The following is a 57,025-nucleotide window of genomic DNA, read 5'->3' as shown; positions in this document are numbered from 1 at the left end:
GAGTTCGTCGCGCAACGCGGTGATGCGTTCTTCGACCGAGGTCAGTTCGCCGGCCGCGTCCGCGAGGGCGGAGCGAGCCGATTGCTCCGTGGCGCGGGCGGTTTCGAGCGCGTCCTGGGCGTCCGCCAGCTCACGGCGCGCGCTGTCGTCCTGCTTCTGGCGCGCTGCCGCTCGCCCGGGCCGGGCGGCCGGTTCGGGGACCGGGGCCAGATCGGGTCCGCTCGGCCCGAAGCCTTCGTAGCTCGCGGCCGCGGCGAGCGTTCCCTCGCGCAGCCGCTCGGCCACCTCCGGGTCGGCGAGGGCCGCGGTCAACGTCTGGCCGACCTCCCGGACGACACTCTCGCCGACCGGATGCCCTTGTCCGGCGGCGAGCGCACCCGCCTTCTCGGCGAGCGCGTTGACCAGTTGCTGCCGCTGCGCGGTCAGGTCACGCAACTCGTCGGCCGAGAGGTTGCGCTGAGCGGCGGCCAGGGCGGCGCCGAGGCGCAGCAAGGCGGCCACGTCGTCCGGCGCCGCCCGGGACAGCAGGTTCGCCGTCCACGCGGTCAGGGTGGGTTTGCGCAGCTTGCCGATGGCGGCCGCGAGCGGCTTGTCACCCGCCTGCTTCGCCGCGGCCGCCCGATCGGTGCGCGCGGCGACGAACTGCGCGGGCGGCAGCCCGTACAGGTCGCGCGCGACGTCCTCGAGCGTCATACTGCCCAAGCGTAACGACCCGGTCTCGGGCGACGACACACTCCGCATACCGGACAAGGGTCCAGTTGCATCGAATACGCGAAAGGCGTTGCTAGTGAATTACTCTGCGTTCCTGCTGCTCGGCCGTCTGCTTCCCAGCATCCTCGGATATGCGCTCATGGGGCTCTACGGCACGCACAGCATCTAGCGCGTTGCTCGAGGTCCCCCGGTGAGCTGATGCGGCCGCCCTGGTCGTGCGGGTATTCTCACCGCGTTCACGAGCCCGTGAACGTGTTCGGTGAGAGAGGTTTTCAGGTGAAGTTTCCAGGAGCGAGGCTGCTGGCACGGGTCGTGCTCGCCCTCGTCGCGGTGGCCGCCGTGGTGGTCACGGTGACCGGCTGTTCGTTGATCGGTGACGCGAGCAAGTCGGACACCGCCAAGGCCGAGGTCGGTGACTGCATCAACGTCATCGAGGGCTCTGCGGTCGATTCCAAGACCGAGCCGGTCGACTGCTCGTCGGACAAGGCCGTCTACAAGGTGGCGCAGTCCTACGACAAGAAGACCGACTGCGCCGCCGACTACACCTCCTACGAGGAGACCCTGGGCGGCGGCACCACCGCGTTCCTGTGCCTGGCGCCGAACTTCAAGGAAGGCAGCTGCTACAACGAGAGCAGCACGACCGGCTACAAGCACGTCGACTGCGCGTCTTCGGACGCCACGTTCAAGGTGCTGAAGCGGATCGACGGCAAGGCCGACGAACTGCTCTGCGGCGAGGACGCCGACAGCTTCCGGCTCATCGAAACGGACCCCAAGGTCACCTTCTGCACGGGCAAGCCCCAGCACTGATCATTCGAGCAGGGCGACCGACGCGATCCGGTGCAGTGTGAAGTGCCGGACCGCGCCGGTGACCGGGTCCAGCGCGTCCAGCTGCCCGTTGCCCACTTTCAACGGTTCCACCACCCGCTGCGTGGCGACCCCCTGGGCGTCGACGTAGCCGATGTTCACCGACCGCCGCACCCGCGCCGCGAGCTGGAGCAGGGCGAGGGTGGCGGCGGTGTTGGTCCGCGTGCCGTCCGGGCGCACCGCGTGACTCGAGCGGGCGCTGGCGGCGCGTTCGCCCGCGCGCAGTTCGGTAACGAGCGATTCGAGCTGCTCGGTGCTGGGCGGTGTCGGCCGATACGGCTGCCGCGCGGCGGGCCGCACCGAGATCCGGGCGCCCCGCGGGCGCAGATCCACGATCGCACCCGCCGAGTCCTCACCCGCGGGCGCGAAACCGGCCGCGCGTAGCTGCTCGAGCAGTTCGCCCAGCGGCGCCTGGGCGATGGCGACGGTCGGCGCGATGGATCGCAGTGCCAGCATGCGCGCCACCGGCGCGGACAGCACCTGGGCCAGCAGCGCCGGGTCGTCGCTGCGGATGAACGACTGCGCCATGCCCGCGCGCAACTGACCGTGCCGCCGGGCCACGTCATCGATCAGATAGGTCAGTGCCTGCGGGATGGGTGTGCGGGAATGCTTGGCGAACAAGGCGTGCAGTTCGGCCGCCGTCAACCCGGCGTCCAGGGCGCGCCGCACCGAGGACTCGCCGATCCGGTACACCGTCGCCGCGCCCGCGGATTCGACATCGGCGACCAGGGCGACGCGGTGGTGCAAATCGGCGGCCAGCGGCCCGGGCGCGATCACCGTCAGATCCGCCTGCACCAGCACGTGATCCACCGGCTCCGGCAGCGCCGCCTCCATCTCCGCCTCGGCGTCGGCCACGCTGGTCGGCGCCGCGTGCAGCAGCGCCCGCGCCGCCGAGCCGAGCGCGCCGCGACCGACGAAGCCCAGCGCCGCCGCCTCGGCCATGGTCTGCTCGACCACCTCCGGCCGGAAGTTCCTGCGCCTGCGCGGCTGCTGCCAGGCCAGCACCCTGCCGATGTCCGCGGGGGTCAGTGCGGTGCCGGACGGGTAGTCCACGAGCAGCCCGAGGATCGCGCGCCGATCGCGCGGCGCGTTCGGGGTGCGCAGCTCCAGCGACAGCGCCGCCAGCGGCTTGTCGTTGGCATCGCGCATGCCGATCATCCACGGCATCCGATCCAGATCGAGCCAGGTCAGTCCGAGCGCGGCCCAGCGCCGCGCGGGCGGCGATTCCAGCCAGGCGTCCACCAGCGGCGTCGGCGCCCAGAAGTCGTCGGTCGTATCGAAGTCGGGTGGCGGGTCCGGCAAACCCTTCTCGATCAGTTTCGCGGCCGCCAGCAGTTCGACCAGCAAACCCGCTCTCGGCTCGTCGACACCGGCCTGCTTGGCGATGCGCCGCAGCTCCCGCACGCCCAGGCCGCCCGCGCGCAAGGCGGGAGCGGGAGCTTGGCCGAGTACCTCGAGCACGGCGGCGCAGTGCCGGAGCAACTCGCCGACCTCGCCCGCCGCGACCGCGTTCACGTCGGCGGGCGTGTGTTTGGCCGTCTGCGGGTGCGGCGGTGTCAGCGCGTGCGGGTGGGTGACCGGTTCCCGGCGCAGCACTTGGCCGACGGTGACCGGAAGCTCGACGGTCTCGTCATCGATCCAGTGCAGCAACCTGCGCGCCAGCAGCCGCTGGATCGGCCGGTCGGCCGGAGTGCCCGGCGCGGCGTCCCTGGTGCGGCCGCGCGGTCCCGTCGCGGCCAGTTTGTCCAGCAACGTCCGCTCGGCGGGGGCGAGTTCGGGCAGCGCAGCGACCACCTCGGGTTCGGTCAGGGCGTCGGGGATCTCGGTCGCGGTGCCGATCGGCCACGGCAACGCCTCGGCGGCCGCCGGGATCAGATGAAGCCCCTGCTCGGCGTCGAGCCAGACAAGCGCGCGAGCGGTCAGCCGCTCCAGCGCTTCGTCGATCGCGGCGGCCGATACCCGTTCGCTCAGTTGCACATGCAGTTCGGCGCGCTGGAGCGGACCGCTGTCGGGATGCGTGGTGCCGTGTACGGCAAGGGTTTCCACGAGGGCGAATTCGAGGGTGTTCAACTCCTCGGTGGCGCGCAGCACCGACGCGCGCTGTTCGGTGCGGGCGGCGAGCACGGCCATGGAGGAAGGCAGCGGCACGGCCAGGTCGGGCCGAAGCTGCAGCAGCGTCACGAGCTGGGCATCACTGCGGGCACCGAGCCATCCGGCAAGGGAGTCGGTCGCGGTCATCCGATCCAGCCTACGATGCTGGGCGATCGCCCGCCGGGGTCAGGCGGTACGGGCCGCGGCGCATCCGCGCGGAGGGGTCGTGCCAAAATGGGTCCGTGGTGAACAAATCGAAGAAATCCTATGTCGACAACGGCTGGCCGAAGGTCGCCGACGGTGACCACGCGGTGACCGAACTCTCTTCGGCCCGCTCCGGTGGCCTCTCGCCCTACGGCGAGGACACCGAGTTCCCGGTCCCCGCTGAGCAGTTGCCCTACATGCACCCGAACACGGTGATCAACCGCTGAGCGCGCGACCGGAACGTTCTCGGCTACGAAGAAGGGCCCCGCATCCTTGGTGATGCGGGGCCCTTCTTGACGATGTGTGGCGATCAGGAGGGCAGCAGGCCCTTGTTCGCCTCGTAGAAGTTCACGATCGCGGGGTCGAGGGTGGCTCCGCTGGACTTTGCGGCGTTGAAGAAGTCGAGAGCTTCCTTGGGCACCTGGACGCCCTGGCTCTGCACCACCTCGAGGGCCCGGTCGACGGCCGAGAAGATCTGCTGCGAGCTGTCCGCCGGCGCGGCCTGTGCGGCCTGCGGCGCGGGGTTCCAGCGCGGGGTTTCGGCGGGGGCCGGCGCGGTGCGCTGGGAGGGCGCGCTGCTCAGGCCCAGCTTGGACGAGCAGGAGGGCCAAGCGCCCCAGCCCTGCGAGGCGAGCACCTTCTCGGCGACCGCGATCTGCTGTTCGCGGCTGGCCTGGTTGGCCGAGGCGGCGTACTCCTGACCGCCGTGGGCGCGCCAGGTGCCGGGCGAGAACTGCAGCCCGCCCTGGAAACCGTTGCCGGTGTTGATGCCCCAGTTGCCGCCGGCCTCGCACTGAGCGAGTCGATCCCAGTCGGAGTCGGGTGCCGCGCTGGCGTTGCCTGCGAGAGCCACACCGGCGGTGCCGATGATGGCGCCGGTGACGGCAACCTTGGCTACCGTGCGGCCGGTCGAGCTTGGCTTGCGATGGCGTCCACTCATATCGGGTTCGTCTTCCTCTCGACGCACCTGCGACGTCTTCGGTTCTGGTTCGGACTGAGAGGTCGTCCGTTCCGCCCTCGCCCCTACGTTTCCGTCGGGGGTTCCGGTACCCGCGGGGCGAGGCTCGGTGCGGCGGGCCGGTGGTCGCCGGGGTGTCCCGGCTGGGTAAGACCGTACGACGAACCGCGGGAAAAATCACTATTTGGTAACCGGCGTGTACCAACGGGTCTCGGCGCGGTATCGAATGGGTGAGGCGCCTTCGCGCAGCTAGGGCGGCTGCGGGCGCATGCGGCGCGCGTCGCCACCGGCCCGTGACCTACTCGTAATGTGACGAGGATCACACGTCTGAATGGGTAACGATCGCATCGGGTAACCGGTTTACGCCGGATCGGAGGCATGTTCTCCGGTTCTACCGGGACCTGCGACCCGAGCGCAGCGCGAACGCGACCGCGAGTACGAACCCCAGCGGCGCGAGCATCGCCCCGAAGTAGAGCCACAGCCCGGGCTCGCCGTCGGTCAGCAACGGGATCGCGAAGATGACGATGATCGCCAGCAATCCCAGCGCGAACAGGGCGAGCGCGAGTTGCAGCAACCAGTCGCCGCGCCGTCGAGGGGCGCCGCCGGGTGGGGTCGGAGCGGATGGGTTCGTCACGGTTCGACGGTAAAACTGATGTGCTTGCGTTATTCGCACCGGGGTAGACTCGATGGCAATCGCGTCCTGCAATCGTGCTGGGCGCGTTCTTTTCGCACAGGAGGGCCGGTCGCGGGATCGGCTCGGTAGACAAATGTGCTCGGGCCGTAGGGGTCCGAGTTTCGATGACGAACGGGTGAGCGCAGTGCCGACCGGCAGGGTGAAGTGGTACGACGTCGAAAAGGGCTTCGGCTTCCTTTCCCAGGACGAGGGTGAGGACGTCTACGTCCGCTCGTCCGCGCTGCCGCAGGGTGTCGAGGGGCTCAAGCCCGGCCAGCGCGTCGAGTTCGGCATGGCCGCGGGCCGTCGCGGCCCCCAGGCGCTGAGCCTCAAGCTGCTCGAGGCGCCGCCGTCGGTCCGGCAGGGCCAGGAACGCAACGCGCGCAAGGAGCCTGCCGCGCGCAATCACACGCCGGACGAGCTGCACGGCATGGTCGAGGACATGATCACCTTGCTCGAGGCGAAGGTGCAGCCGGACCTGCGCAAGGGCAAGTACCCGGATCGCAAGACGGCGCAACGCATCTCGGAGGTCGTCCGCGCGGTGGCGCGCGAACTGGACCGGTAGTTCGCGCCGCTGTGGCCGGTGTCCGGCTCGACGCGATCCGACCGGACGCGGACGCGCAGCGGCAAAATCACCTACCGCGCAGTTCGCGGGTGACGAGGGCGTCGACGAGATCGCTCATCTGCTCGACCAATTGGGCCGTGCCGCCGTTGTGGGCGAGGTTGTGCAATTCGAGCGGGTCTTCCCGGCGGTCGTAGAGTTCGGCGGCAGATCGTCAGCCGGTTCGTGACGAGGCTCGACTCCTGCCCGCTGGTGTATCGAGTCCTCGCGGGACACGAACCCGGGTTGATTGTCCGGCTGGTCGACGGCGTTGTGCCGCATCGCATCCGGCAAGTACTGGAGGCCATCGCTGCGCGCCGGTCAGCAGTCCGGGCACATCGCCGGGGATCTCGACCCGCGCGACACCGCGATCGCGCTGGGAGGCCGTCTTCACCGCGGTCATCATCACCGTGGTGCAAGTCGGCGGCAGCGGATCCTCCGAGCGCATCGATGCCGTCGCGCGCTCGGTGCCCGCCGCGCTCACGGGGAAGCGTCCGACGTGATCGTTCCGCGGCCGTCCACTCGAACGCGGCAAGCGCCGGTGACCCCGCTACGCCACGGGCCGAACCCGGCCATCGGTGTCGAGCAATGGCGGTGGCAGATCGTCGACACGGGCGCCTGCATCGCCGCTACACCGTGCTGATCGACCAGGTGGCGTGCGGCACGTAGAACTCCCGGCCGGTTTCGTCGCGGGCGAGGATCGGCAACTGGAACTCGACGCCGATGAGGCGAAGGTCGGGCTCCGGCTTGGAATCGATGGTCAGGGCCAGGGCGCGATCGGGGTAATCGTTGCGGCTGATCACCTGGTCGACCTTCTCGCCGTTGGGCAGGAGATAGACCAGCTGCGCGAGCCAGGGCGCGTCGGCGACCTTCTTCGGGAGCGACAGCTGCAACGGGTAACCGGCGGGCACTTCCAGCTCGGCGGTGCGGCCGCGGTGGCAGTCCGGCGTATCGGGGGCGCAGTTCAGCGCCGTGAACACCGTGCCGGGCACGTTGTCCTCGGGCAGGATGCGGCAGTCCCGCATGGTCACCGCGCAGTAGCTGAACGGCCGCACGGTGACCGTCTTGCCGTGCGCGTAGGCGGTGAGGGTGACATCGGGTTCGTCGGCGTTGCGGACCAGCACCGCCAGAACGCCCGCGAAGGCGACGGTGAGCACGAGCAGGGCGGCCGCGACCAGCGCGGCGATCGTGCGTGCGTTGAGCTTGCTCACCAGATCGGGTCTCCTTGCCCTCGTTGAAAGCGTGTCGTGTCACCGCCGCGCGGAGCGGGACCCTGCGCGCGAGGTGCGCTCGCCGGGAATCCGTGCGGCCGGGACGGCACCTCTTGCTCCGCGTGCTGGGGACGGTTGCCGCCGAGGCCGGGCAGCAGCGAGTGGCCACGGAAGCTGAGGAAAGTCTGCACCAAGCCCAGCACGAGTATCGCGGTGACCACCGCGAAGCCCTTCCAGTAATCCGTGGGCAGCAGGACCCCGGCCGCACCGCCGATGACCCAGCTCAGCTGTAGCACGGTCTCCGACCGCCCGAAACCCGAGGCGATCGACTCCGGCGGCAGATCGTCCTGGATGGAGGCGTCAAGCGACACCTTGGCCAGCGCGCTCGTCGCGGACGCCACCAAGGCGGCGGCCGTCGCGCCGAGCAGATTGTTCGTGAACGTCGCGAACAGCGCTACCAGCGCGCACGCCGCCGTGCAGCCGAGCACGATCAGCGCGGGTCTGCCGAGTTTGAGCCGGGCGCCCGTGGCATTGCCCCCGAAATTGCCGATGGCCGCGGCCGCGCCGACCGTGCCGAGCATGAGGGCCTGGTGCACCGGCCGGTGTTCGGTCGCCTTGGCGACGAACGCGACGTAGAAGGTGAGGAACCCGGTCAGCACGCGGATGGCGCCGTTGCCCCATAGCCCGGTCACCACGGAGCGGCCGAGCGGCTGCCTGCGTTTGCGTGGCGGCACCGGCGACTCTTTGCCGGAGGAGAGCACCTCGGTGTGCGCGTCGGCGCCGTGGTAACTCAACGTCGCGGGCACCTCGCCCTCGGTGACTTCGACCCAGGACGGGATGCGCAGGCTCAGATACGTTCCCGCGCAGGCGATCAGCGCGGCGAAGACCAGAGCGCCGTTCGAGCCCGCGATCGCCGCGGTCAGCCCGGCCAGCGCTCCGGCGCCCAAGGTGCCGCCGACCAGCCCGAAGACCGTGAGACGAGAGTTGGTGCGGACCAGATCGATGTCCGGCGGCAGGACTCGGGGCGTCACCGCGCTCTTGAGCACGGAGAACGATTTGCTGCCGATCATCATGCACAGCGCGAGCGGATACAGCGCCCAGTTGTCGAACTGGAAGATCAGCACCATCGCGACCACCGTGCGCACCGCGAACGAGGTTGCCAGCGCCAGGCGGCGACCGCGCTGCAGCCGATCGAGCATCGGGCCGATCAGCGGGGCGATCACCGCGAACGGCGCGATCGTGATCAGCAGGTACAGCGCGACCTTCGTCTTGCTCTCCGCGGTGGCGCTGGCGAAGAACAAGGTGTTGGCCAGCGCCACGGCGATGGCGGCGTCCAGGGCGAAGTTCGCCATGGTCGCGTAGGTGAGCGCCGTCAGGCCCGACTTGTCCGCGCCGTCGGCCTTGGCCGCGCGCTGGAAGGTCGCGATGCCCTTCTCGGTGAGTTCCCTGCCGCGCATTGCGGCCACCCGCGTGACCGTGAGTTTGCGCGGCATTCGTCGCGTCCCGGAGGGAGCCGGGCTTTCGGGTGGCTCGACCGGATCCTGGCCTGCGGTCGCGGGGTAGCCGGGTTCGGCCCCGCCGGGTGGTTCGGTATGGCGATGCGGCTCGGGCCGGTGCGGGAAGACGCGGCGGGGCGCGCGCTCGGAGGCCGTCGGTTGTTCGGGGTCACTCCCGAGCGGGAGGGGTTTGGTGCGCGGCGGTTGCGGGGCGCGGGGCGCCTCACGGCGCGGACTCGGCGGAGGCCCCGGCTGGTCGTGCCGCGTGGCGGCCCGTCCGGGTCGCAGCGGCGGCAGCGGCCCGCGCCGTCGTGGCTGGTCGGGGGGCGGGTACCGGTCGAAACCGGGATGCCGATCGAACGGCGGGGACTCCTCGCCTTCCCACCGATCACGGTCGGGACCGGAAGGTTCGCGGGGAGTAGTCACGACTCCAATTCTGGCGCACTTCCGTGCTGGGCGTTCACGCGCGCTCCGAGGCGGCGGCGGAAAGTGACCATCGTCGCGGACGCGTGAACGCGCTCAGGCGGGTGCGAAGCGGACCTCGAACATGGTCGGCCAGTTCTTGCCCGTGATCAGGAACCGGTCGGTGCCGGGCAATTGGGCGATGCCGTTGAGGGCGTCGGCTCGGGCCCGATCGGCCGCCGGAAGGAGACCGGCCGCGTCGGCGGTCCCGAGCACCGCTCCGGAATCGGGGTCGATGCGCACAATCGTGTCGGTGGGCCAGTCGTTGGCGTAGACCGACCCGTCCGCCGCGCACTCGAGTTCGTTGAGGCGCGCGCCGTTGTGGCTGGTCAGTTCGATCGAGCCGGTCGGGGCGAAGGTGACCGGATCACGGAAGGTGAGCCGGTCGGTGCCGTCGCTCATGACCAGCCGTCCGGCCCTGGCGCACAGACCCCAGCCCTCGCCGTCGTAGCTCACCCGGCCGCGTTCGGCGAGCGTGGCGGGGTCACGGGCGATGGCCACGCCGTCATGCCAGGTGAGTTGCCAGAGTGTGGCGCCGGCGAGGGTGATGCCCTCGCCGAAGTACGGGGCGGCCAACTCGGTCCTGGCAAGTTCCGCGCCGGTGGTCAACCGGGACGCGCGCACGCTCGACGCGCCCGCCAGGCCGGTGCCCTCGTAGAGGACGTCGCCGTCGATCTCCAGGCCTTGGGTGAACGCCTTCGGATCGTGCGGCCGGGTGCCGAGCACCTCGATGTTCATCGTGGGTGTCGTCTCGTCGGCGGGGCCGCATCCAGCCGCGACCAGCAGACCGACCAGCACACCGATGGCCAACGCACGCCGATTGCGCTTCATACGGCAAAATGTAGGCCGTGAGCGCAGTTTCTGTTTCGGAGTCCGGCGTGCGGCCGATTCTTGCCGATGCCGTCGACTTGGCCCGCCGTGCGCTCCTGGAGTTGGAGCCCTCGGGTGTGGGCGCGCACCTCGGCGTGATCGCCGAGGACGAGAGCGCGGCGACCCACCGTTTCGCGGCGACGCTGCCCGGCTATCGCGGGTGGCAGTGGGCGGTAGTGGTGGCCGCTCCGCCCGGCGCGGGCTACGCGACGGTCAGCGAGTCGGCGCTGCTCCCCGGGCCCGAAGCCTTGGTCGCGCCCGAGTTCGTGCCCTGGGAGCAGCGAGTCCGCCCCGGAGACCTCGCGCCGGGCGACCTGCTCGCCCCGCCCGCCGACGACCCGCGCCTGGTGCCGGGTTATGTCGCGACCGGCGATCCGGTGGTCGACGAAGTGGCCTACGAAATCGGTCTCGGCCGCACCAAGGTGCTGAGCAGGCAAGGACGCGAAGAGGCCGCCGAGCGCTGGTACGCCGAGCACGGTCCCGACTCGGAGATGGCCAAGGCCGCGCCCGCCACCTGCGGGAGCTGCGGGTTCTATCTGCCACTGGCCGGGGCGCTGCGCGCCGCGTTCGGTGTCTGCGGCAACGTCATGGGCGCGGACGGACAGGTCGTCCATGTGGCCTACGGCTGCGGCGCGCACTCGGATACCGAGATCCCCACCGGCGGCGGGTCCCCGCTCTACGAGGCGTATGACGACGCGGCCATCGAGTTGATCTCGCTCGGGACGGAACGATCTCGCGCCGCCTCGCGGGATTCGGCCCAGGCATCCACGGGCGGCGATCGGCACGGTGCGGCCGCCGAGCAAGCGGACAACGTGACAGAGATCACCGAGGCCGGTGTGGACTCGGCGACAGCCGAGGACGCCGCACCCGCCCGGGATACTGCGGTTGCCGGGGAGGCGGAAGTCGCCGAGGGCGGCGCGGTGGCCGAGAGCACTGCGGACATCGAGACCGCTCCTGTTGCCGGGGATTCCGCGGTAATCGAGGTCGCGGAGGGCGCTGCGGTCAGCGAGTCGCCTGGGGTTGCCGAGAATGCCGTCGTCGCCCAGGACGCTGCCCTCGCGCAGGGCGCCACCGAGGACCCCGCCGTCGCCGAGCCCGGAGTCGCGGAAGGGCCTGCGGTCGTCGAGAGTGACAAGAACACCGCTGTAGCGGAGGGAAGCGCAAACGTCGAGGCCCCGAGCGCGCCCCGCACCCAGCCCGCCGACACGACAGCGACCACAGGCCCCGATGCGACCGGGGCCGAAGTCGGCGCCACCGCGGTCAGCGACGCAGATCCCACCGATTCGAGCGTTCGGTCCGCGGTGCGCGCGACGCCCGGCGCGGACGATATCGCCGAGCCGCCGACCGCGCACGGCACCACGTCGGCCGCTGACGCCGGTCCGGTGGGCGCCGCTGAGAACGAGCCGAACGCGGCCAGGGGCGACATCGCGACCAGCCCGACTCTCGGCACCGGTGATGCGGCGAACAGTCCCGCCGCTGCTGGTGAGGGTGGTTCGGACATCGTCTCCGCCGACGCGCCCAGCGGCCCGGAGCCCAGCGCTGCGGACGCGCCGGAGGCCGAGGCACGGCCGGAGATCCAGTCATCGCCGCGCAACTGAGCGAAGCCGCCGATCCGTTCGGCACTTCGGCGCTGCGAGCGGCCGTGCTCGCCGCATGGCGTAATTCGCCGACGCGATTGCGGGAGGACGCCGCCACCGAGAGCGACTTGGTGCGCGCGGGCTACCGGGATCGGTTGCTGACCGAGTTGGCGCAGAACGCTGCCGACGCCGCGCGCAAGGCGGGCGTGGTCGGCGCCGTCGTCGTCCGGCTCGACGGTCATGACCTCCACATCGGCAATACCGGTGCGCCGCTGGACGTCTCCGGTGTGCACGCGCTCACCGCTCTGCGCGCGTCGGGGAAATCCGGCGACGGTTCGGTCGGCCGGTTCGGTGTCGGCTTCACCGCGGTGCTCGCGGTCAGCGACGACATCGAGCTCCGGTCGGCCTCCGGATCGCTGCGGTTCTCCCGCGCCGAGACCCGGGAAGCTCTGAAAGACAACGAGATCCGCACACCCGCCGTCGACGCGGGCGAATTCGATCCTCCGGTGCTGCGGTTGGCCTGGCCGACCGAGGCGCGACCGGCGGCGGGTCTCGACACCGAGGTGGTGCTGCGGCTGCGCGCGGACGTCGACGCCGACGCGCTGCTGGCCGCGATGCGCGCCGAAGCCGTCGATCTGCTCCTGGAACTGCCGGCGCTGGGCCGCATCCGCGTCGGCGCTGACGAATTCGTCAGCAGTGCGGAGGACATGGGCGACGGCATGCACGAGGTCTACGTCGACGGCCCCGGCAGCGAGCAGCGAACCTGGTGGCAGTACCGCACCCCACGCGCCCGCTGGCTGCTGCCGGTGCGCGATGGCAGACCGGTGGCGGCCGCCCCCGACGTGTTGCGGGCGCCGACCAGATCCGACGAGGAACTGTCGCTGCCCGCGCTGCTCGTCGCCGACATTCCGATGCAACCGGATCGCCGCAGGTTGCTCCCCGGTACCCGGCTCGCCGACTTGGCCGGCGGCTACGCGGATTTCGCTCGCGCCCTGCCACCACGCGACCGGCTCGTGCTCGTCCCCACACCCGGTTTCGCCCGCAGCGAGGCCGATGGTCTGCTGCGCGAAGCGCTCCTGCGCGAATTGCAAACGCGGCCATGGCTGCCCGTAGTCGTCACCCACGGGCGCACGCACGAAGGCCTCGTCGACGCCGGGCCGCTCGCCGCCGACCTCGAGCCCTTCACCGCGCGCTACGCCGGATCGAACACCCTCGCCGCGCACGAAGCCGAAGAACGGACCGCCGGACCCAGCAGCGCATCGGTGTCAGGCGAACCGATTCCGTTCGGCATCGCCGGGGCGCCGTCAGCCGCCGTAGCGCCGCACCCGCGGGACGTGGCCATCCCTACCCGCGCATACGTCTTCACCGGTTTGACCCCGCAATTGGCCGCCCTGCTCGATGAGGTGGCCGGTCCGCTGGTCATCCCGGACCTCTCCGGGCGGCCGCACGCCGAGGCCATGGGTGCGCTGGACGTGCACCGGCTCGGGTTGGCGCGGCTCGCGGAATTGTCGGGGGGCCTGCAGCGGCCGCCGAGTTGGTGGCGGCAGTTCTATGCCGCCCTGGAACCGTTCGTGGTGGATCCGCTCGCGGCGGAGGAACTGGGCGCGCTGGCGGTGCCCTTGGCGGACGGCAGGCTCGTCACCGGGCCGCGCACCGTGGTGCTGGACGATCAGCTCGAGGTCGCGATCCCGGTGCACTGGGCCAGGCTGGCGCATCCCGAAGCCGCGCATCCCCTGCTGGCTCGGCTGGGCGCGCGGTCGGCGACCGCCGAGGATCTCCTGACCGACCCGGGCTTACGCGCCGACCTGGAGGATCATCCGGACGACCCCGACACCGCCGACGCCATCCTGCGTCTTGCCGCGCACGCGGCCGCGGAGGATCTGCCGTCCTGGCTGGGGCTGCTCGAACTGCCCGACAGCGAGGGTGAATCGCGACCGGCCGACGAACTGCTGCTGCCCGGCGCGCCGTTGCGCGATCTGCTCGTGCCCGACGCGCCGTTCGGCACGGTGGACCCGGAACTGGTCGAGCGCTACGGCGCGGACGCGTTGCGCGCCCTCGGCGTCGGCTGGGATTTCGGTGTGATCACCGAGGTCGATCCCACCGGTGCGGACCACGATCTGGACGACGAGGAACGCTGGTGGTCCACGCTGGCAGACGATCCGCCGGAGCTGGTCGCCGTCCGCGACCTCGACCTGGTCGACGACGCCGCCTGGCCGGAAGCGTTGCGGCAGTTGGCCGCCGCGCCCCGCACCCGTCGCCTGCTGGCCGACGCCGACGGCTACACCGCGTGGTGGCTGCGCAGATACGCGCGGATCGACTGCACCCCGCTGGGACTGTTCCGTCACCCCGCCGACACCGAGTTCGACGGGCTGTTGCCGGCATTCGCCGTCGCCGGCGTCGATCCGGACGCTTGCCGCGCGATCCTCGCCGACCCCGAGACGATCACCGACGAGCTGGCCGCCGCCCTGTTGGAGGCGCTCGCGGACCCGGCGAGAACGCCCTCGCCGGAGGTGGTTTCGCGCACCCACGCCCGTCTGGCGGCGGCCGTCGCCGCGGGTCTGCTCGATCTCACCGACCTGCGACCACCCGATCGGGTGCGCGCGCTCACCGGCGCCGTGGTCGATCCGGCGGACGCGTTCGTCCTCGATCGCGCGTGGTTCGGTTTGGCGGTACCGCCGGATCGATTGGTGGCGGGCGACACCGAAACCGCCTCGGCCCTGGCGGCTCTGCTCGACCTGCCGCTGGTGTCCGAGGCCGTTACCGCCGAGGTGGCCGATGCCGGCCGCCGCACGACCTGGGCGGAGGAGCCGCTGGGTGTCGTGTTGCGGCAACTGTTCGCTCTGCCCCCGCAAACGGGCGAGCTGGTCGTGCACCATGCATTGACGGTGCGGCTGAGCGGCGCGATCGAGGCCACGGTCGCGGTGCCCTGGTGGCAGACCGACTCGGCCGTGCACGTCCGCGCGCCGCATCTGCGCGGCTGAGCGGCCGGTTACTGGGCCGCGTTCTCCGTGAGCATCTCGCTCAGCAGATCCAGCTGTCCGCGCACGCTCTCGCTGTCGTTGTCCACCAGCCAGCGCAGTACCACGCCGTCGATGACGTTGAGCGTGAACCGGCTCAGCGTCTGCACCGGGACCGACCAGCGCGTGCCGGTCGCGTCGCGCGCGTGCTCGAGGATGTCGGCGACTGTCGAGTCGTTGAAGTTGTACTGCTCGCGCGCGATCGCGAGTTTTGCCGGGGTTTGCTCGCCTTCGCGCAACGCGTAAGTGGTTGTTTCGTAAGTGAGCAGCTGCCGTTCCGGAGTGGCTTCAATGTTCAGCCACATGAGTTCCAGTCCCGCGCGGATCAATTTTTGAAGGGCTTCTTTTCCACTTCCGACGTCCTGCCATACCGTTTCGTTTGCGTCGACAGAATCGCGTAATTCCATCGACAACGCTTTGACCAGCTCGGTCATCAGCGCGTCCTTGTTTTCGAAACAGTAATGCACCACACCGAGCGAGACACCGGCCGCCTGAGCGACATCGCGGGTGGTCACGCCCGCAACTCCCTTTTTCTCGGCAAGGCCGATCGCGGCCTCGATAAGGTGGGCCCGTCGTTCTTCGACGCTCAATCGGGAGGACACCCAAGCGAGTTAAGCGCCCAGCGCCCGCGCAGTCAATTCGCGGGCCGGAAAAATTTGGACTGGACGAGTGACCAGTTGTGTGGTTCGCTGCATCGGGACAGAAGGGAGACGGGTATGCCGGTGTCGCGTAGAACTGTTCTGGCCCGGACCGCGATCGGTTCGGCCACGCTCGCGGCCGCGACGGTGCCCGGGATGACCGACGCGCTCGCCGTTCCGGCGGCCGCCGCGCCGGAATCCGGCGGTTACGAGATCGGCGTCGGACTCTCCGACATCACCGGCCCGGCCGCCGAATGCGGGATGATGGGCTACTCCCAGCTCGAACAGCAGACCGCGGGAATCCACCTGCGCCCCCGGGCGCGGGCGTTCATCATCGGCAGCGCGGGGCGGCGGATCGTCTTCGTGGTCGCCGAGAACGGGATGATCTTCCAGTCCGTGCACCGCGGCGTGCTCGCCGAATTGGCCCGGCGCTTCGGCGATCTGTACACCGAGCAGAACGTCTTTCTCACCTCGACGCATTCGCACGCGACCTGTGGCGGCTCCAGCAACGATTACGCCTACAACCTGTCCATCCTCGGTTTTCAGCAGCAGGTGTACGACGCCGAGGTGAACGGGATCGTCGAGGCGATCGCCGCCGCGCACGCCGATCTCGGCCCCGGCTCGCTCGCGCTCGGCCGTGCCGAACTGCGCAACGCGAGCGTGAACCGCTCGCGGGTGGCTTGGGAACTCAATCCGCCTGCGGACAAACAACATTTCCCGGACGCCATCGATCCCGCCGTGACCACTCTCGTCCTGCGTAAGGGCGGGCGGATAGCGGGCGCCATCACCTGGTTCGCCACCCACAACACGTCGATGACCAACGCGAACCGGCTGATCAGCTCGGACAACAAGGGCTACGCCTCCTTCTCCGCCGAGCACATCGAGCACGGCGTGCGCTACCTGGACGGCGAGCCCGCGTTCGTCGCCGCCTTCGCGCAGACCAACGCCGGTGACATGTCCCCGAACCTGAATCTGCGCCAGGGCTCAGGGCCCACCGAGGACGAATTCGAGAACACCCGCATCCTGGGCGAGCGGCAGTACGCGGCGTCGAAAGACGCGGCGGCGCGGGCGCGGGAGATCTCCGGCCCCGTCGACGGGATGCTCTGCTACATCGATCTGGCGGACATCGCCGTGGACGGCCGTTTCACACCGGACGGCATGCCGCGGCGCACCGCACCGGCCGCGGCGGGTGTCTCGCTGATCGCGGGCAGCGTCGAGGACGGCCCTGGCCTGCCCGGCGGCCCGATTCCGGAGGGCGTGCGCAATCCGTTTCTCGAGGCGCTCGGCGCCCCCGCTCGGCCCGCGCCGGCCTGGCTGGCCGACGCGCAGGCGCCGAAAGCGATCGCGGTGCCGCTCGGCCTGCTGCCTCCGGTGGCCTGGGTGCCGAATGTGCTGCCGATCCAGCTCGTTCGCATCGGTGAGCTCTATTTGGCCGCCGCGGGAGGTGAATTCACCATCACGTCGGGGTTGCGCATTCGCCGCGCCGTCGCCGCGGCGCTGGACGTCCCGCTGGAGCAGGTGCTCATGCAGGGATACGCGAACGCCTACCACGAATATGTCACCACGCCCGAGGAATACGACTCCCAGCAGTACGAGGGCGCCTCGACGCTGTTCGGCCGCTACACCCTGTGCGCCTATCAGCAGGAGTTCACCCGGCTGGCCACGGCATTCGCCGCCCGCACGCCGGTGCCGCGCGGCCCGGCGCCACGCGATGTGTCCCATCTGCAACCGAACTTCCAGCCGGGCGCCGGTCCGGACGCCGCCGTGCCGGGGCGCCGCTTCGGCGACGTACTGGTGCAACCGCGTCCGTCCTATGGCCCCGGCGACCAGGTGGTGGCCGAATTCGTCTCGGCGCACCCGAAACACGACAACCGCCGCAACGGGACGTTTCTGGAAGTGCAGCGCAGGAATGCGTCCGGTGAATGGGTACGAGTGGCCAACGAGGGCGAATGGGCGGTGAAATACCACTGGAGCAAGCGCGGTATCGCCGAGTCGATAGCCCGATTCACCTGGGACATCCCGCTCGATGCCGAGCCGGGACGTCATCGCTTCCAGCATTACGCGACCCGTCTGGATCCCGGTGGCGCGCTCTACCCGATCACCGGTACCACCGACGAATTCGAGATCGGCCGACCGTAACCGGATCGGCTACAAACCGGTCTGCGCGCCCTTGTCCCCGCGCCGTGCGCCGCGCCGCTGGACCAGATAGATCGCGAGCGCGATCAGTCCGACCACCAGACCCATCAGGCAGACCGGCCGGGCCGAGGCCCACCGGTCGCCGCCCGCCCACACCACCACGGTGGCGATCAGCCACAACGCGCTGCCGACCGCGAGCACGGGGCGCGGATCGGTGAGGCGCGGTGGGAGTTGCGGGACTTTCTGCGTCACGAGTTCAGCCTAATCGGCCCGGCTGGAGGAACTCCGCCGACCGCGCGGCGACGTGTGGTCTGCCAGTGGCCGGAAGCCGCGACCGGCCGCCCGCGGTCCCGTATCGTTTGCCACTGTGACAACGCCATCGGATGTCAGAGCCCTCGCTGGTGAGCTCTCGCTGGCGGTCGTTCGACTGACGCGACACCTGCGCGGCCGTCGTGCCGACTCGCAGATTTCGCTGACGCAACTCTCCGCGCTCGCCACCCTCGCGCGCGAGGGAGCGATGACGCCGGGTGCGCTCGCGGCGAAGGAGCGCGTGCAGCCGCCCTCGATGACGCGCGTGATCGCCTCGCTCACCGACCTCGATCTGGTGGAACGCAACCCGCATCCCACCGATGGCCGTCAGATCATCGTCTCGCTGTCCCCGGCGGGCCGCGCGCTCATCGCCGATGAAGCCAGCGCACGTGAGGCGTGGATGACCGAGCAGCTGTCGACGCTCACCGAGGAGCAGCTCGTCGTGCTGACCCGGGCGGTGGCGATCATGAAGCAGATCGTCGCGGAGTCCGAGTAGCGCAACGGAATTCATCGACTCGCCGCCGATAGCGGCTCGGATCAACGGTTCGTGCGGACGAGCCGGAGAATGATCCCGCCGCCCCACCACAGCAGGCTGCCCGCGATGGTCAGGCAGAGGACGAAGGCCGGATAGACCAGGACGCCGTAGTCGGCGGCCCATCGGGGCAGATGGGTGAGCCGGGCGCCCGCGCCGATGAGCAGCAGCAGGCCCAGGGTCACCGCGATCGGCGCGAGCGGCGCGGTCTCCGAGTCGGGCCTGCGGGCGGTGCGGTCGGTCATGGTGGAGCCCTCCTGTGCGGTCGGCTCGGCACCCGCTCGGGGCGCGATGGGCACTGGAAAAGATCAGTTACCTTCTAGCTAACATTCGCACGGAGATGTGATTTCGTTAACAGTCTGTGACGCAGATCACAAAACTGTCGCGCGGTAACCCATGGGCGGAGCGCGCGGCTACCGCTCCCCGAACGGGCGGTCGCTGTCCACGATCTCCCGTCCCAGCGGGAACAGCGAAATCGGGATGAACTTCAGGTTGGCCCAGCCGAACGGGATACCGATGATCGAGACGAACAGCGGGATGCTGGTGAGCAGGTGGCCCAGCGCCAGCCACCAGCCCGCGACGATGAACCAGATGATGTTGCCGATCAGTGAGCCCGCGCCCGCACCCGGCTTCTCCACAGTGGTCCGTCCGAACGGCCACAGCACGTAGGCGGCGATCCGGAACGACGCGATGCCGAAGGGAATCGTGATGATCAGGATGAAGCAGATGATGCCCGCCACGATGTAGCCCAGCGCCAGCCAGAACCCGGCGAAGACCAGCCACAGGATATTGAGAACCAGCTGAATCGGCTTCATGAGACCAGCATGCCAGCCTGCGGCGCCTGTGCGGTGCGGGTCGTCAGAAGAACCAGCCGAGCATCGCGTCGCGTTCCGCGCGGAAGGCGTCGTCGAGTGCGCGGATGTGGGCGGAATCTTTGGCCCGCAACCGGTTCGCCGCCGCGAACACTCGCGCGGGATACGCGCCGAGATACATGCTGCCGAGCACGTCGATGCCGAGTTCGACATCGGCCGCGCGATCGGTCGGTTCGCATTCCGCCTGTCCGTTCCGCACGCGCAGTGCGAACGTGCCGCCCGCGTTCCGGAACGGGTCGGTTACCGCGAGCGTCACGTCCAGATCGTCCGCGTAGCCGCGGGCCGTCAACGCCGCCGGGACGTCCATCAGGCGAAGCCACAGGCCGTCGTAGCGGGCGGTGGTGCGCACCAGCCGTGGATCGGTCAGCAGATAGGGCAGCGGGTCGTGGTCGGTGAGCACGGCATCCACCCGCCGCACCAGATCGAGGCCGAGCAGGGCCCGCCACACAGCCGCGTGCGCTTCGGCGGTGACCGTCCGCAGTTCGACGACTTCCACCGTCCGCGCCCTGCCGTCCGCGTGGTATCGGTAGAGCGCGTAGCCGTCGGCGTGCAGGAGTCCGAACAGTGTGCTGCCGCCCTCGCGGAAACGCTCGGGATCGTCGAACACGATGTCCCAGGCCGCCGCCGGGCGTATCTGTGCGCCGGGCACCACTGTGCGCCAGCGGTCGTAGATCGATTCCGCGGCCGCGCGCAGGTCGCCCGGCGGCCGCAGGGTGACACCGCCGGGATCGGGAGTCGACGGAAGGAACGCCGCGAACCGGCGGTCGATGCCGACCGCGTTCTCCCGCGTCGCGGTGCCGTAGCCGAACCGGCCGTAGATGCCGCCTTCGCTCGCCGTGAACATGGTCAGGGGCAGGCCGGCCGCCTCGACGCGCCGGTGCTGCTCGGTGTACATGGCGCGCAGGATGCCGCGCCGCCGGTGCGTCGGCGCCACGCCGACGCCCGCGATGCCGCACACCCGCACGGTCCGCTCGCCGGGCACGGTCACCGTCATGGTGGTGGACTGCGCGTGCCCGACGACCTGCCCGCCCTCGACCGCCACGATCGAGTGCTCCAGCGGGAACAGCAGCGGTGTTCCCCGCATCTCGGCCGGGTCGTAGCGGGTGCCGAACGAGGTCTCGACCAGCGTCGTGATCGCGGGCGCGTCCTGCGCAGTGGCCGACCGAACCGTGATTCCCGAGGAGGTCATGCCTCGACGATCCCACGCTCGCGCACCCGCCCGCACCGGATTTTCCGGCGGTCCGTGACCGCCGGGCGAACGCCGATTCGGCCTGTGCCGTGACCGCCCGGCAGGATGGAGCGGTGGCCGAAGTGATCGATATCGATGACCCCGCGGACCCCAGGGTCGACGACTTCCGTGATCTCAAGTCGGTCGACCGCAGGCCCGATCTGCCCGGGCGCAAGGGGCTGGTCATCGCCGAGGGCGTGGTGGTGGTCCAGCGGATGCTCGATTCGCGATTCGCGCCCACCGCGCTGCTCGGCGTGGAGCGCAGGCGAGCCGCACTCGCCGACGATCTGGCGGCCGTCGACGTGCCGTACTACCGCGCGACGGCCGAGGTGATGGCCGAGGTGGTCGGGTTCCACCTCAACCGCGGCGTGCTGGCCGTCGCCCGGCGCCCCGCCGAACTCGGCGTGGACGAGGTGCTCGAGAGGGCGCGCACCGTCGCGGTGCTCGAGGGCGTCAACGACCACGAGAACCTCGGCGCCATGTTCCGCAACGCGGCCGGACTGGGAGCCGACGCGATCCTGTTCGGCGACCGCTGTGCCGACCCGTTGTACCGCCGTGCCGTGCGGGTGTCGATGGGGCATGTGCTGCGGGTTCCGTTCGCGTCCGTTCCGGAGTGGCCCGCTGGGCTGGATATACTGCGGCGCAAGGGATTCCAGATCATCGCCCTCACTCCCCATCCGGCGGCGGCGAATCTGGCGGCGGCGATGACGGGGGAGCGGGTGGCGTTGTTGCTCGGGGCCGAAGGGCCAGGACTGACCGAGGAGGCCATGCGGGCCACCGACGTTCGCGCGCGCATTCCCATGACGCCCGGCACAGATTCGCTCAATGTCGCGACGGCGGCCGCGATGGCGTTCTACGAGCGGGTGAGGACGGCGTGACCGGACAGTATCGACCGTATCCGTCCTACCAGGACCCGACGCCTTGGGGTGCGGGACTGACCGTGGCGGTGATGGTGGCGCTGCTGGCTGCGGTCGCGGTGTATTCGTTCGGGGCCGCGCTGGCCGAAGTGCACCCGTTGCTCGCGGTGGCGGTGAATCTGGTCGCGGTCGGCGGCGCCGCGCCCACCGCCTGGCGCTGGCGTTCCGCACCGGTGACGCGGTGGGTGATCGGCGGCGGCGCGGCGGGTGTACTGCTCGGATGGATCGTGCTGCTGCTCGGGGGATTCGCCGCTTAGCCGGGCGGCTCGCGGCGAGGCGGCTAGCCGACGGGGTCGTGTCCGCGCAGCCAGCCGAACAGGCCGCGCCTGCGCGCGGGGTCGTGCGCTCCGCGATCGGCCGCGCGGCGCATCGGCGAATCGGGCACCGTGCCCTTGGGGTGCAGCGCGAACTTGCAGACGAGGATGTCGCCCGCCGCGAGCATGCCGGGCGCGGCCGGCTCGCGGTAGTGGAACCCGAGCCATTCGTCGTTGGCCGCATCGGCGAAGTCCGGCGGATCGAACGGCAGCGAATGGGGGTCGGGCAGTTCGCCCGCGCGCCGGCGCACCGGATGCTCGCCCGCCCAGTACGGCCGCTCCCACACCAGCGGAAGACCCTCGTCCTCCAGGATGCGCACCCGAGTCGAGCTGAACGACCTGCGGAACTCGCCGCGCTCCCAATGGGCGAACGCGCCCCAGCCGTGCTCGATGTCGAACGACACCAAGTAGGTGTGCTCCGAGGCAAGCGGCCGCACCAGCAACTCCGGGATCTCGGTCGGGTGGATGCGCGCGGACTGGGCCGAGCACAGCACCGTCACGCCGGGAAAGCAGCCGATGCACACCTCATCGGCAGCCGGGCCCGCGCAACCCGCGAGTGTGCCGACCATGATCGGCTGCACATCGCGGTCCTCGTGCAGTTGCTTCGCCAGTGCCAGGGCGGCCGAGGGATCCGGATTGTGGTTCGCGCGCAGCACAGTACGGGGATCGGGTGCGTCGACGTACCAGAGCGACCAAGCCTTGGATAGCATTCCGGCACCTCCCGATAGTTGCACGAATCAACTCCGCGAACTTCGAGCAACGCCCGGAGGCGCCGACCGGCGCACCGCTGCGGTGACCTGCCCGGCGCCGACGCACGTCGTCGACCACACCGAGAATTTACCCGCCCCGCACCGGTCGCGGTGCGGCTTCGCACCGCGAACACCGGTTCGTGATCACTGTTTTCGCGAGCGCACGGGTGCTGCACGGAAATATCCGGAGCTCGAACGCGCTCGTGCGTCCGGGATCGGTACTACCGGAAGACCAGACGCGGCGGGGAAGGGCTCAGTGACCCGAGCTGCGCACCCCGAGCAGCACGTCCTCCCAGGACGGCATCGGAGCCTTGCCGCGCTTGGCGCGACTCGGCTTCGCCGGAGCCTTGGCCGAGGGCTTCGCGGGCTCCTCGGTGATCGCGGGCGCCGGCGCGGCGGGCTCATCGGCGGTGGTCGCGGCGCCGTTGGCGGGCACCGCGTTGCCGGCAGCCGCGGGGGGCGGTGGCACCGGGCGCTGCGGGCGCGGTGCTGGTGGCCGCCGGGATCGCGGCGGCGCTACCGCCGGCCGCGACGGCCCGCTGTTCGTAGTATTCGTCCAGCGTGGGCTGACTCTGCCGGCTCGCTGTCCGCGTGGGCGGCGCAGCCGGGGCGGGGGCGGGACGCGGTTCGACCACCGGTTCCGGCTGTGCCGGAGCCGGTTCGGGTTCGGGCGGCACGATCGTCGCCAGCCCGCGCAGCGCGCGCCCGAAATCCGGATCGATCAGATCGGAAGCCGGATCGTCGAGCGGTGAGACCGAGCCGCCGTGCGCGTCCGGCTGGTAACGCCAGTGCGCGGCGATCTCGGAACGCCCGTTCTGCCACTGCAACTGGGCGACCCAGTAGCCCTTCTCGTCCTTCCAGGCGTCCCATTCGGCGCCCTCGATGTTGTGCCCGCGAGCGGTGAACGCGGCGGTGACCACATCGATGAGGGTGTCCACAGCGGGACCGTCGGGGCGGACCGGATGCGCCTTCTGAGCGAGTTCGGCGGCGCGGGCTCGCTCCAGCAGGACCGGATAGGCGAATCGCTCGACGCGACTGGCCGGCATTCCGGATTCTTCGGTGACCTGTTCTACGGAGGCCCCTGCGCGAATACGGGCCTGGATATCGCGGGGACGCATAGTTGCTTCCATTTCGATCTCAATCTGGCCGAATCGGGCAAGGTCTCCGCGCGCGGCGGCTCGCAGTTTGTCGTCGGCGGGCAGCCGGAACTTCTGACCGGACTCGGTGTCGATACACACGATGTGCGTGGAGTCGGGCGTCACCCCGATCACTCGAAGTTCACGCACCGTTACCTCCTTATCGCGTCGACTCGCGACACCGCCCACTTTCCGAAACAGTAGTGCACATCTGAGATTCATGGGGCAGGACACGCGGCACGGAAATCTCCGGAGAGACGTCCGTGCCCCGCTAATCTGCTCTGTTTGCTCCGCCGCGCCTAATTCTGCGGCGTGTCGATCCCGGGCGTGTTGCGGCCGTCGGGTCGAAATACGCGGCGCTCAGCCGAGATTCTGCACGACCCAGTCGACGGCGCGGGTCAGCTGGCTGACGTCGTCCGGATCGATCGCCGGGAACATGCCGATACGCAGCTGGTTTCGGCCCAGCTTGCGGTAGGGCTCGGTGTCCACGATGCCGTTGGCGCGCAGGATCTTCGCCACCGCGGCCGCGTCGACCGAGTCGGCGAAATCGATGGTGCCCACCACCTGCGAGCGGTGCGCCGGGTCCGTGACATACGGGGTGGCGTACTCGCTCGACTCGGCCCAGGAGTACAGCCGCGACGACGAGTCCAGCGTGCGCTTGACCGCCCAGTCCAGGCCGCCGTTGCCGTTGAGCCATTCGATCTGGTCGGCGAACAGCAGCAGGGTGCCCAGCGCGGGGGTGTTGTAGGTCTGGTTCTTGGTGCTGTTGTCGATCGCGATCGGCAGCGACAGGAAATCGGGCGTCCAACGGCCCGAGGCCTTGATCTCCTCCACCCGGGCCAGCGCGGCCGGGCTCATCAGCGCGACCCACAGGCCACCGTCGGAGGCGAAGCACTTCTGCGGGGCGAAGTAGTAGACATCGGCGTCGGTGATGGTCACCGGGAGGCCGCCCGCGCCGGAGGTGGCGTCGATGGCGATGAGCGCGTGTTCCGAGCCCGCGGGACGCCGGACCGGGATGGAGACACCGGTCGAGGTCTCGTTGTGCGCCCAGCCGATCAGGTCCGCCGACGGGTCCGACACCGGCTCCGGCGCGCTGCCCGGCTCGGCCGAGACCACGATCGGATCGCCGATGAACGGATTGCCCTTGGTCACCGCGGCGAACTTCGAGCTGAACTCACCGTTGGTCAGGTGCAGGGAACGCTCCCGGACCAGCCCGAACGCGGCGGCGTCCCAGAAGGCGGTGGTGCCGCCGTTGCCGAGGACGACCTCGTAGCCGTCCGGCAGGCCGAACAGCTCGCGCAGGCCCGAGCGCACGCGCGCCACCACGTCCTTGACCGGTTTCTGCCGATGCGAGGTTCCGAACACCGAGGCGCCGACGTTCACCAGCGACTGCAGCTGCTCCGGACGCACCTTGGAGGGGCCGCAACCGAACCGTCCGTCGGCGGGCTTGAGATCGTCGGGAATGGTCGGAAACGCAGAGGTCATGGCGAACAGGGTAGTCGGTGGTATCGCTGTGGCGACGCCCACACTCCGGCTAACGTAAGCGCCCATGAGCATGCCGTCAGCTAACTCGGGGTGGCGACTGCGCGAGCGGGCACGGAATTTCCGGCTGCGCGGTGCGACGGTCTCGGACGCGATGCGGCGGGAGTTGCTGATCCGAGGGGAGGCGGGGACCGCGACGATCCTCGGCGTGCGTCCGCGGCGCACCGAACCGGGGCACGTGTTCTGGGTGCGGGTGCAGCTGGCTGGGGAGTTCCCCTATGAGAGCAGGGTGCGGCAACGGGTGGCGGACGCGGACCTGGAGTGGATGCGGGCGGGCGACGTCGTGTGCTGCCGGGTGGACCCGCGCGACCGCGATCGCCTCGTGCTGTACGTGCCCGACCTCGAGGAATCCGGCCGGGCGAGCATCGCGAAGATCCTCGCCGACGGCCGCCGCGCCGACGCCACCGTGCTCGCCGCCGCGCCGGTCGCGGCCGACTACTCCGGTCGCGACGACCCGGTGCTGCGTCTGGACCTCGAACTGCGCGCCTGGGACGAGTCCAAACCGTGGCGGGTGCGGCTGGTCCAGCCGGTGCCGTTGCACGCCATCCGTCTCGTCGACCTGGGCCAGCATCTGGAGGTCGCCTTCTTCGAGGTCGACCACGGCGAAACAGTCGCCGTCGACTGGATCGCGTCGCTCGAGGAGTGATCGCGGCGAATTCGGCCGACCGGCTACAGATGCACGAGGGTGAAACCCACCTCGCGGATCTTCGGGCAGCGTCGCGACCATGCCCGCCGCGATTCCCGAATGCGGCCGGTGCATATGGGTTAGTGCAATAGCGCCCGGGGCGGTGGCATTCATCGCCGATTGCACTTCGGCGGCCGACGCGGTCGCGCCGAAATCGGCGGTGATACCGAATCCGACCGGGGTTTCGCCCAATTCGTTGACGATGGACACCGCGATATCGTCGTAATGCGCGGTGCCCGCGCGGCCGGCACGGCGCCGACGCCGAGCATTCCCCGTCCGGATATTCCTTTGTCGGCATCCCTCTGGTCCGCCGGCTTCCCCCCGGGTGCTACGAGAGCCGGACGTGACCGCGGCACAACGTCTTCCGCGTCACGTCCGGCTCGCGGCCGTGCGTTGGTGTCTTCGGCTACGTGTGCGCGATCGTCGCCCAGCCCGCGACCTCTTCGGGCTTGCGGGGGCCGGGGCCGGTGTAGATGGCCGCCGGGCGCACCAGCTTGCCCAGCTGCTTCTGCTCCAGGATGTGCGCGCACCAGCCCGCGGTGCGGCCGCAGGTGAACATGGCCGGCATCATGTGCGCGGGCACCTCGGCGAAGTCCAGGATCACCGCGGCCCAGAACTCCACATTGGTCTCGATGGCGCGGTCCGGACGACGCTCGCGCAGCTCCGCCAGGGCGGCCTGCTCGAGCGCGGCGGCGACCTCGTAGCGCGGCGCGGCCAGCCGCTTCGCGGTGGCGCGCAGGACGCGGGCGCGCGGGTCCTCGGCCCGGTAGACCCGGTGACCGAAGCCCATCAGCTTCTCCTTGCGGTCCAGGATGCCCTTGACCAGGGCTCGCGCGTCGCCCGACCGCTCGACCTCCTCGATCATCGGCAGCACGCGCGCGGGCGCGCCGCCGTGCAGCGGACCGGACATGGCGCCGATCGCGCCGGACAGCGCGGCCGCGACATCGGCGCCGGTCGAGGCGATCACCCGGGAGGTGAAGGTGGAGGCGTTCATGCCGTGCTCGGCGGCGGAGACCCAGTAGGCGTCGATGGCCTCGGTGTGACGCGGGTCGGGATCACCCTTCCACCGGGTCATGAAGCGCTCGGTGACCGTGGTGCACTCATCGATCTTCTTCTGCGGGACAGCGGGCTGGTAGATGCCGCGAGCGGACTGCGCGACGTAGGACAACGCCATGACCGAGGCGCGGGCGAGGTTCTCGCGGGCGGTCTCGTCGTCGATGTCCAGCAGGGGCTGGTAGCCCCAGATCGGCGCGAGCATGGCCAGCCCGGCCTGCACGTCGACGCGCACGTCGCCGGTGTGCACCGGGAGCGGGAAGGGTTCGGCGGGCGGCAGGCCGCGCCCGAACGATCCGTCGACCAGCAGCGCCCACACGTCACCGAAGGTCACCCGGCCTTCGACCAGGTCCTCGATGTCGACGCCGCGGTAGCGCAGCGCGCCGCCGTCCTTGTCGGGTTCGGCGATATCGGTGGTGAACGCCACCACGCCCTCGAGGCCGCTGACGAAATCACTGGGGACGGTGGCCTGCCCACCGGAAACCGCGGGGCTGGTAGTCATGTCGCGACTCTCCTTGCACTTGGTTCACACGTTCTCGCCGATGGGAAGATGTCGGATTTGACGAGCACATGCCGATCATCAAAACCTTAGCTCGCTGCTACCGGGGAGTAACGTCTGGCCCATGGGTGACCTGGACACTTCATCGGATCTGGCGGCCATGCGGGTCGACTACGGCGGCCTTCCGCACGGCGGCAACGACGACGTCGACCTGGACGAGACCTGGCTCGCCGGTGGCTGGGAGCCGCTGTTGCGGCATTGGATCGAACAGGCCACCGCGGTGGGCATCGCCGAACCCAACGCCATGGTGCTGGCCACGGTGTCGGTGGCCGACGGCACACCCCGGCCGGTCGCGCGGACCGTGCTGTGTAAAGGGCTCTCGCCGGAGGGTGTGATCTTCTACACCAATTACGAGTCCGCCAAAGGCGCTCAGCTGACCGCCGTGCCGTACGCCGCGGTCACCTTCGTCTGGCCCGCGCTGGGCAGGCAGGTGCATCTGCGCGGCGCGGTCGAGCGGGTCCCCGCCGAGACGACGGCGGCGTACTGGCGTTCCAGGCCGCGGGACTCGCAACTGGGCGCCTGGGCGTCGCGCCAGTCCCAGCCGATCGGCTCGCGGGCCGAACTGGATCGCACACTGGCCGAGGCGACCGCGCGCTTCGCCGATATCGACGAGATCCCCGTACCGCCGCACTGGGGTGGCTTCCTGGTGCGTCCCGACGAGGTCGAGTTCTGGCAAGGGCGGCGCGGCAGGCTGCACAACCGCATCCGGGTGCGGATCGAGGACGGGACGACCACGGTCGAGCGCTTGCAACCCTGACGTATTCCCCGCGGGCCCGTGACAATTCTCGCGTCGAACCGGCCGGGACGACTGCATACGCTGCGGCGGTGAAACTGCTCGCCGACATCACTCCGCTGCGAAATCCGGACTACCGACGCCTGTGGAGTTCGGGCATCGTCACCATGATCGGCGCGCAGCTGTCGGTGGTCGCGGTGCCGCAGCAGATCTTCCAGATCACCGGCAGTTCCGGCTACGTCGGCCTGGCCGGGCTGTTCGGCTTGGTGCCGCTGATCGTGTTCGGTCTGTGGGGTGGCGCGCTCGCCGACGTACTGGACCGGCGCAGACTCCTGCTGATCACGAATTCGGGCACCGGGCTCACGGCGCTGGCCTTCTGGCTGCAAGCGGCGGCCGGGGTGCAGAACGTATGGCTCGTGCTCGGTCTGTTCGCCGTGCAGCAGGCGTTCTTCGCGGTGAATCAGCCCACCCGCAGCGCCACCATTCCCCGTCTGCTGCCGGAAGGCCAGCTGGCCGCGGCGAATTCGCTGAACATGACGGTGATGCAGTTCGGCGCCATCGCCGGGCCGGTGCTGGCCGGTGCGCTCATCCCCATGGTCGGCCTCGCCACGCTCTACCTGATCGACGCCGTCGCGCTGCTGGCCACCCTGTGGGCGGTGTGGCGGCTGCCCGCGCTGCCGCCGACCGGAACGGCGCGCCGCGCCGGATTCCGCACGGTGCTCGACGGTTTCGGCTACCTCGCCACGCAGCGGGTGCTGCTCGCGTCGTTCGCGGTCGACGTGATCGCGATGGTGTTCGGCATGCCGCGTGCGCTGTTCCCGCAGATCGCGCACGAGACCTTCGGCGACCCGGCAACCGGAGGTGTCGCGCTCGGCCTGCTGTTCGCCTCGATGTCGGCGGGTGCGGTGCTCGGCGGCGTGTTCTCCGGCTGGATCCCGCGTATCCGCAGGCAGGGCCTCGCCGTGCTGGTGTGCATCGCGCTGTGGGGGCTGGCCATGGTCGGCTTCGGCCTCGCCGTCGGACTCACCGGCCACGGCCTCGCCCTCGGCGCGGGCTTGTGGATCGCGCTGGCCTGCTCGGCCTTCGGTGGCGCGGTGGATATGGTCTCGGCCGCGCTGCGGGTCACGATGCTGCAGACGGTGGCCACCGACGATCTGCGCGGACGGTTGCAAGGGGTGTTCACCGTGGTCGTCGCGGGCGGCCCGCGGGTCGGTGATGTTGCCCACGGTTTCGCGGCGGCGAGCCTGGGTACCGCTGTAGCCGCCGCCGGTGGAGGCGTGCTCGTGGTGGTGGGGGTGGTGCTCGCGGCGGTCGCGTTCCCGGCTTTCACGCGTTACCGTGTCGGGCGCGCTCATGCCGAAATCACCGTGTGACGTGCACCGCGAGCGGTCGGCGACCGCTCCGATCCCTGGCCGCGGGACCTCACCGCGCCGGGATGTGTTTGTGAGCCGCCGCAGGACTACCCTCCGGTATTGTCCGCGTCGGTGAACGGCTAGCGTTGAGGCAAGCGCATCGTGCGCCGACCGCGCCGGTGCCTGTGGTTCTAGCCTGAGAGGGATCCTTCCGTGCCCGCTGAGAACATCATCAACGTCGACGACGACGCCAAGCCGGTCCTTTCCTACCCCGGCGGCGAGTTCCCGATGACGGTCACCAGGGCCGCCGAGGGCAACGACGGGATCGAGCTGGGAAAGCTGCTGGCCAGCACCGGGTACGTGACATACGACCCGGGTTTCATGAACACCGCCCCGACCAAGTCGGCGATCACCTACATCGACGGTGAGGCGGGCATCCTGCGTTACCGCGGCTACCCGATCGACCAGCTCGCGGGGGCCTCGACCTTCATCGAGGTCAGCTACCTGCTGATCTACGGCGAGCTGCCCACCCAGGCCCAGCTCGAGGACTTCACCGACCGCATCCGCAGGCACACCCTGCTGCACGAGGACCTCAAGCGGTTCTTCGACGGCTTCCCGCGCAACGCGCACCCGATGCCGGTGCTGTCCTCGGCGGTGAACGCGCTGTCGGCCTACTACCAGGACTCGCTGGACCCGCGCGACCCCGAACAGGTCGAGCTGTCCACCATCCGGCTGCTGGCCAAGCTGCCCACCATCGCGGCCTACTCGTACAAGAAGTCCGTCGGCCAGCCCTTCCTCTACCCGGACAACTCGCTGAGCCTGGTGGAGAACTTCCTGCGGATGACCTTCGGCTTCCCGGCCGAGCCCTATGAGGTCGACCCCGAGGTCGCCGCGGCGCTGGACATGCTGCTCATCCTGCACGCCGACCACGAGCAGAACTGCTCCACCTCGACCGTGCGCCTGGTCGGCTCGTCCGACGCCAACCTGTTCACCTCGGTGTCCGGCGGCATCAACGCGCTGTGGGGCCCGCTGCACGGCGGCGCGAACCAGGCCGTGCTGGAGATGCTCGACAGCATCAAGGCGAGCGGCAGCGACGTCAAGGAGTTCATCCGCAAGGTCAAGAACAAGGAAGACGGGGTGAAGCTCATGGGCTTCGGGCACCGCGTCTACCGCAACTACGACCCGCGCGCCTCGATCGCCAAGAAGCACGCCGACGCCATCCTGAGCAAGCTCGGCGGCCACGACGAGCTGTTCGACATCGCCCAGGCCCTGGAGGAGGCCGCGCTCACCGATGACTACTTCATCGAGCGCCGCCTGTACCCGAACGTCGACTTCTACACCGGCGTCATCTACAAGGCGATGGGCTTCCCGACCCGGATGTTCACGGTGCTGTTCGCGATGGGCCGGCTCCCCGGCTGGATCGCGCACTGGCGTGAGATGCACAGCGAACCGCTGAAGATCGGCCGCCCGCGGCAGATCTACACCGGCTACGGCGCCCGCGACTACCGCGAGATCACCAATCGTTGACGAAATCCATCCATCACCTATCGAAGGGGATAGCCGAATGACCAAACCGGAGATCGAGTTCCAGGCAGGGCCCGCGCCCACCGAGCTGGTGATCAAGGACATCATCGAGGGCGAAGGCAAGGAAGCCGTGCCCGGTGGCACCGTCGAAGTGCACTACGTGGGCGTCGAATTCGAATCCGGCGAAGAGTTCGACTCCTCCTGGAACCGCGGTGAGTCCATCACCTTCCCGCTGCGCGGCCTGATCCAGGGCTGGCAGGACGGCATCCCCGGGATGAAGGTCGGCGGTCGTCGTCAGCTGACCATCCCGCCGGAGCTGGCCTACGGCCCGGCGGGAGCCGGTCACCGCTTGTCCGGCAAGACCTTGGTCTTCGTGATCGACCTGCTGAACGCCAACTGATTCGGCGACGGCGCGGCGCAGTGCTCGCCTGCAAACCGTGAGATGGGTGGCCCGTGTTCCGCTGAGGAACACGGGCCATCGTCGTATCCGCCTATCGCCGGACGATCTCGACGGGGTCGGTGAGGGCGGCGGCCAGGGCGGATTGCTGGCTGCTGCTGCGCTGGGGCAGGGCGGCTACAGCCTTGTCGGTCTGGGTGTTGAGGTTGTGGACGATGCTCTGCAACTGGTTCACGCCGCCGGTGAGCAGGCCGATGGCGTCGACAAGCTGGGCGCCGCCCTGCTCGGCGAGCTGGGGTAGGCCCTCGGCGAGCTTCGCGCCCTGGGACAGTTGCGCGCTCGCACCGGTCAGGCGGTCGACGACGGTGCGAAGCAGGGTACCGAGATCGGTGTCCGGGTCGACCGCGCCGCCGACGAGCGAGCCGAGACCGGTCAGCTGGGAGCCCGCCTGCGCGGATACGCCGCGCAGCGCCTCCAATTTCCCGATGATGTCGGCGAGTGCCGGATCGTTCGCGAAGGGCAGGGCGCGCAACAGCGGCAGGATCTGGTCGAGTCCGCCGCTCACCGTGTTCGCCGTGCGTTCCACCTGCGCGATCGTGATGCCGGTCGAATCGAGGGCGGCGGCGAGCTGGTCGGCTTGCGCGGCGGCGCCGTCGACGGTGGAATTCAGCAGCGCGATGGCCGAAGTGAGCTGCGCCGACCCCGATTTCGCGAACTCGAGGAAGCTGAGCAGCTGATCGGCCCCCGAGCTGAACTGGTCGGCCCCCGCAGCTGCCGCCCCGACACCCGCGTCGAGCAGCTGGGCGGTGAACCGCACCTGTGACAGCTGGGCCCTGGCCTGAGTGACGGCGGTGAGGGCGGCGTCGACGCCCACCGCGCCGATCCGATGCGTCACCTCGGTCACCGCGCCGTGCACCAGGTCGGCGTCGGCGTCTTCGTCGGTGTCCACGGTGACCTCGGCCCGCTTCGGCTCGGGCCCGGCCAGAGTGCCTATCGACTCGGTGAGATCGGCGGGCAGTGTGATGACCGCGGCGTACTCGCCGGTGCTCGCCTCGCCCGGCGCCGCGGCGGTCCATTCGTAACCACCCGCGTCCTGCAGCGCCTTCACAACGCGCGCACCGGTGGGCCCGGTATCGGTGTTGACCAGAGCGATTCCCGTCGGCCCCCGATCCTTTCCGGTACACGCGGTGATTCCGGCGCCGAGGGCGCCGGCCGAGAGGAGGGCAACGGCGAGAAAGCCCCAGCGGGCCCGTTTTCCGATCACGTCGCAGACCCTAAACGCGAGTTATGGCGCGCCCCTGAGTATTTCTCTGAGGGTTGAGTAAGGGTCGATCAGTCCTTGCGTGTCCAGGCGAGCATGATCCGTGTCTTGCGCAGCCGCCGGCCCGCGGGCGTGCGTACCACGGTGCAGGCCATGCGCAATCCGCTGGTTTGATGGGGCGGTTGCCCCTCGCGGAAGAAGTACACGAGCGAGTTCGCGGAGGCCGCGACCCGGTCGCCGTCGACGTCCACCAGCAGGTCGGTGGTGTGTGCTGGATGTGCTCCCTTGCGCCGCAGGCGCTGGAAAAACAACACAGCTGGAAATCAGACAGAGCCCGGCAGATCCAGGACCAAGCGGATTCCGCCGAGCGTGCCTTCGTCGAAATACGCTCGGCCGCCGTGCAATTGGGCCTGCTGGGCCACCAGCGCCAAGCCCAGGCCCGAGCCGCCCTTGCTCGCCTGGCTGCCGCGGAAGAAGCGGTCGAAGACGGCTTCGCGCTCCTGCGGCGGGATCCCGCGGCCGTTGTCGTCGATCGAGATCACGATGTGACCGCCCGGCCCGCGGTGCGCGGAGACCAGGGCCTCGGTGGCTCCGCCGTGTTTGACGGAGTTGGCCAGGGCGTTGTCCACCGCCAGCCGCAGTCCGGCGGGCAGGCCGCGGGTGACCAGTTCGGCGTCGGAATCGATGCGCACGGTGAGGCCGGGGAAATGCCGCATGGCGTCGTGTGCGGCCTGGTCGCACAAATCGCCGACGTCGGTGGCCACGTGGTCGCGCTCGTTGGTCAGGTCGCCGGTGGCCAGCCGCTCCAGCGCCGCGAGCGTGGTCTCCACGCGGCCCTGGCTGCGTTGCAGGTCGTCGAGGATCTCGGCCCGCTGCGCCTCGTCCAGGTCGAGGGTGCGCAGCACCTCGAGGTCGGTGCGCATCGCGGTCAGCGGGGTGCGCAGCTCGTGGGCGGACACGGCGGCGAAATCGCGGGCGGTCTCCAGTGCGGCGGCGGTCTGGGCATGCGCCTGATCCACCCGCTGCAACATGGTGTTCACCGCGTCGGCCAGTTGCTCGGCCTCGTGCACGCCCGCGCCCTCCACCCGCGCCTGTGGATTGCGGGGACCGGGATACGCGCTGCGCGCGCCCACCTGCCGGGTGAGCCGCACGATCGGACGCACCGCCGCGCCCGCGAGCAACCAGCCCAGCCCCGCGGCGGCGGCGATGGCCAGCAGAGCGCCGCCGAGCACCCACCGTTGCTGCTCGGCGGTGGCCTCGGCGGCGCCCGCGGCGGGGATGCCGAGCGAGACCACCCGGCCGGCGGGTTGATTCTCGGTAGTGGTCAGGATCCGGTACGGGGTGCCGCCCACCGCGACGGTGCGGGAACCGGTCGGCTGCGAGGGCAGTTCGGTGGGTGTGCTCGCGACGACATCGCCGTTGTCCCGGACGGTCACGGCCATATCGTTGTTCAGCCCGGTCAGGCTGATGAAGCGGACCGCGAGCTGCGGCTCGATCAGCACGATCCGCGCCGCGACGGCGAGTTGCTGGTCGGACTGCTGCACGTTGTTGCGCTCGATGGCACGGATGCTGATCAGGCTGATCAGGGTCACGATGATGATCGCGCCCGCGGCCGCCGCGCCCGCGACCCGGGTGCGCAGCGAAAACGACCGGCGCCGTCGGGTTTCCGGCGGCGCGGCGGGCTCGGTCATTTCGGTGCTCGGAGCACGAATCCGACGCCGCGGATCGTGTGCAGCAGCCTGGGGGCGCCGTCCACCTCGAGTTTGCGGCGCAGGTAGCCGACGAAGACGTCCACCACGTTCGTGTCGGCGGCGAAGTCGTAGCCCCACACCAGTTCCAGCAGACGCTCCCGGCTCAGCACCACGCCGACGTTCCTGGCCAGCGTGGACAACAGCTCGAATTCCCGCTTGGTGAGCTCGATCTCGCGGCCGTGCAGCAGCGCGCGATACCCGGCGACGTCCACCTCGAGCGGGCCGACGGTGACCGCGCCCGGTGTGGCGGGGGCGGGTGCGTCGGACCGCCTGCGCAGCAGCGCCCGGATCCGTACCACCAGCTCCCTCAGTACAAACGGTTTGACCAGGTAGTCGTCGGCACCGGACTCCAGTCCGGAGATGCGGTCGTCCACCGACGCACGGGCGCTGAGCACGCAGATCGGCACCTCGTTGCCCATCGCGCGCAAGGCGGTGACCACCCCGGCGCCGTCGAGCACGGGCATGTTCATGTCCAGCACGATGGCGTCGGGCGCGTTCTCGTTCACACTGCGCAGCGCTTGCGCGCCGTCCCTGGCCACGAGGACTTGGAAGCCGGACAATCGCAGCCCGCGCTCGACCGAGGCGAGCACGTCCTCGTCGTCGTCGACGACGAGGACCGTCGGATTCGGAGTCGAGGTCACGTCATCCATTCTGCTCCCCGCCTCCGGTGAAACCTCGCGTTGTGCGAGTCGGGCACGCGGGACAGGGGTTCACATCCCGCGGGACGACCCGCCGTGGTGCCGGAGCAACCCGGCGAGTCGCCCATGTCTGCGCGGGATCAGTAGTTGTGGCAGGTCTCGGCCACGACCCGGATCGTGTCGCGCAACTGTGCGGTCCGCGGGTCGTTCTCAGCTCGGCGCACCGCGTCCGGGTTCTCGTCGATGGCCCGCCGCAACTCGGCTCGGCGCTGCTCGACCGGCTGGTCGAACCTGCGCTGCAACTCGGCCTTCTGGCTCGGGTTCGCGTCGAGCACCGCGGCCAGCTGCGGCGCCTTGTCGTGCAGCGCCGCGTCGACCTGGGCGAACGAGCAGTCCGAGGTCAGCAGCGGCTCGGCGTATTCCATCGGGCCCGCGCCTGCGATGGCGGGGCTCAGGAACAACGTGACCGTGGCGAATCCACCTGCGGCGAGAGCGGCGACGGCGGGGCGGCCTACGGAACGTTTCATGATGTGTTGCCTCCAATTCATCGTTTTGGTTTCGGGGCGGTCTCGAGGCTATTTCGAGCTGTTGGCACCGATCTGAACATCCTCTGTGGAAACTCTGAGGACGTTGCACGGGCGATATGGAAACCTAGGACGGCACAACCGGATCCACGCCGGGCGCCACCACGTCATCGGTGTTCTCGTTGTTGTCCTGGGCCGGGTCGCGCCACTCGGGATGCGCCGCGCGGATCTGCTGCTCCAGCGCCGCGAGCACGCCCGGGTCCTCGATGGTGGAGGGCACTTCGAATGTCTCGCCGGAGGTGATCTGCCGGATGGTCTTACGCAGGATCTTGCCCGACCTGGTCTTGGGCAACGCCGTCACGACTACGGCGTCGTGCAGCGTGGCGATGGCGCCGACCTGGGTGCGCACCCGCTCGATCAGCTCGTCGCGCAGGCGGTCCGGATCGATGTCGACACCGGACTTGAGCACCACGTAGGCCAGCGGCCGGTGCCCCTTGAGCTCGTCGGGCAGCCCGATCACGGCGCATTCGGCGACCGCCTCGTGCCCCGCGATGGCCGCCTCGATGCTGCCCGCCGAGAGCCGGTGCCCGGCCATGTTGATCACGTCGTCGCTGCGGCCGAGAACGTACAGGTAGCCGTCCTCGTCGAAGTAGCCGGAGTCGCCGGTGAGGTAGTGACCGGGGTAGGCGGAGAGATAGGAGCGCTCGTAGCGGGCGTCGTCACGCCAGAGCCCGATCAGCGTGCCGGGCGGCAGCGGCAGGCCGATGACGATGTTGCCCTCGGTGTTCGGCGCTACCGCGTTGCCGGAGGAGTCGAGCACGCGTAGTCGGTAGCCGGGTATCGGTACCGAGGCCGAACCCGGTTTGATCGGCAGGCGCTGCAGGCCGAGCGGGTTCGCGCAGATCGGCCAGCCGGTCTCGGTCTGCCACCAGTGATCCACGACGGGGCAGTCCGAGCGACCCGCGAGCAGGGTCTCCTCGGCCCAGGTGTAGGTGGCCGGATCCAGGCGTTCGCCCGCGCAGAACAGGGCGCGCAGTGAGGACAGGTCGTGGCGGTGGGCCAGCTCAGCCCGGGGGTCCGCCTTGCGGATGGCGCGCAGCGCGGTCGGGGCGGTGAACAACACCTCGACCTTGTGCTTGTCGACCACCCCCCAGTACGCGCCCGCGTCCGGCGTTCCGACCGGCTTGCCTTCGTACAGCAGCGTGGTGGCTCCGACCAGCAGCGGCGCGTAGACGATGTAGGAGTGACCGACCACCCAGCCCACGTCGGAGGCGGCCCACATCACCTGGCCCGCGTCTATGTCGTAGATGTTGCGCATCGACCAGGCGAGGGCCACCGCGTGCCCGCCGTTGTCCCGGACCACGCCCTTCGGCTTCCCGGTGGTGCCGGAGGTGTAGAGGATGTAGAGCGGATCGGTCGCTGCGACCGATACCGGATCCGCCGCGGGCGCGTCGCGTACCGCGTCGTCCCAGTCCAGCCACTGCGCGGCCACGGTCTGCGCCGAACTCGGCAGGAACTCGGTGGCGGGCTGCGGCGCGGGGAAAGGGATCGTGTCGAATTGCGGCCGCTGCTTGACGATCACCGTGCGCGGCGCGGTCGTCTCGGCGAGATCCAGCGCCTGCAACACGATGGGCGGGTATTCGATCTTCTTGCCCGGTTCCAGGCCGCCGGACGCTGTGATGATCAGCACCGGCTCCGCGTCATCGATGCGGGCGGCCAGCTCCGGGGCCGCGAAGCCGCCGAACACCACGGAGTGGACCGCGCCGATGCGAGCGCAGGCCAGCATCGCGATTACCGCCTCGGGGATCATCGGCAGGTAGATCACCACGCGATCGCCTGCCGAGACGCCCAGCCGGGCCATCGCACCGGCGAACCGCGACACCTCGTCGAGCAGCTCGGCGTAGGTGTAGACGACCGTGGCGCCGATCATGGCCGAGTCGTAGATCAGGGCGGGTTGATCGGCGCGATCGGGGGCGCCGGGAGTGGTGGGGTGCACATGCCGGTCGAGCGCGTTGAAGGAGGTGTTGAGGCGAGCGCCGGAAAACCACCTGGCGACCGGGCGGGCGCCGGGATCGACGATCTGCGTCGGTGGCACGTCCCAGTCGATCGCTTCGGCCGCGCCGGCCCAGAACTCGGCGGGATCCACCAAGCTGGTCTGATAGGCCGGTCGATACTCGTGCCGCACGTTCAACCCCGTGACTCCCTAGCCTCGCCTCGATGCCCGCCTCGATAGATCTGGTTGATTGTGGCAGACTTCACGCGACGCCCGGGTGGGTGCCGCTACCTTTGGTTTTGCCTGGAACTGGCAGGTCAATGATCGCGACATCACGCCGAGTCACCCAAGAAGTTATTGATCCGTTAGAATCTGATGTCACTTATTTGGGCCGTCGTAGACGCAATTTCTCGGCCAGCCGCAGCTCTCGGCCAGCTCCACCTGTCGAGCCAAGCACGCGAATGTGGAGGTTCGGTTGATGGCGCGTGGTAGAGGCCAGTTTGGAAAGTGAGTGGGAGATGCGTGACGCCGCTAGGTCCGGCAGCAGCCGCTGGGCTCTGGGCAACTGGGACCTGCGCTGGAAGGTTACGGCGGTGCTCGCCGTGCCTCTGGCGGTCGCGGTCGGGCTCGGCGTGTCCAGGATCTCCTCGGAGTTCGCGGAATCGAACCGGCTCGCCGACATCTCGGAGAATGTCGCCGCGATCCCCTCGGTCACCGCGCTCAGCGCGCAGACCGCCACCACCGCGGGATCGCAGATGATCTCACTGGGGTCCAACCAGTCCGTGGTGACCGATCAGAACCTCGCGGATCTGGACAAGGCCATCGCCAACGCGGAGAAGGCGGTGGCCAAGCTGGACGGCGTGCCCGGCGCGCGCCCGGCCATCGACAGCATGCTCACCCAGGCCAAGGGCGTGCGCGCGCAGGGCAAATCGGTCTCCACCGGCCCGCCGTCCGACACCCTCGCGCTGATCGACCGAGTCCGCAACGACAGCGTCCGGATCGTCGAGACCACGGTCGGCCAGGTGAGCGACACCGCCGTCGACGCGGCCAAACTGCGGCTGGTCGACTCGCTCAACACCCGTGTCACCCTGGTCGGCGAACTCGCCGCCTTCCCCGAAGTGCTGCGCTCTCAGCAGTCCGGCGTCCAGAGCTTCCTCATCGCGTCCAATACCGAGCGCGCGCTGCTCAACGTGCTCGCGCACCGCTTCTCCGACGGCGACACCTCCATCGCCGACCTGCGCGCGGGCATCGACACCAGGATCGCGCTGCTGACCAGCCCGCAGGCGCAGGCGGGCCAGCTTCCCGTCGGCGACCTGAAGAAGTCGCTCACCGACAGCCTCGCGGTCTACGAGCATGTCGTCGGCAAGGCGACCAAGGACATCGACTCCGCGATGAACTCGCTGGTGACCACCGCCCAGCGCGACGCGTGGACCTACACCGCCGTCGTCATCGCGACCATCCTCGCCGCCCTCCTGCTCGCGGTCTTCGTGGCCCGATCGATGATCGTCCCGCTGCACCGGCTGCGGTTGGCCGCGCTGCGCGTGGCCGAGAGCGACCTGCCGCACGAGGTCGCCCAGCTCCGCAACGGCGCCTCTCCGGAAGAGGTGCCGCTGGAACCGATGCCGGTGCGCAGCACCGAGGAGATCGGCCAGCTGGCCCGCGCGGTCGACGACATCCACGGGCAGGCGCTGCGCCTGGCGAGTGACCAGGCGAAGATGCGTTCCCAGGTCAACGACATGTTCGAAACCCTGGCGCGGCGCTCGAAGTCGCTCGTCGACCATCAGCTCACCCTCATCGAGGCGATGGAGTACGACGAGAAGGACCCGCGCCTGCTGGAAAACCTCTTCCGGCTCGACCACCTCGCCGCCCGCATGCGCCGCAACGGCGACAATCTGCTGATTCTCGCTGGCACCAGGCAGCGCCGCGCCAAGTCCGCCCCGGTCGAGATCGCCGACGTGCTGCGCGCCGCGATCTCCGAGGTCGAGGACTACGAGCGCGTGAAGCTCGGCGCCACGCCGCGCGGTTCGCTGAAGGAACCCGCCGCCTCCGACCTCGCGCACCTGTTCGCCGAGCTGCTGGACAACGCGCTGCGCGCCTCGCCGCCGGAGACCGACGTCAAGTTCACCTTCGCGCAGGCACACGATCAGGGCCTGCTCATCGAGGTGGCCGACCGCGGCATCGGTATGCCGCCGGCGGAGATGGCCGACATCAACCGCCGCTTGGAGCAGACCGCCGAGCCGGGGCCGGACACGGCCCGCCACATGGGTCTGTTCGTGGTCGGCAGGCTCGCCGAGCGGCACGGTCTCACCGTGCGGCTGCGCCCGACCTTCGACACCGCGCGCGATCCGGGCGTAACGGTGACCGTGCACGTGCCGGTCGGACTGATCGTCGCGGGCAAGCCGAGCGCGGCGCAGACCGTCACCCCGCAGCCGCAGCCGGTCACCCCGCAGCCCTCGCCGCAGGCCGCCGCGCCGCAGCGTCCGTCGTCCATGCAGATGCGGGCCGTCACCCGGACTCCTGGGGGCAATGTCATGGTCACTGTCGATCCCGGGGTGAGCGGCCCGATTCCGGTCGCCGGCGCCAAGCCCACCGGCACGCCCAGCGGTCCGATCCCCACCGGCCCCGGCGCACTGCCGCAGCGGCAGCCGGGTTCGGCGATGTCGTCGAGCGGTATGCGCTCGGAGGCGCAGCAGTCGGCGACCAGCCTGCGGCCCGCGCCCGGGCAGCAGGCGCCCAGCGGCCCGCAGCGCGGCAAGCTGGCCGCGGCCAACCTCCCCAAGCGCAACGTCACCCCTGGCGGTCCGCCGCCGCGCCAGCCCGGTGGTCCCGCGGAGCAGTCCGGTTCGGGCCTGCCGCCGCGTGAGCCGAACTCGGGCGAACTGCCCTTGCGTCAGCCGGGCGCCAATGGTGTGCCGCAGCCGAGCACCGGTCTGCCGCAGCGTCAGCCGGGCACCAACGGCGTGCCGCAACGGGACGCGTCCACCGGCCTGCCACAGCGCGAAGCCGCTTCCGGCGGTCTGCCGTCGCGCGACCCCGTGAGCGGTCTGCCGCCGCGCGAGAACGGCCTGGGTGGTCTGCCGCCGCGGGAAAGCGGTTTGGGTGGTCTACCGCAGCGTGAGTCCGCCTCCGGTGGCCTTCCGCAGCGTGAGCCGGGCCCCACCGGTCTGCCGCTGCGCGAGCCGGGTCCGACCGGCCTACCGCAGCGGCAGCCGGGTTCGAACGGTGTGCCGCAGCGTGACTCGGCGGCAGGTGGTCTGCCGCAGCGTGAGTCGGCCCTGGGTGGTTTGCCGTCGCGTGAGCCGGGTTCGACCGGTCTGCCGTCGCGTGAGTCCGCCTTGGGTGGTCTGCCGCAGCGTGAGCCGGGTTCGACCGGTCTGCCGCAGCGTGACTCGGCCTCCGGTGGTTTGCCGCAGCGTGAGTCGGCCTTGGGTGGTCTGCCGCAGCGTGAGCCGGGTTCGACCGGTCTGCCGTCGCGTGAGCCGGGTTCCACCGGTCTGCCGTCGCGTGAGCCGGCTTTGGGCGGCTTGCCGCAGCGTGAGCCCGGCTCGACCGGCCTCCCGCCGCGGCATCCGGCGCCCAACCTCCCGCAGCGCGACGCCGCGCCCGGTGGGCTGCCGCAGCGCGAACCGAGTAGCGGTCTCCCGCAGCGGGATTCCGGCGCCCATCGCCTTCCGCAACGCGATTCCGTCAACGGCTTGCCGCAGCGTGAGCCGGGTTCCGGCGCGCTGCCCGCTGTCAACGGTCTGCCGCAACGGGATTCGGCTTCGAACGGTCTGCCGCAGCGTGAGGCGACAGGTGGGCTGCCGCAGCGTGAGCCGGGTGCGGTGAGCGGTCTGCCGCAGCGTCCGCCCGCACCGTCGAGCCCGCCGCCGCAACGCGAGAGCGGGCTGACCGGGCTGCCACAACGGCAGCCGGGCGCTCAAGCGCCGCAGCGCCAGCCAGTGCCGCCGGGTATCGCGCTGCCGCAACGTGGCCAGCACGCCGCGAGCGAAGAGCAGTCCGCCACCGCACCGGGGCGCGATCCCGGCAAGCACAGCTTCCGGTCCAACCCGGCCAAGACGGCCTCGTTCTTCCAGACCAGGCTGCAGCCCGCGGACGAGTCCGGGGCGTCGATGGGCGGAACGCCGATCTTCGCCGAGATGATGTCGGCGTGGCTGTCGGATCCCAACGCGGATCGGTCCCAGGTGGCGGCCTCCTTCGAATCGCCGGGTGACGAAGGTTGGCAAGCGGCTCGGCGCGCCAGTGAGGCGCAGCCCGAGACGAAAACGGCGGCGGGCTTGCCGCAACGCAATCCGGGCGGAAGGCTTGTCCCCGGCGGCGTAAGCGGTGCGGCGGATCGGGCGCCGCGCCGTGACCCAGAAACGATCAGGTCCAGCTTGAGTCGTCACCAGCAGGGCGTCCGGGATGGCCGCGCAATGAGAGCAATGAACCTAACCGGAGATAAAGGAGACCGATGAACCCCGATCTAGGTGGTACGAATCGTCAGCTGGATTGGCTGGTTTCGAACTTTGCCAACGAGGTTCCTGGCGTAGCCCATGCCGTCCTGGTCTCGGCGGACGGCCTACTCATGGCCGCGAGTGCCCAGCTGCCCGTCGACCGCGCCGAACAGCTCTCGGCCGTCACGGCCGGTCTGGCCAGTCTGTCAGTCGGCGTCTCGAATCTGTTCGAGGGCGGCACCGTGCTGCAGTCCGTCGTGGAGATGGAGCACGGTTACCTGCTGCTCATGGCCGTCGGCGACGGTTCCTACCTCGCGGTGCTGACCAACACTTCGTGTGACATCGGTCAGGTCGGTTACGAGATGGCTCTGTTGGTCGAGCGTGTTGGTCAGACTGTTCAGGCCACGCCACGCGTCACGATGGGTTCCTGATGGTGGGATGGACATAGAAGATCACCGCGTGGGGAGCGCCGAGCCGAGCCTCGTACGCCCATACTCGCTGACCGCAGGCCGCACCAGGCCCGCGGTCGAGTTGGCGTTGGAGGCTCTCGTCGCATCGCATCCGGTCGCCCTCGAGCGGCAGTTCGAACTGACCAACATCGAGACGTCAATCGTGGAGTTGTGCAGAGAATCGCCGTCCGTTGCCGAGGTAGCAGCCCGATTGGGCATCCCTATCGGGGTGGCCCGTGTGCTCGTGGCCGATTTGATCGAGGCCGGGCACGTACGCGTATCGGCGACTTTGAAAGACGATTCCAGCGACGATGAGCGTCGCGAGCTGATCGAAAGGGTTCTCAGTGGACTCCGGCGTATTTGATTCGACGGCGCAGGTCGACACCCGTACCAGCAAGCCGACATCGGCGAAGATCGTGGTCGCCGGTGGCTTCGGCGTCGGGAAGACCACGTTGGTCGGTGCTGTGTCGGAGATCGTTCCGCTGCGCACCGAAGCGTTGGTGACCAATGCCAGCGCCGGGATCGACAACCTGACCGGCATTCCGATGAAGTCGACCACCACGGTGGCGATGGACTTCGGCCGGATCAGTCTCGCCGACGATCTGGTGTTGTACCTGTTCGGCACGCCTGGCCAGTATCGGTTCTGGTTCATGTGGGACGACCTGATCCGTGGCGCTATCGGCGCCGTCGTGCTGGTCGACACCCGCAGGTTGGAGGACAGCTTCGCGGCCGTCGACTACTTCGAAGCGCGCGGCCTGCCCTTCCTGGTGGCGCTCAACGAATTCGACGACGCGCCGCGGTACCCGATCGAGGACATCCGGCAGGCGCTCGCCGTGCCCGCCGATGTGCCGATCCTGTCCATCGACGCGCGTCGTCGTGAGCCGGCCAAGCAGGCGCTGGTCGCGCTCACCGAGTACGCGCTGCGCAAGGTGATGCAGGGCTACTGAGTGCTCGCGCGGCTCGCCGGAGCACTGGGTAGGGCCGGATAGGCTCGCCCGGTGCGTACTTCGGCGCGAGAGTTGCTCGAGCAGCTGCTGGACACGGACTCGTTCGTCAGCTGGGACCGGCCGCCGGTGACGGTGGCCGCTTCCCCGCAGTATCGCGATGCCTTGCAGAAGGCGGCGGTCGTGGCGGGTACCGACGAATCGGTGCTCACCGGTGAAGGGCTGCTGCGTGGTCGGCGCGTGGCCGTGATCGCTTGCGAGTTCGGGTTCCTGGCCGGCTCGATCGGCGTGGCGGCGGCGGAGCGGATCGTGTCGGCGGTCGAGCGCGCCACCGAACTGGGGCTGCCGCTGGTCGCTTCGCCGACCTCCGGCGGGACCAGGATGCAGGAGGGCACCGTCGCCTTCGTGCAGATGGTGAAGATCGCCGGTGCGGTGGCGGCCCACAAGTCGGCGGGTCATCCCTACGTGGTCTACCTCCGCAACCCGACGATGGGCGGCGTTTTCGCTTCCTGGGGCTCGTTGGGCCACATCACGTTCGCCGAGCCCGGGGCGCTCATCGGGTTTCTCGGCCCTCGGGTCTATCAAGCGCTGTACGACAGGCCTTTTCCGGAAGGCGTGCAGACCGCGGAGAACTTGTATCGCCGCGGCGTCATCGACGGCGTCCTGACGATCCCGGTCTTCCGTCGCATCGCCCATCGCGCACTGAGCGTGTTCAGCGGCATCGAGCTGCCCGATTCCGCTGCGGCACAGTGGTATTCCGAGAAGATCGCACCGCGACCACAGGACTCGGGCGCGCCGGACCGTGTTCAGGATCCTGAAAACCGTGAAGCAGAACGACTTCGGTTGGTCGAAGCGCGCGGTCGCGCTGCGGACGATCGAGTGTGGCAGTCGGTCCTGATCTCCCGCCGCCCAGAGCGTCCCGGCATTCGAGAGCTCTTACGTCATGTGACGCAACGAGTTCCGCTCAGTGGCACCGGTCAGGGCGAGTCCGATCGCACCGCCGTGCTCGCCCTCGGTCGGTTCCGGGGCCGGCCGTGCGTAGTGTTCGGGCACGACCGGCGCGGCCAGCAAGGCGAGAACACCATGGGCCCGGCCGCGCTGCGTGAGGCGCGGCGCAGTATGGCGCTTGCTCGCGAGTTGCGGCTGCCGCTGGTACTGGTCATCGACACGGTGGGCGCGGCGCTGTCGAAGGAGGCGGAGGAGCGCGGACTGGCACCCGAGATCGCCCGTTGCATCGCCGATCTGGTGACGCTGGACACCCCGACCGTCTCGGTGCTGCTCGGCCAGGGCACCGGCGGTGGCGCGCTGGCGCTGCTGCCCGCCGACCGGGTGCTCGCCGCCACGCACGCCTGGCTCGCCCCGCTGCCGCCGGAAGGAGCGAGCGCCATCGTCTTCCGCGATACCGACCATGCTGCGGAATTGGCCGCCGCACAACGAATCGGTGCCGCCGACCTACTGGACGACGGCGTGGTCGACCGGATCGTGCCGGAGTTTCCCGACGCGGCGGACGAGCCGGTGGACTTCGCCCGGCGGATGGTCGCCGCGATCGCGAACGAACTGGCGACCTTGCGCGCACGGCCGGAACCGGAGCTGCTCGCGGCGCGCCAAGCGCGGTACCGGCGGCTCGGGCTGCCCGGTATGACGGGCTGACCGCAGGTTTACCAGCAAATTGCAGGCCAACACACCAGAGCGCGTGATTGACGGTTCGCCGCCACACTTCTACCGTCGGAATGTGACCTTCAAAAGCGAGACCAGCACCGTTCCCTCGATCGTGCTGAACGACGGGAACGTGATCCCGCAGCTCGGCTTCGGCGTATTCCAGGTACCCGCCGAGGACGTCTTCTCGGTCGTCACCACCGCGCTCGAGGTTGGCTACCGCAGCATCGACACCGCCGCGATCTACGGAAACGAGGAGGGCACCGGCCGTGCGATCCGGGAATACGGCCTGCCCCGCGACGAGATCTACGTCACCACCAAGCTGTGGAACTCCGATCAGGGCTACGACTCGACGCTGCGCGCGTTCGACGCCAGCATGCGGCGGCTCGGCCTGGACTACCTCGACCTCTACCTCATCCACTGGCCGGTGGCTGTGGCCGACCGCTTCGTGGACACCTTCCGCGCCTTCCAGGCGCTGAAGTCACAGGGCCGGGTGCGGTCGATCGGCGTCTCGAACTTCACGGTCGCGCACATTCAGCGGCTCATCGCCGAGACCGGTGAGATCCCGGTGGTGAACCAGATCGAGCTGCACCCCAGCTTGGCGCAGCGCGAACTGCGTGAGTTCCACGCCGCCAACGCGATCGCCACCGAGGCGTGGAGTCCGCTCGGACAGGGCACGCTGCTCGGCGACGCCACCATCACCCAGGTGGCCGCCGAGGTCGGTCGCACGCCCGCGCAGGTGATCATCCGCTGGCATCTGCAACTGGGCAACGTCGTCATCCCGAAGTCGGTGACGCCATCGCGGATCGCGGAGAACTTCGACGTGTTCGGCTTCGAGCTGACCGCGGAGCAGATGGACGCGATCAATGGCCTGGACAGCGGTTCGCGCATCGGCGGGGACCCGGACACGCTCACGCTCGGACTGATCGACTGACGACTCGGGCCGCGCGCACCCGTCAGCGCAGCCCCAGATGCCGGGTGAGTTCCATCGCCGCCGCGCGCCCCGCGCGATTGGCGCCCACGGTGCTGGCCGACGGCCCGTAGCCGATCAGATGGACGCGCGGGTCGGCGGCTACCTGGGTGGCCAGCCGTCCCGACATGGCGATGCCGCCGCCGGGCCCGCGCAGCCGCAGCGGCGCCAGGTGGTCGAGGGCGCTGCGGAAGCCGGTGGCCCACAGGATCACGTCGGCCTGCTGAAAGGTTCCGTCGGCCCACCGCACGCCGCCGGGCTCGATGCGCTCGAACATCGGCAAACGGGTGAGCGCGCCGCGAGCTCGTGCCGCCCGTAACCGGTCGTCGAGCGGCAGCCCGGTGACCGAGACCACCGATCCCGGCGGCAGTCCGCGCCGGACGCGGTCTTCGACCATCGCGACCGCGGCTCGCCCCGCCTCTTCGGTGAACGCGCCCTCGCGGAAGCGCGGCGGTGTTCTCGTGACCCAGGTCGTCGTGGTGACCTGGGAGATCTCGTCGAGCAGCTGAACGGCCGAGATGCCGCCGCCGACCACCACGACGTGCTTTCCCGCGAATTCCACGGCACTGTGGTAATCGCGGGTGTGCAGCTGGCGACCGGTGAACGTCTGCGCTCCGGGATAGTGCGGAACGAACGGATTCTCCCAGGTGCCGGTGCAGTTGATCAGGCCGCGAACCCGGATGAGGCCGGCCGCGTCGGTCTCCGCGCCGAGCACCGCGCCGCGATCGGCCGGGCCGCCTTCCTCGGTGCGATCACAGACCACGGTGACCGATACCCGGCGGTGAACGCGCAGGTCGAACCGCTTTTCGTACAGCTCGTAGTAGTGCGGCACTGCGGATGCCGCAGGCGCGGACGACGAACCCGGTGGCAAGGTCTCGGCGAACGACATGCCGGGCAGATCGTGCACCCGGTTGACCGTCTCCAAGGTGAGGGAGGGCCAGCGGAACTGCCACGCGCCGCCGGGCCCGGGGGAGCGATCGACGAGCAGGAAGTGCCGTTCGGGCCGCAGCCCGAGGCGCTGGAGGTGGTAACCGGCCGACAGTCCCGCCTGACCAGCGCCGATCACCAGAATGTCGAAGTCGGTCGGCACAGCCGGTGATCGTATCGCCCAGCGCGGAATGGGTAGTCCTCTGTGGCAGAGTGAAGAGATCAGACGGACCGTTCAGTCGGGGAGGTCGCATGCTCGGGGTCAGCCGGGACGGTGACGTGGTCACCATCGAACTTCAGCGGGAAGAGCGCCGCAACGCGCTCAACTACGAACTCGTGACGCTGCTGCGCGAGGCCGTGCTCGCCGCTGTCGCCGGCCAGGCGCGAGTCATCGTGTTGACCGGGCGCGGCCCGGTCTTCAGTGCCGGCGCCGATCTGTCCGGGGTGTACTCCGGCGATTTCCTGTCCGAGTGGATGGAAACGCTGCACACCATCGAATCCGTGCCGATCCCGGTGATTTCGGCGATCAACGGCGCCGCGATCGGGGCGGGCGTGCAACTGGCGCTCGCCTCGGACCTGCGGGTGATCTCGCCGGAGGCATACATCGCCATTCCCGCGGCGAAACTGGGCATCAGCGTGGATCGGTGGACCGTGCGCAGGCTGGTCGCCTTGATCGGCGGCGGTCCGGCGCGCACGGTGTTGCTGGGCGCCGAACAGATATCGGCCGAGGACGCCTACGGCTTCGGGTTCGCCAACCGGATCGGTGCGGCGTCCGACGCGCAGGCCTGGGGCAAGCAGATCGCGGCATTGGCTCCGTTGTCCCTGCGGCACATGAAGCTGGTGCTCAATGACGACGGAACGCGTGATCCGGAAACCGCGCAGCAGCGCGCGGCGCTGGAGGCCGCGTGGACGAGCGAGGATGCCAAGGAGGGTCGTTTGGCCAGGCAGGAAAAGCGCGCCGCGAAATTCGTGGGGCGATGATGGACATCAGGCGCATCGCGGGCGCCGCGGCGGGCACCCTCGGCATCACCTGGGTGGTCCGGGCGGTATGGGACATCCCTTCGGCGATGGGCGCTTCGATTTCGGCGATCCAGCCGTACGCGGTGGGCGCGGCGACCTATCGCGACCGCCAGTTCCACAACACCGAACCCAGTAGCCAGGTGGTCGCGGGGTCGGCTCCCTCGCTGTTGGTCTCGGCGTTGACCCAGCGCAACGTGGGCAGGCCGCGGGGCCCCATCCCACTGCGGACGCCGCAGCAGCCGGCCGCGGCGTCCGCGCTCGCGGTCACCTGGTACGGCCACGCCACGACGTTGGTCGAGGTCGACGGGTACCGCATTCTCACCGATCCGGTGTGGAGCGAGCGAGTTTCGCCATCGGCGCTGGTCGGACCCGCGCGGATGCATCCGGTGCCGCAGCCGCTGACCGATCTGCCCTCGATCGACGCGGTGCTCATCTCGCACGATCATTACGACCATCTGGACAAGTGGACCGTGCGGGAGCTGGTGGCACGCCAGAGCGCGCCGTTCCTGGTGCCGATCGGCATCGGCGCCCACTTGCGGCACTGGGGTGTGCCGGAGGATCGCATCGTCGAATTGGACTGGGGCGGTTCGGTGTCGCTCGCCGAACTCGGCCGGGACCGCGACGGCGGGGATCTCGTACTCACCTGCACGGAAGCGCGGCATTTCTCCGGGCGCGGCCTGCTGCGCAACACCACGTTGTGGGCCTCGTGGTCGATCGCCGGGCCGACGAGGCGCGCCTATTTCGGGGGCGATACCGGCTACACCAAGGCGTTCGCCGAGGCGGGCGCGGCGCTCGGTCCGTTCGACCTGACGCTGCTGCCGATCGGCGCCTACGACGAGCGCTGGCCGGATGTGCACATGAATCCCGAGGAGGCGGTCCGGGCACACGCCGACCTGTGCGACGGGAATGCCGGTCACGGATTGCTGGTACCCATTCACTGGGCCACCTTCAATCTCGCCTTCCACGGCTGGTCCGAGCCGGTCCGGCGCATGGTGGCCGCGGCGCGGGGGGCGGGCACCGAGCTCGCGGTGCCGATGCCCGGGCAGCGTGTGGACCCGTCGAGTGCCCCACCTGCGGATTCTTGGTGGGAGAATGTGGAGTGAACGACTTCTGCTAGTTGGCGACAGGAAGGATCACGGCGATGAGTTTCGCGGATACGGTCAAGGGCCTGGTCGACAAGGGTAAGGACGCGGCAGCCAAGAACGCCGACAAGATCAATTCAGCGGTGGACAAGGCCGGTGACTTCATCGACCAGAAGACGCACGGCAAGTACACCGACAAGATCACCAAGGGCAAGGAGGCCGCCAAGAAGGTAGTCCCGCCGGATCAGTCCGGACCGCACGCCTGAGCGAGCGGCGGAGACCACGACCGGGTCTCCGCCGCTACACTTCGGATATGGTGGCCCGCCGCGAGTTCGGTGGTATCGAGGTTGACCTGAGCAACCTCGACAAGGTGTTGTACCCGGCCACCGGAACCACCAAAGGCGAAGTCATCGCCTACTATTCGGCGATCGCGCCTGCCATGCTGCCGCATGTCGCCGGGCGGGCGGTCACTCGCAAGCGCTGGCCCAACGGCGTAGACGAACCGTCCTTCTTCGAGAAGAATCTCCCGTCGCACGCCCCCTCCTGGATACAGCGGCGCACCCTGTGGCATTCCGATCGCAAGGTCGTCTATCCCTTGATCGATTCCGAGGCCGGGCTGGCCTGGCTCGCGCAGCAGGCCGCGCTGGAAGTGCATGTGCCGCAGTGGCGTTTCGACGGCGACGACATAGGCCCGGCCACCAGGCTGGTCTTCGATCTGGACCCGGGCGAGGGAGTCGGGCTCGCCGAATGCGCCGAGGTGGCCCTCGCGGTGCGCGAGATGGTCGAGGGCATCGGTTTGCGCACGTTCCCGGTGACCAGCGGCAGCAAGGGAATCCACCTCTACGTGCCGCTGGATCGCGAACTGAATTCGGACGGCGCCTCCACCGTGGCGAAACAGGTGGCCACCAATCTGCAACGGCTGCACCCGGATCTGGTCACGGCGACGATGGCGAAGGCGGCTCGCGGCGGCAAGGTCTTCCTCGACTGGAGCCAGAACAACGCCGCCAAGACCACCATCGCGCCCTACTCGATGCGGGGGCGGCCGGAGCCGAATGTCGCCGCTCCACGCACCTGGAAAGAGATCGAGAACCGGAAGAGGCTGCGGCATCTTCGGTTCGACGAAGTACTCGCCAGATACCGATCGGATGGCGATCTGCTCGCCGAACTGGATGCGCCGCCCGCGGGAAAAGGCTCGTCCGCGGCGGGAGCGGGCCCGGACGCGTTGACGAAGTACCGATCGATGCGGGATCCGTCCCGCACGCCCGAGCCCGTTCCCGCGCAGCCACCCGCGCCGGGGGCGGACAACCGCTACGTCGTGCAGGAGCATCACGCGCGGCGCCTGCACTGGGATGTGCGGCTGGAGCGCGACGGGGTCCTGGTCTCCTGGGCGGTGCCGAAGGGCCCGCCGACCTCTCCCGAGCAGAACCGCCTCGCCGTGCACACCGAGGACCATCCGATGGAGTATCTCGACTTCCACGGCGCCATCCCGAAGGGAGAGTACGGCGCGGGCGAGATGACGATCTGGGACTCCGGCACCTACGAGACCGAGAAGTGGCGCGACGACGAGGTCATCGTGCGGTTCCACGGTAAGCGGCTCACCGGTCGGTACGCGCTGATCCAGACCAACGGCAACCAATGGCTGATGCATCTGATGCGGGCGGAGAACGGAGCCGAACCGCAGCCGCAGCAGCCGCCGGGCCGGATCATCCGTCCCGCCAACGGTCCCTCGCCGCTTCCGCGCGGCCTGTCGCCGATGCTCGCGACGCACGGTGACGTCGCCGATCTCGGCGCCGACGAGTGGTGCTTCGAGACGAAATGGGACGGCTTCCGGCTGATCGCCGAGATCGACTCCGGCGCGATCACATTGCACAGCCGGGCGGGGAACGTCGTGACCGACCGCTATCCGCGCATCACGGCGTTGCGACGGGAATTGTCCGGGCACCAGGTGGTGCTCGACGGCGAGGCCGTCGTCTTCGACGATCACGGAGTCGCGAATCTCGGCCTGCTGCAAGCCGATGCCGCGCGGGCGGTATTCGTCGCGTTCGATGTGCTGTACCTGGACGGCACATCGCTGCTGCGCAAAAGATATTCCGACCGCCGCAGGGTGCTGGAGGCGCTCGCCGCGAACGCGCCGTCGATGGTGGTGCCGCCACGACTGGACGGTTCAGGCTCCGAGGCTTTGCGCTACAGCCAAGAGCACGGACTCGAAGGCGTGGTCGCGAAACGCAAGGATTCGGTGTATCTGCCGGGTAAGCGCGGGCATGCCTGGGTGAAGCAGCGCAACTGGCGCACCCAGCAGGTGCTGATCGGCGGGTGGCGGCGCAGTACGGCGCGGCAGTTCAAATCGCTGCTGGTCGGTATTCCGCACGCCGGCAGGCTGGTCTACGTCGGACGGGTCGGCACCGGCTTCGACGACTCGGCCATGCGCGAGCTGGCCGCGCGGCTGCGCAAACTGGAGCGCAAGACCTCGCCGTTCGACAACGACCTCACCGCCGAGGAACGCAAGGAGGCGGTGTGGGTGACGCCGAAACTCGGTGGCACCGTGCGGTTCATGAACTGGACCGAGACAGGCCGGTTGTGGCATCCGGCTTGGCTGGGCGCTGGGTAGGGTTGTCTCGCGGTTGTTCCCAGCGCGAAACGAGGAGTGCAAGGTGGACTTCAAGAACCTGGCGGGTAAGGCGATGGACCTGGCCCAGAAGAACGCGGACAAGCTGGACGCGGTCATCGACAAGGCGGGCGACCTCGTCGACGAGAAGACAGGCGACAAGTTCACGAGCCAGGTCGACGCCGCCCAGGCCGCGGCCAAGAAAGCCTTGCGGGAGAAGTGACTGTCGAACGGGACCCGGTCGTGGCCGGGTCCCGTCCCGGGTCAGTTGCCGCCCGCGAGCAGCGGGGTGATGGTGGCGATGTCGGTCACCAGCGCGTGCCCCTGGAATTCGAAATCCGCGTAGGCCCGCGCCATGGCCTCCTTGTCCCGGCCGCCGACCGCGTCGCTGATCACCACCGGGACGAAACCGAGATCGGTGGAATGCGCGACCGTGGGCGCGATGCCGATCTCCAGGGCGACGCCCGCGATCGCGTAGGCGCCGATGCGCAGGTCGCGCAGCATCGAGGCCAGGGGAGTCCCCTCGAAGGCCGACATCGATGTCTTGTCGAACACCACCTCGTCCGCGCGCGGCCGCAGCTCGGGAACCAGCTCGAAGGCCGGGGTGTCGCGCTGCAGGATGAAGCGCACCTCGTCCACCGAATCCACCTGCTGCCAGCTCATCGCCATGCGCAGCGCGAATGCTCCGCTCAGCCGCTCCGGCAGGAAGAAATGGCGCAGGAAGACCACCGGGTAGCCACCCGAGCGCGCGGCGTCGACCACCCGAACCACCCGCTCGATGATCTCTGGGCCGTCCGGCAACTGGCTGAGCACGCCGACCTGCATGTCGTAGACGATCACCGCCATCCGGTCGGGCGCGCACACGTCGGCGAGTCCCTCGGGGATGTCCAGTCCGTTGCCATGCCGCATGCTCGGCTACTCCTCTTCGTTGCGCTCGCGCTGCGGGCGGGGTGACGCCGGACAGCTATTCGATTGCGCCAGGGACGGTTTGGCAAACACTGTAGCCAGCCCCTCGGACAACGGCGGCGGTGGGTGTGACCTGCGATCGCCCGTTGCCGGGTCCGTCCGCCCGGCAGTAACGTTGAGGTCTGGAGGCCAGGTGAACCGGCGCCGACCGCACCGGGACACTCACCGCCTCGCCGGGACTGGGGAGGCCCTGATGAAGGATGTGCACGCAGCGCCTGTCACCGCGCAGGCGAGCGACCGCCCGGTGCGCACCGCGATCCTGGGGATCGCGCTGTCCGCACTGATCGCTCTGGCCGCCGTCCCGGCGGCACACGCCGAGCTACCCCCGCCGGACCAGGACCCGTTCTACGCGGCCCCCGCGGGCCTCGAGCGCTACCACAACGGCTCCGTGCTGGATTCCCGCCCGATCGCGTTGTTCGGGTTCCCCCTGCCGGTTTCGGCATGGCAGGTGAAGTATCGCAGCACCGATGCGAGCGACGATCCCGTGGCAGACGTGGCGACCGTGATGGTCCCGATGCTGCCGTGGTTCGGCCCGGGCGCCCGGCCGCTGCTGTCGTATCAGGTGCCCGAGGACAGTCTCGGCACGCGGTGCGCGCCGTCGTTCGCGCTGCGCGGCGGCTGGGACAGCGGGGCGGTGAACACCCTGATCGACACGCCGTTCATGGCGGAGGCGCTGCGGCGCGGGTGGGCGGTGGTGGCCGGCGACTACGAGGGGCCGCGGTCCCGGTTCCTGGACGGGGTGAATTCCGGACGCGGGGTGCTGGACGGCATCCGGGCGGCCCGTGATCTTCCGCAGGCCGGGCTCGGTCCCGCGACACCCATCGGCGCCTGGGGCTATTCGGGCGGCGCGTTCGCCACGCTGTGGGCGGCGCAGATGCAGCCGTGGTACGCGCCGGACGTCCGGTTCGCGGGCATCACCTCGGGTGGCGTTCCGGCGGACTGGCCTGCCATAGCGCGCGAGGCGGACGGCACCGTGCAGGCCGGGCTGGCGTTGCTGATCCTGTTCGCCATCGCGCGCAACGACCCCGGTAACGGTGTGCTGGCGTTGCTCAACGATCGGGGGCGCGCGGCGCTGGCCGAGAACGCCACCATGTGCGGGTCCGACCTGGTGCCGAAGTACGTCGGCGCGCGGGTCGACGACTTCGCCGTCGTTGCGGATGTGTTGTCGCATCCGGCTTTCCGCGCCGCGACCGACGCCCAGGAACTCGGCGGCAGTGCGCCGGAGACGCCGATGTACCTGTACCACAGCCGCACCGACGACGTGATCCCCGTGGCGGGCTTCACCGACCTGGTCGGCCGGTACTGCGCGCAGGGAGCGGCGATCACCTCGGTGCACTCGATGCTGCCCACCCACAACCCGGCGGCGATCGGTGAGGCACCGGGCGCGATGAACTTTCTGGGCGATCGGTTCGCGGGTCTGCCGGTGGCCGCCGGATGCCGTGAGCGGTGAGTGGACGACCGGCTGATCGTGGGCGCTGGTCGGCGCGCACCGGATCCGCCGACGGACGCGGATACGTGGGCGCGGTGGTCGCTTCCGGCGAACCAACGACTGACCGCACAGACGAAAGCGCACCGAATCGCGGTCGATTCGGTGCGCGTAGCGCCCGGGGCGCCGGTCAGTTCTGCGAACGCCCGGTGGTGTCCATCCACTTGGTGCTGCCGGGCGGGGCGGCCAGCGTGCTGATCAGATCGATACCGGCGATGACCAAGGCCGGTCCACCGACGACGATGGTGCCGATGATGCCGCCGATTCCCGCGCCCGCGAGCACGGTGGCGATACCGACGGGTCCGCCGATGAGCCCCGTCAGACCGACGAGCGCTCCGATGACCGTGCCGATGAACCCGCCGACAGCGGTGGCTATGCCGAACTGCGACAGGAAGGCGTCCATCGCGCGCTGGTTCTCGAATGGCGAGGCGACCGGGGTGGCGACGGGGCGCGCCTGCGCCGCGTCCTTGACGACGGTCAGCTCCAGCACCCGGCCCGCGTCCCGCACCACGTGGGACATGGGGTATTCGAGCCCGTCCTGCCGGAAGGCGAGTGGCAGCGTGACCGCGACCGCGCCTGCCGCGTCCTTGATGTCGACCGCGTCCCCGCGCACCTCGAACGTGCCCGCGGTGAGCGTCGTGACGACCTTGTTCCCGATCAGCTCGGCTTGGTAGCCGATGTCCGGAACCGCTGTCGCGCCCGGTTCCGCGTGCGTGACACCGGACCCCACCGTGAGCGCGGCGACCAGTGGCACGACAGCGGCAGTGACTTTCCGCAGAATCATTTCTCGGTTTCCAATCTTCATCAGGCTTCGAGCAATAGAGAACGCGGCGCACGCCGAATTTCCTTCCCCCATCGGCGTGTACATCCGTGATGTGATCTAAAAGACAGTTACTTCCGAGTGATAACTGTACTGTGGCCGGAGGGGTTTGGGACACGAATTCAGAGGGTAATCATCCGTGTTTGTCGGCGGCATAGTTATAGCTTTCCGCTATTTATTGATCGTGACGATGGGCGTTTTGATGGAGCTGTTGGGGGCTTCGTTCGGATGGCGGGGTGCCATCTTCGAATCGAAGCATTGAATCCGAAGCATGCGACCGCGGTCGTCCGCCGGGCGTAATCTCCAGCACGGCAGCGTCTTTCGTGAGGGTCGGGATGCGTGCGGGGGAGAGGCGCGCCATGCCCCCGATCCTGGGGACCGAGTGTTGGCGCGGGCGGGCGGCCGGATCTCGCCGCGGTGGGTCGGCGGCTTCGCTTCCCGTCGAAGCGCGGTACGTGAACTGCCGACAGTGCTTCCCGCGTCATCGATCGGGTCTTATCTCGGGTGATACCAGACAGTTTGCAAATACTCAGCGAATCCGATGCCGCAATCAGAGCAGCAAGTGCAATGCGACGGAGCCGAGGCAGACGCCGAAGACCAGCGCGAGAGCGAGAGCATCGCGCAGGCCGGGAGCGTTGGGATGGGCGGTGAGTTGGCCCGTGCCACCGCGTGCGGTGATCGCCTCACCCAGTTCGCCGGCCCGGCGGGTGGCCACCGCCATGGCGGCGGTGAGGATGTCGATGAGCGGGTTGTCGACCGCGCGGGCGAGCATGCGGTCCTTGGGGCGGAGGCGACGGGCGGCGCGCAGCACCCGGATCTCCTCCATGAGCAACGGCAGACCGCGCAGGGTGAGCGCGACGACCACAGCCCATTCGTCCACCGGCATCCGGAGCCTGCGCAACGGCGCGCCCAGCTTGGCCAGAGCGGGCGCGACGTCGCCCATCGGCGTGGTCCACGCGATGAGGAACGAAGCGGTCACCAGGATCAGGGTGAACGTCGCGATCTGCGCGTAGCGCAGCACCGCCGCACTGCCGACGGGGACGGTGAGCAGGCCGCCGACGACGAACAGCGCCCAGAACCACCAGGGCGGGCGCGGCAGCGTGCCGAGCGGCAGCCGGGCGACTGCGCCCACGATCACCAGGAACGCCGTCATCACGGCGAGCACCGGCCAGGACGGCAGGAACATCAGCACCAGGCTGATCAGGAACACTCCGATGATCTTGGTACCCGCCCACAGCCGGTGCACCGGACTGGCGACCGGCACTTGGCGCAGCAGAACGGTGCTCATCATCGACCTCCGTGCTCGAACCGCCAGGCCGCCGATTCACCGGGCGCGTGCAGCGCTGCGGAATCGGCTCGCGCGGCCGCCTTGCTCGGCACCGGCGTGGCCGCCCACGCGGATTCCGCGCTCAGGATGCGTCCCGATCGCAGGTGCACCGTGCGGTCGCACACCGCCGCCATGTCGGCCACGTCGTGCGAGATGACGATCAGCGTCAAACCGGCATCCCGGAGCCGGGCGAGCAATTCCACGATGTCGGCTCGACCCTCCGGGTCGAGCCCGGCCAGCGGTTCGTCGAGCACGACCACTTGGGGGTGGCTGGCCACGATCGCGGCGAGCACCACCCGTTTGGCCTGGCCGCCGCTGAGTTCCTCGATCGAGCGTGCGGCCAGCGACCGGTCCAGCCCGACCGCGTCCAGCGCGCGCCCGACCGCACCGGAGCCCGTGGCGCGCCCGCCCCAATCCGCGATCTCCGCGCCGACGGTCTGCTTCTGCAATTGCAGGCGGGAATGCTGGAACGCCAGCCCGACCCCGCCGATCTGCTTGCCGACCGGCTTCCCGCGCAATTCGCACCGGCCGGAACTCGGTTCGATCAGGCCGGCCATGATCCAGGCCAGGGTGGACTTGCCGGAGCCGTTCCCGCCGACGACGAGCAGCGCTTCGCCCTGCCGGACGGACAGGTCGACGCCGTGCAGCGCGGGCGCTTCCCACGGCGTCGCCCGGTTGTAGGTGTGTCGGACATCGCGCAGTTCGAGGACCGGTTCGCCCATCGGCCTGCGGCGCGCGGCGCGGGCCGGCCGCGGCCAG

General features: G+C 69.6%; 53 protein-coding genes and 1 pseudogene (1 of these 54 cut by a window edge). 26 read left to right on the top strand and 28 right to left on the bottom strand.

Translation table 11 applies throughout. From position 1 onward, the window contains the following. Window positions 1-693, bottom strand: the 5' portion of a protein-coding gene (locus NA8_RS27435) for a hypothetical protein (protein WP_063053247.1). 138 nt of this gene lie to the left of the window's left edge; 693 of the gene's 831 nt are visible here — the first part of the coding sequence; the start codon lies at window positions 691-693; the stop codon falls past the left edge of the window. A 294-nt stretch (window positions 694-987) separates the two neighbouring features. Here NA8_RS27435 and NA8_RS27430 point away from each other — a divergent pair, with 294 nt between their 5' ends. Further along, entirely contained in the window at window positions 988-1,518 is a 531-nt protein-coding gene (locus tag NA8_RS27430) for an LppU/SCO3897 family protein (protein ID WP_063053233.1), read from the top strand. Here NA8_RS27430 and NA8_RS27425 read toward each other — a convergent pair whose 3' ends face one another. Beyond that, window positions 1,519-3,813 (bottom strand): helicase-associated domain-containing protein, encoded by a 2,295-nt coding sequence (locus NA8_RS27425; RefSeq protein ID WP_063053232.1) that lies wholly within the window; start codon window positions 3,811-3,813, stop codon window positions 1,519-1,521. Between the two features lie 95 nt (window positions 3,814-3,908). On the opposite strand from NA8_RS27425, the gene NA8_RS27420 reads away from it, so the two are divergent. Then, complete coding sequence (locus NA8_RS27420) at window positions 3,909-4,097, top strand: hypothetical protein (protein ID WP_039795086.1); 189 nt, start codon at window positions 3,909-3,911, stop codon at window positions 4,095-4,097. Window positions 4,098-4,180: 83 nt separating this feature from the next. On the opposite strand, the gene NA8_RS27415 is transcribed toward NA8_RS27420, so the two are convergent. Further along, window positions 4,181-4,810, bottom strand: a complete 630-nt coding sequence (locus NA8_RS27415) for a resuscitation-promoting factor Rpf1 domain-containing protein (protein ID WP_063053231.1) — start codon at window positions 4,808-4,810, stop codon at window positions 4,181-4,183. Window positions 4,811-5,219: 409 nt separating this feature from the next. Continuing rightward, a complete protein-coding gene (locus NA8_RS27410) occupies window positions 5,220-5,462 on the bottom strand; it encodes a hypothetical protein (RefSeq protein WP_063053230.1) in 243 nt (80 codons plus the stop codon). Between the two features lie 184 nt (window positions 5,463-5,646). Between NA8_RS27410 and NA8_RS27405 the strand changes: the two genes are divergently transcribed. After that, window positions 5,647-6,066, top strand: a complete 420-nt coding sequence (locus tag NA8_RS27405) for a cold-shock protein (protein WP_040864801.1) — start codon at window positions 5,647-5,649, stop codon at window positions 6,064-6,066. A 665-nt stretch (window positions 6,067-6,731) separates the two neighbouring features. Here NA8_RS27405 and NA8_RS27400 read toward each other — a convergent pair. The 3 genes from NA8_RS27400 to NA8_RS27390 form a co-directional block, all read right to left on the bottom strand. Beyond that, the gene (locus tag NA8_RS27400; protein ID WP_063053229.1) at window positions 6,732-7,313 is read right to left on the bottom strand and encodes a DUF2771 domain-containing protein; all 582 of its coding nucleotides are present in this window, start codon (window positions 7,311-7,313) and stop codon (window positions 6,732-6,734) included. Then, complete coding sequence (locus tag NA8_RS27395; RefSeq protein ID WP_174550143.1) at window positions 7,310-9,235, bottom strand: MFS transporter; 1,926 nt, start codon at window positions 9,233-9,235, stop codon at window positions 7,310-7,312. The genes NA8_RS27400 and NA8_RS27395 overlap by 4 nt, the downstream gene beginning before the upstream one ends. 93 nt (window positions 9,236-9,328) lie before the next feature. Next, on the bottom strand, window positions 9,329-10,102 hold the full coding sequence (locus NA8_RS27390; protein ID WP_063053227.1) for a glutaminyl-peptide cyclotransferase: 774 nt from the start codon (window positions 10,100-10,102) through the stop codon (window positions 9,329-9,331). 47 nt (window positions 10,103-10,149) lie between these two features. Between NA8_RS27390 and NA8_RS35820 the strand changes: the two are divergent. Then, a pseudogene (locus tag NA8_RS35820) lies at window positions 10,150-10,849 on the top strand (DUF3027 domain-containing protein); the annotation flags it as partial. Between the two features lie 934 nt (window positions 10,850-11,783). Beyond that, entirely contained in the window at window positions 11,784-14,699 is a 2,916-nt protein-coding gene (locus NA8_RS27380) for a sacsin N-terminal ATP-binding-like domain-containing protein (RefSeq protein ID WP_084467117.1), read from the top strand. Between the two features lie 8 nt (window positions 14,700-14,707). Here the strand turns inward: NA8_RS27380 and NA8_RS27375 are convergent, their stop codons facing one another. Further along, window positions 14,708-15,325 (bottom strand): TetR/AcrR family transcriptional regulator, encoded by a 618-nt coding sequence (locus NA8_RS27375; protein ID WP_245664029.1) that lies wholly within the window; start codon window positions 15,323-15,325, stop codon window positions 14,708-14,710. 126 nt (window positions 15,326-15,451) lie between these two features. Here NA8_RS27375 and NA8_RS27370 point away from each other — a divergent pair, with 126 nt between their 5' ends. After that, the gene (locus NA8_RS27370; protein WP_063053224.1) at window positions 15,452-17,512 is read left to right on the top strand and encodes a neutral/alkaline ceramidase; all 2,061 of its coding nucleotides are present in this window, start codon (window positions 15,452-15,454) and stop codon (window positions 17,510-17,512) included. Window positions 17,513-17,521: 9 nt separating this feature from the next. Here NA8_RS27370 and NA8_RS27365 read toward each other — a convergent pair whose 3' ends face one another. Then, on the bottom strand, window positions 17,522-17,761 hold the full coding sequence (locus NA8_RS27365; protein WP_063053223.1) for a DUF2530 domain-containing protein: 240 nt from the start codon (window positions 17,759-17,761) through the stop codon (window positions 17,522-17,524). A 115-nt stretch (window positions 17,762-17,876) separates the two neighbouring features. Here NA8_RS27365 and NA8_RS27360 point away from each other — a divergent pair, with 115 nt between their 5' ends. Further along, window positions 17,877-18,314, top strand: a complete 438-nt coding sequence (locus tag NA8_RS27360; RefSeq protein WP_043686798.1) for a MarR family winged helix-turn-helix transcriptional regulator — start codon at window positions 17,877-17,879, stop codon at window positions 18,312-18,314. Window positions 18,315-18,355: 41 nt separating this feature from the next. Here NA8_RS27360 and NA8_RS27355 read toward each other — a convergent pair whose 3' ends face one another. From NA8_RS27355 to NA8_RS27345, 3 genes are all read right to left on the bottom strand, one after another. Then, window positions 18,356-18,595, bottom strand: coding sequence for a hypothetical protein (locus tag NA8_RS27355; protein ID WP_157106951.1), 240 nt, complete (start codon window positions 18,593-18,595; stop codon window positions 18,356-18,358). A gap of 168 nt (window positions 18,596-18,763) precedes the next feature. Further along, on the bottom strand, window positions 18,764-19,165 hold the full coding sequence (locus NA8_RS27350; RefSeq protein WP_063053221.1) for a YccF domain-containing protein: 402 nt from the start codon (window positions 19,163-19,165) through the stop codon (window positions 18,764-18,766). Between the two features lie 43 nt (window positions 19,166-19,208). Continuing rightward, entirely contained in the window at window positions 19,209-20,411 is a 1,203-nt protein-coding gene (locus tag NA8_RS27345; protein ID WP_063053220.1) for a GNAT family N-acetyltransferase, read from the bottom strand. Between the two features lie 113 nt (window positions 20,412-20,524). Here NA8_RS27345 and NA8_RS27340 point away from each other — a divergent pair, with 113 nt between their 5' ends. Together NA8_RS27340 and NA8_RS27335 are read left to right on the top strand one after the other, a co-directional pair. Further along, window positions 20,525-21,328 (top strand): TrmH family RNA methyltransferase, encoded by an 804-nt coding sequence (locus NA8_RS27340; RefSeq protein WP_063053246.1) that lies wholly within the window; start codon window positions 20,525-20,527, stop codon window positions 21,326-21,328. Next, window positions 21,325-21,624: a DUF2537 domain-containing protein gene (locus NA8_RS27335; protein WP_281199188.1), complete on the top strand. Its 300-nt coding sequence runs from the start codon at window positions 21,325-21,327 to the stop codon at window positions 21,622-21,624. Before NA8_RS27340 ends, NA8_RS27335 begins: the two co-directional genes overlap by 4 nt. A gap of 23 nt (window positions 21,625-21,647) precedes the next feature. On the opposite strand, the gene NA8_RS27330 is transcribed toward NA8_RS27335, so the two are convergent. From NA8_RS27330 to serC, 4 genes are all read right to left on the bottom strand, one after another. Then, window positions 21,648-22,391 (bottom strand): DUF6928 family protein, encoded by a 744-nt coding sequence (locus NA8_RS27330; protein ID WP_063053219.1) that lies wholly within the window; start codon window positions 22,389-22,391, stop codon window positions 21,648-21,650. Between the two features lie 292 nt (window positions 22,392-22,683). Next, the gene (locus tag NA8_RS35355; protein ID WP_245664028.1) at window positions 22,684-22,866 is read right to left on the bottom strand and encodes a hypothetical protein; all 183 of its coding nucleotides are present in this window, start codon (window positions 22,864-22,866) and stop codon (window positions 22,684-22,686) included. Next, the gene (gene sepH / locus NA8_RS27325) at window positions 22,832-23,716 is read right to left on the bottom strand and encodes a septation protein SepH (protein WP_245664027.1); all 885 of its coding nucleotides are present in this window, start codon (window positions 23,714-23,716) and stop codon (window positions 22,832-22,834) included. The genes NA8_RS35355 and sepH overlap by 35 nt, the downstream gene beginning before the upstream one ends. 210 nt (window positions 23,717-23,926) lie before the next feature. Continuing rightward, a complete protein-coding gene (serC, locus tag NA8_RS27320) occupies window positions 23,927-25,051 on the bottom strand; it encodes a phosphoserine transaminase (protein WP_063053218.1) in 1,125 nt (374 codons plus the stop codon). A gap of 64 nt (window positions 25,052-25,115) precedes the next feature. Between serC and NA8_RS27315 the strand changes: the two genes are divergently transcribed. Then, window positions 25,116-25,754: a hypothetical protein gene (locus tag NA8_RS27315; protein WP_063053217.1), complete on the top strand. Its 639-nt coding sequence runs from the start codon at window positions 25,116-25,118 to the stop codon at window positions 25,752-25,754. 445 nt (window positions 25,755-26,199) lie between these two features. Here NA8_RS27315 and NA8_RS27310 read toward each other — a convergent pair whose 3' ends face one another. Then, complete coding sequence (locus NA8_RS27310) at window positions 26,200-27,348, bottom strand: citrate synthase 2 (RefSeq protein WP_063053216.1); 1,149 nt, start codon at window positions 27,346-27,348, stop codon at window positions 26,200-26,202. A gap of 121 nt (window positions 27,349-27,469) precedes the next feature. On the opposite strand from NA8_RS27310, the gene pdxH reads away from it, so the two are divergent. From pdxH to NA8_RS27290, 4 genes are all read left to right on the top strand, one after another. Continuing rightward, a complete protein-coding gene (pdxH, locus tag NA8_RS27305) occupies window positions 27,470-28,162 on the top strand; it encodes a pyridoxamine 5'-phosphate oxidase (protein ID WP_063053215.1) in 693 nt (230 codons plus the stop codon). 68 nt (window positions 28,163-28,230) lie between these two features. Next, a complete protein-coding gene (locus NA8_RS27300; protein ID WP_063053214.1) occupies window positions 28,231-29,511 on the top strand; it encodes an MFS transporter in 1,281 nt (426 codons plus the stop codon). Window positions 29,512-29,703: 192 nt separating this feature from the next. Beyond that, window positions 29,704-31,017: a citrate synthase gene (locus NA8_RS27295; protein WP_084467116.1), complete on the top strand. Its 1,314-nt coding sequence runs from the start codon at window positions 29,704-29,706 to the stop codon at window positions 31,015-31,017. Between the two features lie 37 nt (window positions 31,018-31,054). Beyond that, window positions 31,055-31,414, top strand: coding sequence for an FKBP-type peptidyl-prolyl cis-trans isomerase (locus NA8_RS27290; RefSeq protein ID WP_062968485.1), 360 nt, complete (start codon window positions 31,055-31,057; stop codon window positions 31,412-31,414). A 91-nt stretch (window positions 31,415-31,505) separates the two neighbouring features. Here the strand turns inward: NA8_RS27290 and NA8_RS27285 are convergent, their stop codons facing one another. The 6 genes from NA8_RS27285 to NA8_RS27260 all read right to left on the bottom strand — a co-directional run bounded on the left by NA8_RS27285 (window position 31,506) and on the right by NA8_RS27260 (window position 37,776). Next, window positions 31,506-32,675, bottom strand: coding sequence for a YhgE/Pip domain-containing protein (locus NA8_RS27285; protein ID WP_063053213.1), 1,170 nt, complete (start codon window positions 32,673-32,675; stop codon window positions 31,506-31,508). A gap of 68 nt (window positions 32,676-32,743) precedes the next feature. Next, entirely contained in the window at window positions 32,744-32,986 is a 243-nt protein-coding gene (locus tag NA8_RS27280) for a hypothetical protein (protein ID WP_218019519.1), read from the bottom strand. Window positions 32,987-32,995: 9 nt separating this feature from the next. Continuing rightward, window positions 32,996-34,363 carry a sensor histidine kinase gene (locus NA8_RS27275; protein WP_084467115.1) on the bottom strand — a complete coding sequence of 456 codons (1,368 nt, stop codon included), beginning with the start codon at window positions 34,361-34,363 and terminating at the stop codon, window positions 32,996-32,998. Next, window positions 34,360-35,064 (bottom strand): response regulator transcription factor, encoded by a 705-nt coding sequence (locus NA8_RS27270; RefSeq protein WP_439957422.1) that lies wholly within the window; start codon window positions 35,062-35,064, stop codon window positions 34,360-34,362. The genes NA8_RS27275 and NA8_RS27270 overlap by 4 nt, the downstream gene beginning before the upstream one ends. 137 nt (window positions 35,065-35,201) lie before the next feature. Continuing rightward, the gene (locus tag NA8_RS27265; RefSeq protein ID WP_063053211.1) at window positions 35,202-35,588 is read right to left on the bottom strand and encodes a hemophore-related protein; all 387 of its coding nucleotides are present in this window, start codon (window positions 35,586-35,588) and stop codon (window positions 35,202-35,204) included. Window positions 35,589-35,712: 124 nt separating this feature from the next. Then, on the bottom strand, window positions 35,713-37,776 hold the full coding sequence (locus NA8_RS27260) for an AMP-binding protein (RefSeq protein ID WP_084467114.1): 2,064 nt from the start codon (window positions 37,774-37,776) through the stop codon (window positions 35,713-35,715). Window positions 37,777-38,096: 320 nt separating this feature from the next. On the opposite strand from NA8_RS27260, the gene NA8_RS27255 reads away from it, so the two are divergent. From NA8_RS27255 to NA8_RS27230, 6 genes are all read left to right on the top strand, one after another. Next, entirely contained in the window at window positions 38,097-42,035 is a 3,939-nt protein-coding gene (locus tag NA8_RS27255; RefSeq protein ID WP_084467122.1) for an ATP-binding protein, read from the top strand. Next, window positions 42,032-42,445, top strand: coding sequence for a roadblock/LC7 domain-containing protein (locus NA8_RS27250; RefSeq protein WP_011207200.1), 414 nt, complete (start codon window positions 42,032-42,034; stop codon window positions 42,443-42,445). Before NA8_RS27255 ends, NA8_RS27250 begins: the two co-directional genes overlap by 4 nt. Window positions 42,446-42,452: 7 nt before the next feature. Further along, complete coding sequence (locus NA8_RS27245) at window positions 42,453-42,827, top strand: DUF742 domain-containing protein (RefSeq protein ID WP_014981573.1); 375 nt, start codon at window positions 42,453-42,455, stop codon at window positions 42,825-42,827. Then, window positions 42,808-43,410 carry a GTP-binding protein gene (locus tag NA8_RS27240; protein ID WP_174186021.1) on the top strand — a complete coding sequence of 201 codons (603 nt, stop codon included), beginning with the start codon at window positions 42,808-42,810 and terminating at the stop codon, window positions 43,408-43,410. Before NA8_RS27245 ends, NA8_RS27240 begins: the two co-directional genes overlap by 20 nt. Before the next feature lie 51 nt (window positions 43,411-43,461). Beyond that, a complete protein-coding gene (locus tag NA8_RS27235; protein ID WP_063053210.1) occupies window positions 43,462-45,057 on the top strand; it encodes an acetyl-coenzyme A carboxylase carboxyl transferase subunits beta/alpha in 1,596 nt (531 codons plus the stop codon). Between the two features lie 82 nt (window positions 45,058-45,139). Beyond that, window positions 45,140-45,997 (top strand): aldo/keto reductase, encoded by an 858-nt coding sequence (locus NA8_RS27230; RefSeq protein ID WP_063053209.1) that lies wholly within the window; start codon window positions 45,140-45,142, stop codon window positions 45,995-45,997. Between the two features lie 22 nt (window positions 45,998-46,019). Here NA8_RS27230 and NA8_RS27225 read toward each other — a convergent pair whose 3' ends face one another. Continuing rightward, window positions 46,020-47,123, bottom strand: coding sequence for an NAD(P)-binding domain-containing protein (locus NA8_RS27225; RefSeq protein ID WP_063053208.1), 1,104 nt, complete (start codon window positions 47,121-47,123; stop codon window positions 46,020-46,022). An 89-nt stretch (window positions 47,124-47,212) separates the two neighbouring features. Between NA8_RS27225 and NA8_RS27220 the strand changes: the two genes are divergently transcribed. From NA8_RS27220 to NA8_RS33180, 5 genes are read left to right on the top strand one after another with little or no spacing between them, the layout of a single operon-like run. After that, window positions 47,213-47,941, top strand: a complete 729-nt coding sequence (locus NA8_RS27220) for an enoyl-CoA hydratase (RefSeq protein WP_063053207.1) — start codon at window positions 47,213-47,215, stop codon at window positions 47,939-47,941. Continuing rightward, the gene (locus tag NA8_RS27215; protein ID WP_063053206.1) at window positions 47,941-49,083 is read left to right on the top strand and encodes an MBL fold metallo-hydrolase; all 1,143 of its coding nucleotides are present in this window, start codon (window positions 47,941-47,943) and stop codon (window positions 49,081-49,083) included. Before NA8_RS27220 ends, NA8_RS27215 begins: the two co-directional genes overlap by 1 nt. Window positions 49,084-49,121: 38 nt before the next feature. Beyond that, the gene (locus NA8_RS27210; protein WP_040870205.1) at window positions 49,122-49,328 is read left to right on the top strand and encodes an antitoxin; all 207 of its coding nucleotides are present in this window, start codon (window positions 49,122-49,124) and stop codon (window positions 49,326-49,328) included. A 47-nt stretch (window positions 49,329-49,375) separates the two neighbouring features. Beyond that, complete coding sequence (locus NA8_RS27205) at window positions 49,376-51,670, top strand: ATP-dependent DNA ligase (RefSeq protein WP_063053205.1); 2,295 nt, start codon at window positions 49,376-49,378, stop codon at window positions 51,668-51,670. A gap of 43 nt (window positions 51,671-51,713) precedes the next feature. After that, complete coding sequence (locus NA8_RS33180; RefSeq protein WP_245664026.1) at window positions 51,714-51,890, top strand: antitoxin; 177 nt, start codon at window positions 51,714-51,716, stop codon at window positions 51,888-51,890. Window positions 51,891-51,931: 41 nt separating this feature from the next. On the opposite strand, the gene NA8_RS27200 is transcribed toward NA8_RS33180, so the two are convergent. Further along, window positions 51,932-52,576, bottom strand: a complete 645-nt coding sequence (locus NA8_RS27200; RefSeq protein WP_063053204.1) for a cysteine hydrolase family protein — start codon at window positions 52,574-52,576, stop codon at window positions 51,932-51,934. Between the two features lie 250 nt (window positions 52,577-52,826). Between NA8_RS27200 and NA8_RS27195 the strand changes: the two genes are divergently transcribed. After that, window positions 52,827-54,083 (top strand): lipase family protein, encoded by a 1,257-nt coding sequence (locus NA8_RS27195; protein WP_063053203.1) that lies wholly within the window; start codon window positions 52,827-52,829, stop codon window positions 54,081-54,083. 166 nt (window positions 54,084-54,249) lie between these two features. On the opposite strand, the gene NA8_RS27190 is transcribed toward NA8_RS27195, so the two are convergent. The 3 genes from NA8_RS27190 to NA8_RS27180 form a co-directional block, all read right to left on the bottom strand. After that, a complete protein-coding gene (locus NA8_RS27190; RefSeq protein ID WP_063053202.1) occupies window positions 54,250-54,903 on the bottom strand; it encodes a DUF8020 domain-containing protein in 654 nt (217 codons plus the stop codon). 586 nt (window positions 54,904-55,489) lie between these two features. Then, complete coding sequence (locus tag NA8_RS27185; RefSeq protein ID WP_063053201.1) at window positions 55,490-56,227, bottom strand: energy-coupling factor transporter transmembrane component T family protein; 738 nt, start codon at window positions 56,225-56,227, stop codon at window positions 55,490-55,492. Then, window positions 56,227-57,025, bottom strand: a 799-nt coding sequence (locus tag NA8_RS27180; RefSeq protein ID WP_157106949.1) for an ABC transporter ATP-binding protein, incomplete at its 5' end; no start/stop codon positions are given. The genes NA8_RS27180 and NA8_RS27185, both read right to left, overlap by 1 nt.

This window comes from Nocardia arthritidis NBRC 100137, assembly GCF_001612765.1.
In the GTDB taxonomy this organism is placed as follows: domain Bacteria; phylum Actinomycetota; class Actinomycetes; order Mycobacteriales; family Mycobacteriaceae; genus Nocardia; species Nocardia arthritidis.
Note: the sequence above shows the minus strand (reverse complement) of the source record. Positions and strands in the feature narration are given on the sequence as shown.

What these genes read in the sequence shown, in the direction of transcription:
- NA8_RS27220 (WP_063053207.1), top strand. Translation starts at nt 47,213, where the DNA reads ATGCTCGGGGTCAGCCGGGACGGTGACGTGGTCACCATCGAACTTCAG.
- NA8_RS27425 (WP_063053232.1), bottom strand. Translation starts at nt 3,813, where the DNA reads ATGACCGCGACCGACTCCCTTGCCGGATGGCTCGGTGCCCGCAGTGAT.
- NA8_RS27290 (WP_062968485.1), top strand. Translation starts at nt 31,055, where the DNA reads ATGACCAAACCGGAGATCGAGTTCCAGGCAGGGCCCGCGCCCACCGAG.
- NA8_RS27315 (WP_063053217.1), top strand. Translation starts at nt 25,116, where the DNA reads ATGAGCATGCCGTCAGCTAACTCGGGGTGGCGACTGCGCGAGCGGGCA.
- NA8_RS27200 (WP_063053204.1), bottom strand. Translation starts at nt 52,576, where the DNA reads ATGCGGCATGGCAACGGACTGGACATCCCCGAGGGACTCGCCGACGTG.
- NA8_RS27215 (WP_063053206.1), top strand. Translation starts at nt 47,941, where the DNA reads ATGGACATCAGGCGCATCGCGGGCGCCGCGGCGGGCACCCTCGGCATC.
- NA8_RS27210 (WP_040870205.1), top strand. Translation starts at nt 49,122, where the DNA reads ATGAGTTTCGCGGATACGGTCAAGGGCCTGGTCGACAAGGGTAAGGAC.
- serC (WP_063053218.1), bottom strand. Translation starts at nt 25,051, where the DNA reads ATGACCTCTGCGTTTCCGACCATTCCCGACGATCTCAAGCCCGCCGAC.
- NA8_RS27250 (WP_011207200.1), top strand. Translation starts at nt 42,032, where the DNA reads ATGAACCCCGATCTAGGTGGTACGAATCGTCAGCTGGATTGGCTGGTT.
- NA8_RS27355 (WP_157106951.1), bottom strand. Translation starts at nt 18,595, where the DNA reads ATGACCGACCGCACCGCCCGCAGGCCCGACTCGGAGACCGCGCCGCTC.
- NA8_RS27345 (WP_063053220.1), bottom strand. Translation starts at nt 20,411, where the DNA reads ATGACCTCCTCGGGAATCACGGTTCGGTCGGCCACTGCGCAGGACGCG.
- NA8_RS27275 (WP_084467115.1), bottom strand. Translation starts at nt 34,363, where the DNA reads ATGACCGAGCCCGCCGCGCCGCCGGAAACCCGACGGCGCCGGTCGTTT.
- NA8_RS27370 (WP_063053224.1), top strand. Translation starts at nt 15,452, where the DNA reads ATGCCGGTGTCGCGTAGAACTGTTCTGGCCCGGACCGCGATCGGTTCG.
- NA8_RS27415 (WP_063053231.1), bottom strand. Translation starts at nt 4,810, where the DNA reads ATGAGTGGACGCCATCGCAAGCCAAGCTCGACCGGCCGCACGGTAGCC.
- NA8_RS27265 (WP_063053211.1), bottom strand. Translation starts at nt 35,588, where the DNA reads ATGAAACGTTCCGTAGGCCGCCCCGCCGTCGCCGCTCTCGCCGCAGGT.
- NA8_RS27310 (WP_063053216.1), bottom strand. Translation starts at nt 27,348, where the DNA reads ATGACTACCAGCCCCGCGGTTTCCGGTGGGCAGGCCACCGTCCCCAGT.
- NA8_RS27195 (WP_063053203.1), top strand. Translation starts at nt 52,827, where the DNA reads ATGAAGGATGTGCACGCAGCGCCTGTCACCGCGCAGGCGAGCGACCGC.
- NA8_RS27255 (WP_084467122.1), top strand. Translation starts at nt 38,097, where the DNA reads ATGCGTGACGCCGCTAGGTCCGGCAGCAGCCGCTGGGCTCTGGGCAAC.
- NA8_RS27185 (WP_063053201.1), bottom strand. Translation starts at nt 56,227, where the DNA reads ATGAGCACCGTTCTGCTGCGCCAAGTGCCGGTCGCCAGTCCGGTGCAC.
- NA8_RS27390 (WP_063053227.1), bottom strand. Translation starts at nt 10,102, where the DNA reads ATGAAGCGCAATCGGCGTGCGTTGGCCATCGGTGTGCTGGTCGGTCTG.
- NA8_RS27330 (WP_063053219.1), bottom strand. Translation starts at nt 22,391, where the DNA reads ATGCTATCCAAGGCTTGGTCGCTCTGGTACGTCGACGCACCCGATCCC.
- NA8_RS27350 (WP_063053221.1), bottom strand. Translation starts at nt 19,165, where the DNA reads ATGAAGCCGATTCAGCTGGTTCTCAATATCCTGTGGCTGGTCTTCGCC.
- NA8_RS27245 (WP_014981573.1), top strand. Translation starts at nt 42,453, where the DNA reads ATGGACATAGAAGATCACCGCGTGGGGAGCGCCGAGCCGAGCCTCGTA.
- pdxH (WP_063053215.1), top strand. Translation starts at nt 27,470, where the DNA reads ATGGGTGACCTGGACACTTCATCGGATCTGGCGGCCATGCGGGTCGAC.
- NA8_RS27205 (WP_063053205.1), top strand. Translation starts at nt 49,376, where the DNA reads ATGGTGGCCCGCCGCGAGTTCGGTGGTATCGAGGTTGACCTGAGCAAC.
- NA8_RS27190 (WP_063053202.1), bottom strand. Translation starts at nt 54,903, where the DNA reads ATGATTCTGCGGAAAGTCACTGCCGCTGTCGTGCCACTGGTCGCCGCG.